A 56119-nucleotide genomic window follows, 5' to 3' on the forward strand; every position below is an offset into this window, starting at 1 on the left:
GACGACAGCCGGGATTTCGAGCGAGCGGGCCATAATGGCCGAATGCGACGTTCGCCCGCCGATGTCGGTGGCAAATCCTTTCACATATTGGCGGTTCAGCTGCGCCGTATCGGATGGCGTCAAATCCTCAGCGATAATGACGACCTCTTCGGAAATGAGGCTCGGATTAGAGATCGTCACGCCAAGCAAATGGGCGAGGACGCGCTTCGTCACATCGCGGATATCGGCGGCCCGCTCTTTCATATACTCATTGTTCATGCCTTCAAACATGGAAATGAAAAACGATGCCGTTTCATGGAGCGCATATTCCGCATTCACTTGTTCTGTTTTGATTTTTTCCTTAATCGGGTTCAGCAATTCTGGGTCGTCAAGCACAAGCAAGTGGGCGGCAAAAATGGCGGCTTTGTCTTCGCCAAGCTTTTCCAAGGCATGCTGTTTGATGGCTTCCAGCTCTTCTTTCGCTTTCGCGACCGCCGCCTCAAGCCGCGCAATTTCCGCCTCGACGTCGGCGACCGTCCGTTTTTCGGCCGCCAAATGAGGCGTTTCCAAGCGGTATGCCTTGGCGATGGCGATGCCGCTTGAAGCGGCGATGCCATGAATCGTCTTCTCCATTATTCCGCAAGACCTTCCTTTGCCAACGTATCGGTTAACGCCGCCATTGCTTCTGCCGCATCGGCCCCTTCTGCCGTGATTTTGATCGTCGCCCCTTTCGGAATGCCTAACGACATGACGCCCATGATCGATTTTAAGTTCACTGTTTTGCCGTTGTACTCAAGCTGGATTTCGCTGTTGAATTTGCTCGCCGTTTGCACCAAAATCGTCGCCGGACGAGCGTGGATGCCGGAATCAGAAACGACTTTAAACGTTTTTTCTGCCATGTTCATCATTCCCCTTTTCTTCAATTTTTTCTTTGCCATCATATCAAATGCAGGGGCGGGGAGGCAACGGAAAATGCTTGGCCCCGCCCCGCCGCGAATAAGCAGCTTAGCGGATCGTCACAACAGCGTCTTCTCCTCGAGCAACTGAGCCTTGCTTGTTGACGTGAACCGTTTCGCCAGCTTGGAGATTCGTGAAAATCACCGGTGTGACGATCGATGGGGCGTTCTGTTTGACATAATCAAGGTCGACGCGCAAAATCGGCTGCCCTTTTTTCACTTCGTCGCCTTCCTTCACAAGCGCTTCAAACCCTTGGCCGTTCAGCTTCACCGTATCGATGCCGACGTGGATCAACATTTCATGCCCGCCGGCCGACTGAATGCCAATGGCGTGCTTCGTCGGAAAGACGTTGATGATCTTCCCATCAACCGGAGAGACGACCGTGCCGTCCGTCGGCATGACTGCGAACCCATCGCCCATCATTTTTTGCGAAAACACTTGGTCCGGCACTTCAGCGAGCGGAACGACCTCTCCTGACATCGGCGAAGCAATCGTTTCGGACTTCGCGGCTTCCGAGGCCGCTGCTTTCGGTTTCTCTTCCGCCCGGGCCGGCGCTTTTCCTTGCATGATGTCTTGAATTTGCCCTTTTAACATATCCGATTTCGGACCGAAAATCGCTTGCACGTTGTTGCCGACTTCAAGCACCCCGGCAGCGCCGAGCGCTTTCAACCGGTCTTTATCGACCCGGCCGATATCATGGACCGAAACGCGCAAACGCGTAATGCATGCGTCCAAATGTTCGATGTTTTCCTTTCCGCCAAGGGCGGCGAGCACTTCATACGGCAGGTCGCCAGCAGCGGCCGCCTCGGCTTTCGGTGCTTCCTCGACCGTTTTTTCCCGGCCTGGCGTCGCCAAATCCCATTTGCGGATCGCAAAGCGGAATCCGAAATAATAAATCACGGCAAACACCAAGCCGACCGGAATGACAAGCCACCATGCCGTCCGGTTTGGCAGAACGCCAAACAGCAAGAAGTCAATGACCCCGCCGGAGAACGTCATCCCGATTTTGACGTTCAACAAGTGCATGATCATAAACGACAAGCCGGCAAAGACGCAGTGAATGGCAAACAGCGCCGGGGCGACAAACAAGAACGAAAATTCGATCGGTTCGGTAATCCCAGTCAAAAACGATGTCAACGCAGCCGATCCCATAATGCCGGCCACAACTTTTTTGTTTTCCGGCCGCGCTTCATGGTAAATCGCAAGCGCCGCTGCCGGAAGGCCGAACATCATAAACGGGAATTTCCCGGTCATGAACGTGCCGGCCGTCAGTTCCACGCCGTCTTTCAGCTGCTCGAAAAAGATTTTTTGGTCGCCACGGACCACTTGCCCGGCTTTATTGACGTATTCGCCAAATTCAAACCAAAACGGTGCATAGAAAATGTGATGCAAGCCAAACGGAATCAACGCCCGTTCGATGACGCCGAAAATAAAGGCGGCCAACGTTTTGTTCGCCTCGATCATATTGTGCGAAAACGCATTGAGCCCGTGCTGAATCGGCGGCCAGATGAATGTCATGATAATGCCGAGCACGACCGCAGACGCCGCCGTCACGATCGGCACGAACCGCTTGCCGGCGAAAAAGCCGAGATATTGCGGAAGTTCGATATTGAAGTATTTGTTGTACATGTACGCTGCCAAAATCCCGACGATAATCCCCCCAAATACGCCGGTTTGCAGCGTCGGGATGCCGAGAATGTTGGCGTACGACGGGTCGGCGCCGATCATATCGGAAGTCACGCCCAAGATGACGCTCATCGTCACATTCATAATCAAGTAGCCGATGATCGCCGCCAAGCCCGCGACCCCGTCCCCGCCGGCAAGGCCGATCGCCACACCAACCGCAAACAAGAGCGACAAGTTGGAGAAGACGATGCCGCCTGCTTGCTCCATCACATTGGAGATGAGCACGACCCAGTCGGCTTTGAGCGCCGGAATTTTGTCAGTGAGCGCCGGGTTTTTCAAGGCGTTGCCAAGCGCCAACAAAATCCCGGCCGCCGGCAAGATCGCCACCGGCAGCATGAGCGCTTTCCCGACCTTTTGCAGCGTGCCAAACGCTCGTTTCATCTTCATAACCTCCTTTAGTTTCCTTTTCTTAAGTTTTACAGCAAACGACCGATTCATGTACCGAAAATGAAGCGGGCGTTTCCGAGGGAGCCGGCGCAATAAAAAAGGCATGACTAAAGAGAGACAAAAAGAACGCTTACAACAGCGCAAAGATGAATTCGCAGCTGTTGCCGCCTTATTTGCCCTCTTTACTCATGCCTGATCGAGTCAGTAACACGTAAAGCGAGACAACCTATGCAGTTGTATTGTTCTTTTTCTCCGCCAGCCGTTGCAAATGCAACGTCAAATAGACCGCCTCGGCATCGTCCGCCGGCAGATGAAGCGTTTGCTGCATGACTTTGACCAACTTCCATGCTAGATTATAGCATAATGGATACGCTTCCTTCAAGATTTTCGACAAATTTTTTGGTTCTTCGACTTTTTCGCCTTTTTTCATCCGCTCAATCGCATAGCGCAAGTGACGGACAAACCGCAAATAATGAACGCTCTCGCGGTCGATGTCAACGCCAAGCTGTTGCTCGACGATCTTGACAAGATCAGCAATGAGCTGGGAATATCGATTCGCTTCCGACACGCTTTGCTTGGAAATCGCGCTATGAATATGAAGGGCAATAAAGCCTGCCTCTCCTTCAGGCAGCACAATCCCGAGCTTTTGTTCAATCATGCGGGCCACTTCATGGGCAATTTCATATTCCAACGGATACAAGCTTTTCGTCTCAGCCAAAAACGGGTTTTTGACATCCAATCCTTGTTCAAGCCGCTTTAATGTAAAAGCGATATGGTCCGTCAGCGCCACATGGATGTGCTCGTCGAGCGGCGCGCCCACGCGTTGCTGAATATGTTGAACCACCTCGCTCATGAGGGCGATGAATTCTTCGCTCAATTCCGGAAGCAGCTTTTTGTATTGCTCTTGTTCGCGTTCGTTTTTGAGGACGAAACATTTTTCCACGGCACTTTCCGCAATTTCATCCCCCCTTTTTTTGCCGAAGCCGATCCCCTTGCCGAGCAGGACGACTTCGCCATACTGGGAGTGGAAAGCGATTAAAACGTTGTTATTGAGCGCCTTTTCCACACGGAACGACTGCTCCATCGGGCCCCCTCCTTTCCGTGCCGCCTGTCCGCCGTTCATCCACGTGACTAATTATAAATCGGAAAGCCGTCCTTCTCAATGAAAAAAAGATGGAGGTTTTTTGGATGGGAGGCTGTTCTTCTTTCCATACTATAGAGGGCGATGCCGTGAAGGGGGGATTCGCATGCCATACATTTCCATCAACAGCCGCGTCCGTCTCTATTATGAAGAAAAAGGGAACGGAACACCGCTATTGTTCATCCATCCCCCTGGGATGGGGCATGTCGTTTTTTGCCGCCAAAAGCCGCTCGTCCGCGATTTTCGCCTCATTTTATACGACATGCGCGGCAACGGGCGAAGCAGTCCGTCGGATGGACCGATTACGGTGCCGCTGCTCGCCGATGACGTCTCGGTGTTGCTTCGCTCCCTCGGCATCGGGCGCGCGATCATTTGCGGCTACTCCAGCGGCGGGTCGGTCGCACTTGATTTCGCCCTTCGCTATCCACAGCATGTGAAGCAACTTATTTTGATTGGCGGATTTCCTGAAGTGTGTACCCCGCTGCTGTGGGGTGAGTTTTGGCTTGGCATTTCCGCCGCCAAACTCAGAGCCATCCCACTGCTCTCCTTGGCGCTCGCCCTCGGGCACGGAACAAACCAGCGCGAGCGGCGGCTGTTGAGGCGGTACGCCCAGATGGCCAACAAGCGGGATTTAGAGGCCGCGTATCGGGCTGGGCTCGTCTACCGCTGCACGGAGCAGCTCTCCTCCCTGCGCCTGCCGGTGCTGCTCATTTACGGAGCGCGCGACCGTTACATTCATTTCTATATCACCATATTTCGCCGCTATGTGCCGCATGCTGGCGTTGTGTTGATCGACCAGGCCCGCCATCAAATTCCGACCAAACATAGCGAGGAGTTAAATGGCATTTTGCGCATGTACGGCCGGCGGTGACCGATGGGAAGAAAGGAGGGGGAAGCATGTCGAAAAAAGGGAGACAAAACAAAGTAAGCCAAGAAGTGGCCAACCCGACCGTCTCGAAAACAGAGGCGGAAATGGCCAAAGACAGCGTTGACACCGCCAAGCAAGCGAAAAAAAACCGCTCATAACCAAGAACGTGTCCGCGCCTTGGGCGCGGACACTTTTTGGTCGGAGCAGCCTCTTTTGTCAGCCGCTTGCGGCGTCGGCCGCATAGCTGGACGGCAGCGTCAAATGGACAATCGTCCCTTTTCCGACTTCGCTCTCGATCTGCATTGTCCCTTTATGTTCCTGGATAATTTTCATGCTTGTTGTCAGCCCGAGCCCCATCCCTTTTTCTTTCAACGTAAAAAACGGTTCGCCGATTTTTTGCAGGCGCTCTTTGGAAATGCCAATGCCTGTGTCGGCAATATCCAAATAAACCGTTCCTCCCGCTTCGGAAACGCGGACGTATAAACTCCCGCCGCCAGGCATCGCTTCGACGGCATTTTTCATAACGTTCAACAACACTTGAACAATTTGGTTTTGATCGCCGTACACACAAGCTTTCGGAGCGGTGTTATGGACGGAAATGGAAACGTTGTTCAACGTCGCCTCATGGCCAATCAAGCTGATGACATACGAAATGGCCTCGTCTAGCAAAAACGGCCGATAATCGTGGCTTTGCGGCTTGGCGAGCACCAGCAGCTCGCTGACAATTTGGTTGATGCGGCCGAGTTCACTTAACATAATGCGCATATAATGATCATTCACTTCGCGCGTTTCTTGCATCATCTGAATAAATCCTTTCATGGAGGTGAGCGGATTGCGGATTTCATGGGCAATGCCGGCGGCCAGCTCGCCAAGGACGGACAGCTTTTCTTTTTTCAAGAGCAACTCCTCGGCAAGCTTTTGCTGGGTAATGTCGCGGCCGATCGTCAACAACCCTTTGCGCGCTCCGTTTTCGTCAAAGAGCGGCACTTTAATGACGTCAAACGTCTTCACTTCCCCATCCGGCGTCGCAAACGACTCCTCGCGGCGCGTCACCTTTCCGCTCTCCCACGCCTCGCGGTCTGATGCAATGCACTGCGCAAACGCTTCTTTAAAAAACGGCACAAGCTCGCCAAGCTCGCGGTCCGTCTTCCCGATATAATCGATCTGTTCGAGGCGGTACAGCCGCCGGCCAAAATCGTTGACGCGCAGCCATCGCCCCTCGCTGTCTTTAAAGCAAACGAAATCTGGCATCGAATTGATGAGCGTAAGCAGCTGCTGTTCATTTTCCTCGGTCTTTTCCAGCTGCTCGCGCTTTTTTAACAGCTGGTACAAAAAAATGGCCGAGAGCAAAATAAACACGACCCCTTTGACGGCGCCAAGCGCCATATATACATCGCGGCTGATCGACAGCATATTGAGCAGGGTGTCGGTGGCGGCAATCCATAAAATGCTGCCTATGATATATACTGCGATTACTTTTGTTTTGTTGACCACGTTGTCATCGAACCCCTAACATGCAAAGTCGCGGCAGCCACGGTCGCCCTCTAGGCTACATTTCCCGCGCCCAGCCGAGCAACCGCACGGCCAAGAGGGCGGCGCGCTCATGGTCAAGCCGCTTTTTTAGCGATGCCTCAAGCCGCTCGGCCACCGCCTCCGCCTCTTCCTCATAGGCGAACGAAAATGACCACTCAAGCGCCGGAATGGCAATCACGATATATTCTTCTTTTCGATTTTCGTAAATGTAGACATTAGCCGGAGCTTGTCCGTCCATCACCGGCGTTTTGCGGATTTTCATTTTTCCGTCCCACCTTTTCCTTTGAAACCGTCTCCATTTTGTTTATTTTAACAAACGCCCGCTCCCTACTCAATATAAATCATTTTCCTGGTCATTCCCCCGTCGATGACCAAATTTACCCCGGTGATAAAATCGTTTTCCTCATCGCATAAATACAGACAAGCGCGGGCGATATCATCCGGTTTGCCGACGCGGCCGGCCGGGTGCTGCCGGTGGTCAATGTCTCGCAGTTGCCCATAATCGCCCGTTTCAATCCAACCGGGGCTGATGCAATTGACGCGAATGCGATCATCCGCAAACGACACCGCCAGCGCATGGGTCAAAGCGACAAGGCCGCCTTTCGATGCAGCGTACGCCTCGGAATTCGGCTCGGACATGAGCGTCCTTGTCGAGGCAATGTTGACGATTGCTCCGCCTTTTGCATTGCGGCGCATATATTTAGCTGCTTCTCGAGAAGCAAAAAAAGCGCTGCGCAAATTCGTTGACAGCACGTCATCCCACTCCTCAACCGTCAGCTCATACGGCGACTTCCAGCGTGAGACGCCAGCATTGTTGATCAAATAGTCAATGCGGCCGAAGCGGCCGGCAGCTTCTTGTACAAACCGTTCAATATCGTCCACCTTCCGCACATCCGCCGCCACAAAGATCGCCTCGAACCCGTCCGATTGCAATTGCGCGGCGAACGCTTCACCGTTTTGAATATCGCGGTCGATGATCACGACGTTCGCTCCCTGTTTTGCGAATGCTCTAGCGATCGCCTTGCCGATCCCATTCGCTCCACCGGTGACAATGGCTGTTTTCTGTTCCATGCTCATGTGCAATCTCTTCTCCCTTCCTTTGCTCCGTTTGCTTTCGGATGGGATCCAACCGAAAGAGGTAGGCTTTATGCATGGCCTTCCCTCCTACGATAAGGAACGTTTGTTCTATTCATGACCATTTTATACCTTTCGTTCTCTTGATGCAAGAGAAAGGTGGATGAGGAAAGATACCGATTCATCCCCCACTTGCGCTCACGCATGGAAGTGAGGATTTTCTCGGCTCCAGATGTAAAAAAGACCGCCATTCGGCGGTCTTTTTTGGCATCTTACCGATAGGGGCCATACGAGATTGGAAAGCCAGGCGCATACGGGGTTCCTCCGCCATAATATGGAGGCAGCGGCGCAGCGGGATAGCCATAGCCATACGGCATCACCGGGGCATACAGCTGCGGCGCCATCGGTGGATAGTACAGCGGCGCATACGGATGTGCGCCAGGAACGAAACCTGGTGTCGCACCAGCAGCCATTCCAGACAGCGTGCCAGGAACGGCCACAGGAGCCGTGCTGCCAGCCGGGGGAACGTTTTCTGCATACGGGGCCGTCATGCCATACGGAATAGCGGCGTCATCAGGCGTCATCGGCGGCGTGTTTTCTTTCCCACCCATCGGCCAAACGGAAGCATGGGCCATATTCGGCCCGGCTCCTAAACCGAGCGGCGGCGCCGGCAGCATCATATCGGAGCTGTCCGGACTGTCTGGACTGTCAAGATGGACCGGACTGACAAGCGGCGCTGGCGGCGCAACCGGTGGACACCAATAGCCATAAGGCGCTGCCGGCGGATAATACGCCATCGGCATCACTTGAGTCGGCGTCGCTTCATTTGGTGTCGTTGCCGATAGCGGAGCCATCGGCGGCACGTTATTCTCCATCCATCCGGCTTCATTGTCATGGCCGGAAGAGGTTGAAAACGGACCATTCATATACGGATCCCAATGATTCATTGTTCTCTCCCTTTCTTGCTTATATTCTCGGGGCGCGTACCCACCCATATTGTATGTCAGAACAAGCAAAGGGTGTTTGCCCGGCCAAAATATAGGTATTTAACCCAACAGTCGTCTGTGATACGATAAATAACGGTGACGATGCCGAATCAACGCTTGGGGGGACATGCGATGGATGAAGCACTGGCGGCCAAGCAAATCGATGAATTGCGCAACGGAATCATCTCCGAACTGTTGGTGAAAAAAGAGGACTTCCCTGTTTTTCGTGCCGTGCTCGTCAAACAGCCCGACTTCAAACGATTTCGCGGCATCGCCCAGCGCGGCGGCCACGTTATTTACCACTATATGGATGCTCCACGCAGCTAAAAACTCCTGTTCCCATGGCTTCACACCCGGCTTTCCGTCCTGGGAGCCGGGTGTTTTTGCTCGCGGAGAATTTTCCATCCCTCTCTATGAAACTAGTCATTTCAATGCCTCGCGCGTTTCTTCCATCATTTCGATAATGACTCATCGCGTGATCCTTGTTACTCTAGTAGTGAGTTTGCAAGACAAAAGGAGGGATGTGGATGAAACAAGCAAAAGCATGGGTGACGGCTATGTTGTGCGGCATATTTTTCTTTGCCGGCCATGCCGATGCGGCGATGATCCACACCGTCAAGCGCGGCGATACGCTTTGGAAAATCGCGAAACAATACGGTGTGCCGCTGAAACAACTGCAGCAGACAAACCGCAAAGGCGATTGGCTATATCCTGGTGAAAAACTCGTCATCCCTGATGCCGGCATCACGGCGGCGGAGAAAGATTTGCTCGCTCGCCTCGTCCATGCCGAGGCGAAAGGGGAACCGTACGCCGGGAAAGTGGCCGTGGCAACGGTCGTGCTCAACCGCGTCGACCATCCGGATTTTCCGGATACGATCCGCGCTGTCATTTATGAGCGCTCTGGCGGCCATTATGCATTCACGCCGGTCGCAAACGGATCGATCAACGAACCGGCCGACCGTGAATCATACCGCGCCGTTGAAGAAGCACTTGCTTTTCGCGGTTTAGGAAACGGCTCGCTCTATTTCTATAATCCGAAAACGGCGAAAAGCAAATGGTTGCGCTCGCGTCCGGTGACGGTCGTCATCGGCAACCATGTGTTTGCCAAGTAGACGAAAACAAGGGGACGGCTTCGCCCCTTGTTTTTTTTTTAAAATATCAGATTTTAGGAAAGAAACCCCTTTACTTGTGCATAAAAATAAGGCAAACTAGTAAAAAAGCGCCTGCTCCTTTTTATAAAGAGCGGGCACAACGGCCAGGGCGCACCGGCCGGCCGCCTTTTCGGCCGATCACGCCCGTTTTAGCCGCCGACGACTATATCCGGTTTAAAAAGGGGAATGATAGAATGGTGAAAAAAGCAAAAGTCGGGGACATTATTGAATTTAAAAATGGATTGCGCGGCATCGTGGAAAAAGTGAACGAAAACTCGGTCATCGTCGATTTGACATATATGAAAAACTACCGCGAGCTTGATTTGCAAGAGCGGACGGTGGTCAACCATAAAAATTATAAGATTATTGAATAGAAAAAAGAGGCCGTCAAGAGCCTCTTTTTTGTTTACGAAATGCGGGCGAGTTCATCACATTCATAGATGTGGACGCCGCTCGTTGCTGACGCCGCACGGTAAAACATCGCCAAAGCAAGCTGATGGGCGTCAACCGGCTTATACTTTTTCCATTTGCCGACGAACAAAAACGGAAGACGGCATAACAACCACCCGCCTAACGCTTCGCCAAGGCGGAACTCCCGGCGCTTGCCGACAAGCAGCGACGGACGAAAAATATGGAGCGACGGAATGGAAAGCCGCTGCAACGCCTCTTCCGTCTCTCCTTTGACTCGCTGGTAAAAAAACGGCGAGCACGGGTTGGCGCCGACCGAAGAGACGGTCAAAAAGCTTTTCGCACGGCACTTTTCCGCCAGCGCCGCGGCGCGCAGCGTATATTCATAGTCGACTTGAATGAACTGCTGCTTTGTTTTCGCCTTTTTGCGTGTCGTCCCTAGGCAGCAAAACACATCGTCCACATAAAAATATCGTTCGTACGATTCAAGCCGCGCAAAATCGACGACGACTTGCTGCAGCTTTTCATGTTCCACCGGCAGCGGAGTGCGGACGAAAATCGTCACACAGCGGTACAAATCCGACTGCAGCAACAGCTTCAGCAACTCTCCGCCGACCAAACCGCTCGCTCCAAGCAAAAGAGCTGTTCTTCGCTCCAACGCCAAAACCTCCAAGGCAAACATTCATTGTTCATTATATAGGAGTTGGAGCGAAAAAACTACCTCTTTTTTTTATCTCTAGCGGTTGTCGACTTTTTCTGGATACAAGTCATGATTGCGCAGCCGGTATTCCGCCATTTTTTCGTATTTCGTCCCCGGGCGTCCCCAGTTGCAGTACGGATCGATGGAAATGCCGCCGCGCGGGGTGAATTTGCCCCACACTTCGATATAGCGCGGTTCCATAACTTTAATCAAATCGTTCATAATAATGTTGACGCAGTCTTCGTGAAAGTCGCCATGATTGCGGAAGCTGAACAAATACAGCTTCAACGATTTGCTTTCGACGCATTTTTTGTCCGGGATGTAGCTGATGTAAATCGTTGCGAAGTCCGGTTGTCCGGTTTTTGGACACAACGTCGTAAACTCCGGACAATTGAACTTCACGAAATAATCCCGGTCAGGATGTTTGTTGTCAAACACTTCAAGCAGATTGGGATTGTACGTAAACGAATACGTTGTCCCTTGATTGCCAAGCAGCGTCAAGTCTTTCAATTCTTCCTCTTTTCTTCCTGCCATTCGTTCATTCCTCCCTCATTATTCATTGCCGGGCGAATCGCCGCACCCCGCTTTACACGCCGCGCTTGTTTCCCCAAAGAAGCGTGTGCAGCTGCGGCAGGATGTGGACGTCTGCCAGCTCCTCCGAATCGGCGGCTTGTTCCACCAGCCATTCCAACCGACTGAAAAGCTTCGCACGGAGTGCATCCACATCCGAATCGGCCACATCGGCATTTCCTGCCTGCAAATAAAACGGAACACTTGGGTAGCGGCAGTGCACCTCTTTCGCATACGCCAAATCGGCGTCATCAAAGACGACGACTTTCAAACTGATGCGCCGCACTCGGCTTTGGTCAGCCTGCAACCGTTCAATGATTTGATCGAGCGCCGCCCAGTCGGTGTCCATCCCCGAGCTTGGCGGCTTCGGGGAAAGAGTGACGTCGTCAATGTCAAGCAGCCAATCCTGCCAACGGCTCCCTTGCGTTTCAACCGCGACCCGCATCCCTTTTTCATGAAGAAGCGCGATGAGCTCCCCAAGAGCCGCAATCAGAAGCGGGTTGCCGCCTGAAATCGTCACGTGGCGGAAGCGGCGGCCGCCAATGGCTTCAAGCCGCCGCCAAATTTCGTCTGCCGTCAGCTGCTCGATCTCGTCTTTTGCTGATCCGTCCCACGTAAACGCCGAATCGCACCAGCGGCAGCGGTAGTCGCAGCCGGCTGTGCGGACGAACATCGTCTTTTGGCCGATCACCATTCCCTCTCCTTGGATGGTCGGACCAAAAATCTCCAACACCGGAATCGTGCGCGCCATTACCGCTCCCCCGCTTTCGGACGGTAGACGACATAACTTGTCGGCGTTTCGCGGACAAACACTTGCAAACATTTCGGCTTGTGCGGCAGCGTATCCAAATAGCGCTGAATCATTTCATAAATCGTGCGCGCCACCACTTCCGACGTCGGAAACCGATTCGGGTCATGACCGTCAAACCAATCGCTATGGTCGTTGAGCAGCGTATGGTCCAGCTTGCGATGAACGAGCTGTTTTAACGTTTGAAAATTGACTAAAAAACCGCTCTTATCGAGCTCATCGCCAGCAATCGTCACATTGACGATGTACGTGTGGCCGTGCACGTTTGCGCAGCTCCCGGCCGCTTCGTGCGGGATGAAATGGGCGGCGGCGATGTGCATATCTTTGTTCAACTCATAGCGGTAATGATGCGCCACCTGCGGATAGAGCTGATGCATCATCGCGACTCCACCTCCGCTTTTTCCCGCAAGTATTCATCCAACCCGCGCTTGCGCAGCACGCACGCTGGACATTCGCCGCAGCCGTCGGCGATGATGCCGTTATAGCACGTCAGCGTCTTCGTGCGAATGAACTCGAGCGCCCCGAGCTCATCAGCGAGCTTCCACGTCTCCGCTTTCGTCAGCCACATGAGCGGCGTATGAATGACAAATTCGTAATCCATCGCTAAATTCAGCGTGACGTTCAATGATTTGATAAACACATCGCGGCAGTCCGGATAGCCGCTGAAATCCGTCTCGCACACTCCCGTCACAATATGGCGCGCGCCCCACTGTTTGGCAAGCACCGCCGCGAACGATAAAAACAACAAATTGCGTCCGTCCACAAACGTCGTCGGCAGCCCGCCTTCCTTTTGTTCGATGGCGATATCATCACGCGTCAAGGCGTTCGGCGCCAACTGCCCGAGAAGCGACAAATCAAGCACCGTATGGCGAACGCCAAGCTCAGCGGCAATTGCCTGAGCGACGTCAATTTCCCGGCGATGGCGCTGGCCGTAGTCAAACGTCACCGCTTCCACTTCACCAAACTGTTTTTTCGCCCAAAACAAACACGTCGTGCTGTCTTGGCCGCCGCTAAAGACGACGACCGCCTTTTCTTCCTTCATCTTCATCACAATCAACCTCCTTCTGAATCAGCAGAAGAAGAGGTTTCCAAAACAAAAAAGGCCATACCCCTAGGATACAGCCGTCCCTAGTTTTTTATAGAGGGTTTTGCTAGAAACCTCTCCCGTACAAGCGTACGGAATTGTGATTCTTCTGTTTTCTTTATTTACTATACCATACTTATGGCTTTTGTTGTAGCGCCTTTTTCACTTTTTCCGCCGTCCATACGTATAGATACAAAAGCGGAACATACACCGCGACAAGATAAAATCCCGCCTTCGCTGTCCATTGCATCAACTGCTCAATGTCTGTCTTCTCTTGGAAAAACAGCGTCCCGACAAACAAGCAAGCGAGCAACACTGGAAGCGAACGGCGCTGCTGAACGGCAAACAGCTGTTTGATCACGCGCGTCGCCGCCCAAATAGAGACCGCGATGATCGGTAACACAACGAGCACATAAATCGAGATGACAATATACTCCATCCGCTCGATAAACGGCACTTCCGGAATTTTGGCCAGCGTCAGCGTCGGCCATGTAATATGCTGGATTTGCTCTTTGTTATAAAACACGATGGAAATGAGGATCAAAACAAAATAAATGAACATCGTAAACGCGTTGGCCGCATGCGCCCACTTTTGCGAGGACGGAGCATTTTTTAAAAACGGGTAATACATCAGCAGCATTTCAAACCCTAAATATGGCAGCACCATCTCTTTCGATGCTTTTGCCAATTGCCCAAACGAATGGTCGAACACCGGCAATAAGTTCCGGTATTGAGCATACTCAAGCGGAAAGAAAACCATCGGAAAAATCGTCAACAGCGGAATCACCACCCCCCAAACGCATAAGCCGACAACGATGCGAAACCCGCCGGAGACGGCGTAATACGTCATCAGCAAAAACATAAGGCTGAACTGCCACACCCCAATCAACGGGAACACCCATACTTTAATGATTTCAATGTATGATTGAAGCACCATAAACGCCGCCAACGCGTAGTAAAAAAGAAGTCCAAGGCTCAGCACCCCGCCGATCCACCGCCCGAAGTACTGTTCATGAAGCGACACGAGGTCTCCGCCTGATGTCAAATGCGACAGCAGCCGATACATGAGCCAAATCAACACGTGCGCCGACAGCCCGGCCATTAAGACTGCCATCCAGGCATCCTGCCCCGCCTCTTTCATCAGAGGACGCTGAAAATTGAGTGCCCCGACCCCAACTTGCGTAGCGTGAATGACAAAAAACACAAGAAACGGGGAGATGAGAAACCGTTCCTGAATGGCCTGCTTCATCCTAATCCCTCCTCATGTTCCCCGTCTTATTCGCTAATGCCGGCATGGACGATATCCACCGTGACGTGCGGGCGGATGTCTAGATCCGGGTATTCACGGTAAAACGCGTCGGAATCCCAATGTCTTGTCACGCTGCGAACAAAATCGCCGATGCCGAGCGGGTCAATCCGTTTTTTCTGAAAATAACGGAATAACCGACGCATATTATGCTCCAATTCGTTTTGCATTTTTTTCTTCACATCAGCAAACAAATCTTGACCCGGCTGATCGAGCCATGACGGGTAATCCCGCACCGACGCATGGATATGGACGAACACATCAAGCACATGGCGGCTTCCATCACGCTTCCATTCATATTTCGACTTCGCCCATAAGTTTTGCAGCATCACCCGATCCTCGCCCTGTTTCCCGCGATTCCCAACCTTCAGCTGGTAGACGCCGTTTTTCGTTTCTCCAAGCAAAATTTTCATTAAAAACGAATCACGCAAACTCACATGCCCCACGTATCGGTCGTCGCGAAACAACGCGACCCCTTCAAGCTTGACGAAATCTCCTTTTTTCTCAAAATACGGCAAAAACGGATCGCTCCCCGGGGAAAAATAGCGATACAAAAACAAGTGCAAATTCGTTTTCGGCAAGTTCATCGACTGCTCATTCTGCTCCACCAGATTCGGCAAATACAACGTATCGCTCAGCGTCGTGTTCGCCGTGATTTTCAGCAGCTCCTTCGCGCTTTCTTCCGCCACGCCAAGCAGCAAATGACTGCCGACTTTGTTGTTGCGCGCGAGGCTGTGCGTAATTTGCGTCACCCCCCGCTTGGCAAACTCCTTGCCGAACAAAATCAAGCGCAGCTGCCCTTCCTCAACCGGCAGCGCGGATTTCGATGACAGGCGCGGAATCAAGTCGTAGACCGTCGGCGACGTCGTCGTCAGCATATTCGGCTTTGTCATCGGCCCTTGCTTGAACGTCGGGTACACCGCGGTGCCCGTGTAGCGGCCGTTCTCGAAATCATACCCCATCTGTTGAATAATTTGAATTTTGTCAATCGGCCACGAACTGACGCAGCCGCCAAGCAACAGCAGCGCACCGACCCATGCGAGCCCACGCCTCATCATGATCCCCCTTACTCATCAATATCGCGTTTTTGCTTCGCCGCATTCGGATCGTAACGAAACCGCGACCGCGGACGAAGAAACATCGGCCGCTCCGCCGTTTCACTGTATGGCGAACGAATGAATGTATCGCGGAAGCTGCGAACACGAAATGGATAAAACGGCAGCAAATACGGATAACCAAACGACTGCAGCCGCCCTAAATGAATGAGCAGTCCACAGACAGCAAAGATGATGCCGATCCCGCCCCAGAAAGCGGCAAACAAAATAAACGGAAACCGAATGAACCGAATCGTGTTGGACATTTTGAAAATCGGCGTTGTAAACGAAGCGAGCGCCGCCAACGCGACGACAATCAACAAAATCGTACTCGTCAGCCCGGCATCAACGGTTGCTTGCCCGATGACAATCCCGCCGACAATCCCGAGCGTTTGTGCGACTTTCGTCGGCAGCCGCGCCCCGGCCTCGCGCAACAGCTCAATCGTAATTTCCAAAAACAGCACCTCGAGCATCGGCGGAAACGGCACGTTCGAGCGGGAATAAATGATCGGGCCGAGCAAGTCTTCGGGAATCATTTCATAATGATACGTCAGCACCGCCACATAAATCGGCGACGCTAACACCGAGAACGCAACGCCGAAAAACCGGATGAGCCGGAAAAACGTGCCGAGCACCCATGGCAAATAATAGTCTTCCGGCGACGTAAAAAAATCGAAAAGAGCGGCGGGGCCAATCACGGCATACGGGGAGCCGTCGCAAAAAATGGCCACCTGACCCGACACAAGCGCATAGATGGCCCGGTCGATCCGCTCGGTCGAGATAAACAGAGGAAACGGCGTCCGCGAATTGTCCGCGAGCAGCTGATCCAAAATAGCGTTGTCAAACACGATGTCAAAATGAATGGACTCAAGCCGCTGCGTCACCGTTTGAATGACTTCCGGATTAGCGACACCGTCGATGTAGGCGATGACCACTTTCGTTTTCGACATCGAACCAATCGACATTTCCCGAAACACAAGATTTGGCGTCACCACTTGCCGGCGGATGAGATGCAAGTTGACACCGACATTTTCCACAAATCCGACTTTGGGCCCAACGACGCTGAATTCGTTTTCCGAATCATTGTTTTCCCGAAGCCCCAAATTTTCAGCCGCGGCGCCCATGAGCGCCGCTTTGTTTGGCTGCTCGCGGAATGTAACAGCGACAAACCCTTTCAGCACCTTCTCTTCAATCAGCGCCGTGTCTTCACTCACTTCAATGCGCTGAATCGGCACGATTTGCTGCAAGTCTTCCAATCGGACGTTCGGATGCTGGGGAATGTCGTTTTGCAAATGGCAAAAAATCCGCTCTTGCAGCACTTGCGGATCAACGAGCGAATCGAAATAGTAAATCGACAGCTCCTTGCCTCCGACAACAAACGACACTTCGACAAAATCGCTCGATTGCCGAAGCTTTTCCCAAAGTTGCGAAAGATTCCTCTGTGCGGGGCGCTTTTTCTTTTTCTTCCAAAACGAGAACCAACCCACGATGATCCCCTCGCCTTTCCGTTTACGGCATAGTCTTCCAATCGATCGATATTTTTATGCATCCCCCTTTCATCCTAATTGATTCGACAAAATCTTCTATATATTATTGAAAATAGACAAATAAAAAAAGGAGAATCGTCTATGAACAAATTGACGAAACGGCGCCGGGCAAAACAGGCGTTAAAAAAAGTAACAGCAACGGCGGAAGCACTGCGGCGGTCCATCGACCGAACGCGTCCGCTTGAAGAGCAGCTCGACCGCATCCGCGCCTTGTTGGATGAACAGCTTGGCCATGATGAATAAAATGATCGCCCGCTTCCACTCATAACGAAACGAAGCCCTTTCGTCCCCCTTCACCAAAAAACTTTGGGGAACGAAAGGGCTCATTTACCGGCGCGGCAGCTGCCGGCGCCAAAGAAGCCACAACAGCACAAGACTCATATAACCAAACAGCGGATAGATGAATGACAGCAGCTCCCCGTAATGAAACGGGCTGACCGCCGCAAACAGCAAAACGAGCAGCACGCCCAGCCATTTCCCGCCAAGCGGCGCCCAAACGCGCACTTGGCGTGCAAGTCCAAACATGCCGCCGATGACCGATGTAAAAATTTCTCCGTAAATGACGACGACATAAAGCCAATACAACACAGTAAAAAACGTATGAACGACTTCGGCCATTGGAATATCATAATCGTCCTTGTGTGGAAACGACAGGAGCACCATATGGTTCAACAGCAGCAAAACCGTCAACACCATTCCGCCTAACATCGCTCCGCGCCTCACCGCTCGCTCATCGGTCGCTTCGCGGGCGATGGGGACAAGCACCGCTTGGGCCATCGCCAAGTTAAAGGCCGCATAGGAAAACGGGGACAACATCGCCTTGAGGGAATAGTCCACCGCAGCCATGTCCGGACGGCACAAATCGCCAGCCACGATTGTTTTCACAAAGGCGATGGCGCTGAACAGCACCATCATCGGCGCGACGAACACGTTGACGCCAAACAGCCCTTTGCGGTCAAACAACATGACAAGAAGCGCCAAACCGAGCGTCAGCGTGACGCCCGCCTGCCTCGGCCAGCCGATCTGCTCTTCAAACACCGCACCCGCCCCGGCGATCATCACCGCCGTCACCCCCGCGATCATCACCGTCATCACAAGCGTCACAAACGGACTCAACATTCTTCCGAACAAATAGCGATTCAATTCATCATAGGACGCGGCTCCAATGCGGCGCGCCATCACCATCAGGCGCGCGCCGCCCCATGTGAACAAAACGCCGCTGACCGCCACCCCGATCGTCCCAGCCATTCCGTAGCGGGTAAAAAATTCAATAATTTCCCTGCCAGTCGCAAATCCCGCTCCAATCACCGTGCCGACGTAAACAGCGGCGATTTGCCATGCTTCCGACCACTCGTGTCTCTTGCCCAAATCCTCCATCTCCCTCTCTTGTCCGTTGCTTTTCCATATATATGTATATGTCCGGCATGGACAAGAAAGACGACAGAACGAAAAAAGAAGGCATCCGAGACAAGATGCCTTCTCACACACCGCAAACTCTCTTCATTAATATGGCATGCGATGTGAAATCGCGTTTCCATCAATGAACTGTCACGTGTTCGACTTGATGTTCGTGCAGCCCGCCGCTTCCTTCGACGTGCACTTTCACCGAATACGTTCCTTTGTTGGCAAACGTGGCCATGGCTTCGTACTCGCCGTTTCCTTTTTCCTTTGCATCGACAAATTCATGCTTATTGTCCGCCTGCCAAATCTCAAAACGAACGGTCGCACCTGTCAACGGCTTCCCATCTTTGGTGAGGTGAACGGTCAATGCCGCCGGTTTTCCGGCTTCGAACGAACGGGACGACAGCGAAATGGCGACGGCGCCATGATGATTTTCTTCAGCACTGCCTTGGGAATTTTCGCGCGCACCGTCGGCCGTCGCCGCCTGTTCCGGGTTGCCGGCGACAATATCTTTTTTCGGCATGTTATGCATATCGCGCGCCGTCACATGGGCGACGACCGAATATGTTCCCGCTTGGGTAAATGTTTTTTCCACCGAGTAGCGGCCATCGCCGTCATGCTTCGCTTCAAGCATTTCCCGCTCGCTGCTTCCGTGTTTCCATACTTCAAACTTGACTTCGCTCGCATCGTCCACTTTTTCACCGCCGTACGTCACGACGCAGGCGAGCTTGGTCGGTTTGTTCAAATCGATGTGATCCGGAACATCCATTTTCACTTCAAGCACGGCCAGCGTCTCGGCTTGCTTGTTGTGATTTGTACAAGCAGCCATGATCATCATCCCCAAAAGTACAACAGCAAACGCGAAACCAACATGTCTTCTCATCTTCACCTTTCTCCTTTTTCCTTCAAATTCATGATCATCGTCAGCACCAAAGACGGAGTCTTTTCCGCCTCTTTTTCTGTTTTTCACTTTATCATAGCTTTGCCGCACCTACATTAGTATTCACCATTTTTTCAAAAACATTTCATCGTTATCACAATTTTTTTGTACAAAACACTTGAAAGTCAAAAAAGGTCAAAGTATAATAAAGTCAGAAAGTCAAAGAAAGTCAAAGTCAAAACCTGAATAATGGAAAAGGGGGTATGCTTCATGCGCTGCCAAGCATGCCAACAACGTGAAGCAACGGTGTTTGTCAACTTGCAATGGAACGGTGAAAAACAACAACTTCACCTGTGCCATGAATGCTATGAAAAGCAAAAACAACAACTGTCCATTCCGATGAACTTCGGCTTTTCACCGTTTTCCTTTGATGACTTCTTTACTAGCCCGTTCACAGCCGCCAACGCCGGAATGAGCGCGCCGAAAACGATGGCGAAACGCCCGCAAAGCCATGGCGGTGGATTTTTGGATCAATTCGGCCGCAACTTGACGCAAATGGCGAAAGCGGGCTTGATCGATCCGGTCATCGGCCGCGACAAAGAAATCGCCCGCGTGATCGAAATTTTAAACCGCCGCAACAAAAACAACCCGGTGTTGATCGGGGAGCCGGGCGTCGGGAAAACGGCCATCGTTGAAGGGCTGGCGCTGAAAATTGCCGAAGGGCAAGTGCCAGAAAAACTGTTGAACAAAGAAGTGTACTTGCTTGACGTCGCTTCGCTTGTTGCCAACACCGGCATCCGCGGCCAGTTTGAAGAGCGGATGAAACGGCTCATCGCCGAACTGCAAGAGCGGAAAAACATCATCTTGTTCATTGACGAAATCCATCTGCTCGTCGGTGCTGGAGCCGCTGAAGGCTCGATGGACGCGGGCAACATTTTAAAACCGGCGCTTGCCCGCGGCGAGCTACAAGTCGTTGGGGCGACGACACTCAAAGAATACCGGCAAATTGAAAAAGACGCGGCTCTTGAGCGCCGCTTCCAACCGGTCATCGTCCACGAGCCGACCGTTGAGGAAGCGATCGCCATCTTAAAAGGCATTCAGCCAAAATATGAACAATTCCATCATGTCCGCTATACGGACGAGGCGATCGAAGCGTGCGTGAAATTGTCGCACCGCTACATTCAAGACCGCTTCCTCCCGGACAAGGCGATCGACTTGCTTGACGAGGCCGGCTCGAAAGCGAACTTGCGCCTCGGCCCGACCGATGAAAAGCAACTGCAAGAGCGATTGATCCAAATCGCGAAAGAAAAAGAACAAGCGGCGAAAGAGGAAAACTATGAACTGGCGGCGAAACTGCGCGCTGAAGAGCTGAAGCTTGAGAAACAACTCGAGCAAGGCGTCACCCAAGAACGCCCAACAGTCGATGTGGCGGACATCGAGCAAATCATTGCCGAGAAAACCGGCATCCCAGTCGGCAAACTGCAAGCCGATGAAAAAGAAAAAATGAAACATCTCGAAGAAAACTTGGCGAAAAAAGTGATCGGCCAAGCGGAAGCGGTGAAAAAAGTCGCCAAAGCGATCCGCCGCAGCCGCGCCGGCTTGAAAGCGAAACACCGCCCGATCGGTTCGTTCTTGTTCGTCGGCCCGACCGGCGTCGGGAAAACGGAGCTCGCCAAAACGCTCGCTGAAGAGCTGTTTGGCACAAAAGACGCCATGATTCGCCTCGATATGAGCGAATACATGGAGAAACATTCGGTCTCGAAGCTGATCGGTTCGCCGCCGGGCTATGTCGGCTTTGAAGAAGCCGGCCAGCTGACGGAAAAAGTGCGCCGCAATCCGTACAGCATCATCTTGCTCGACGAGATTGAAAAAGCGCACCCGGATGTACAGCACATCTTCCTGCAAATTTTGGAAGACGGCCGCTTAACCGACAGCCAAGGCCGCACCGTCAGCTTCAAAGACACCGTCATCATCGCGACAAGCAACGCCGGTGTGACCGACAAAAAAATCACCGTCGGCTTTGAAAAAGAGGGCAACAGACAAACAAGCGTCCTTGACTCGCTCAGTGCCTACTTCAAGCCGGAATTTTTGAACCGCTTCGACGCCATCATCGAGTTTAAGCCGCTCGAAAAAGCGCACTTGCTTGAGATCGTCGACCTGATGCTCGCCGATGTCAAAGCGGCGATGCGCGAACAAGGCATTGAACTCGAGGTGACGGAAGCGGCGAAAGAAAAACTGGCCGAACTCGGCTACCATCCGGCCTTCGGCGCCCGCCCGCTCCGCCGCGTCATCCAAGAGCATGTCGAAGACAACATCGCCGACTGCCTGCTTGACGCGGATCAATCGGTGCGTGCGATCCGTATCGATGTCAAGGACAATGCCATTGTGGCGGAAATCGCCTAATTGTGGCTTAACGACCAACGCGCACACCTATATCATCCATCACCCGAATGACTCGAACATCGCCCCATCCCGTTTTCGGGGTGAGGAAGTGTTTTAGGGAAGAGCAGCAAAAAGAGCCGCCCCGAAGTTTGTATGTAAGGAGGAAATGAATCAATCAGCCCCTGCTTCTTTCGCTCAGAGGGATTGGCGCATCATCGCCATCCCTTTTTCTTTTTCCATCTTTTCGCCAAGAACAATAAGATTTTGCTATAATGAAGAAAAACGCAAGGGGGCATCGCGATTGCCAAACGAAATGGAGACGATCATCATTCAGACGCTCCGCCCGGCTCTTCACCCGTTCGTCATCTACCTGTTCGGTTCAGCCGCCCGTGGGACGCTGCGCCCGGACAGTGATGTCGATATCGCCTTTGTCAGCGACGGCGAACCGCATGATCCGTATGAGCTGTTTCGGCTCGCGGGGCATTTGGCTGACAAGTTAGGGCGAGATGTCGATCTTGTCGATTTGCGCCAAGCCAGCACCGTGTTTCAAGCGCAAGTCGTCTCGACGGGAAAAGCCATTGATTGCCGCGACGAGCGGAAACGGGCTGAGTTCGAAATGAAAACATTGAAAATGTATGTGAAACTAAACGAAGAGAGAGCACCGGTGTTAAAACAAATTACGGAAAGCGGGAGCATATATGAAAAGTGATGTCATTTTAAACAAGATCAGCGTGATCGAACGCTGCCTGAAACGAATTCGTGAAGAATATAACGGCGATCCAAAAAATTTACAAAATTACACAAAACAAGATTCGATCGTTCTGAATTTACAGCGGGCGTGCGAGGCATGCATCGATTTGGCCATGCATATTGTGGCCGAGCAGAAATTCGGATTGCCACAGCATAGCCGCGATGCATTCGCTCTCCTCGAAGAACATGGGGTCATCTCCCCTTCCATAAGCAAAAAGATGAAGGCGATGGTCGGATTCCGCAACATCGCCGTTCACGACTATCAACAACTGAACCTTGGCATCTTGCAAGCCATCGTCGAACACCATCTTGATGATTTCAAACAATTTACGAAAGCCATCCTCGATTATGCCAAGAAAAACGGCTAGGCCGGCTCCCACGCGGAAGCCGGCCGGTTAGCGCCGCAGACCGTTCATCAACACGTGAATCGTCCGCTCCATTTCCGCCTCATCGTCCCAATGGTGGTCAGGCAAAAGGAGAAAGCGGGCGGCCAAAAAGCCGGCGAGCGATGTGATCGTCAAGCGGATGACCGAATCAACCGGCAGCTCGGCCAACTCACCTTTTTCTTGAAAATGGCGGACAATGCGGGCGAATTTTGGATACACGTGCTCTGTAAACACGCGTTGAAAGCACTGTTTAATCTCGGAATGAAAGGCGAGCTCCTGCCAAAGCACACGAATCGCTGGCAAATACTTTTTCACAAAGGCGTAGCGATTGGAAAACACCGCGCGCAAAAACTGTTCGTACGTCTCGTATTCGTTGTCAAACACTTCACGGACAAACTCTTTCGCCAAAAACGGGGCGACGGACTGAAACAATGTCGGCGTGACGATCGCCAACAGCCAGTTTTTCACCGCCAAGCCGTTCGTAAAAACCGCGTGACGGATTGTCGGCAAGCACCCAGACGACCAGCGAATGAATGCCTTTTTGCGCCAAATGGCGGATCAACGCTTGAACGAGTTGCCGGCGAGCCCTTTTCCTTGCACCTCTTTAAGCAAATAAATCGCATACAGCTCCCCGTCATACTTCGCTATCAGACCGTCGGCTGCCCGATTTGGTCCGCCGGAGACGAATCCAACGACGCGTCCGTTTTCCTCGGCGACAAACACGGAATGGTCCGATTGGCTGAGCACCTTCTCCCATAACGTTTGTTTTTCTCCCACTGCCAACGTCTCCAAGTACGCGTCCGGCACGATGCCGCTGTACGTCGTCTTCCAACTTTCGACGTGGACCGAAGCGATGGCCAGTGCGTCGACCCATGTGGCTTTACGGATCATCGTTTTCCCCCTTTTCCCCAGTTTGATAGAAGTTTTCAAATTGAACGCTCTCCCACCTACGCTTGAGCTTTGAGGTGAGAGATTGTTGGAAACACCCGCCCCACAGCAGGCTGTCAACCAAGCCATCCCCGCCCAACACGTGGAAGTGGGGGTCTTCTCGGCGCGAGATGATAAAGAAAAGCAGGGCGGTGCTGTTCCCGCCCGCCTTCTTTGCTTCTTTTTACAAGGCTTTGTCATCGACGCTGTCCAACCACCGCTCGATATGGCCGACGACCGAAGCGACCGCCCCGTCAGCAAACGGCGACTTTAGGTTGGCGCTTTTGACGAGCTCAGTAAACGGCCGGCTGCCGCCCAATCGGCAAAGCGCCACATAGTCGCGCCAGGCTGATTCCCGGTCTTCCTGCGCCCGCTTCCAAAACTGGAACGCGCACACTTGCGCCAATGTATAATCAATGTAATAAAACGGGTCGGTGTAAATGTGCCCTTGCCGCTGCCAAAATCCGCCGCGCTCAAGGTAGTCATGGCCGGCGTAGTCTCTTGTCGGCAAATACGCTTTTTCGATGTTGCGCCAGACACTCTTCCGCTCAGCCGGCGTCATATCCGGGTTCTCGTAGACAGCGTGCTGAAATTCATCGACCGCAACGCCGTACGGCAAAAACAAAAGTGCGTCGCTCAAATGGGCGAACCGGTATTTGTCGGCGTCTTCGCCGAAAAAGAGCTCCATCCACGGCCATGTGAAAAATTCCATGCTCATCGAATGGATTTCACACGCCTCAAGCGTCGGCCAGTTGTATTCTGGAATGTCGTAATGGCGGCTCTCATACACTTGGAACGCATGCCCCGCTTCATGGGTCAGTACGTCAATGTCGCCGGACGTTCCGGTAAAGTTCGAGAAAATAAACGGCGCCTTATAGTCATCGATATAGGTGCAATAGCCGCCGCCCGCCTTTCCTTTTTTGGCGACGAGGTCCATCAATTCATGTTCGACCATATAGCGGAAAAACTCGCCTGTTTCCGGCGACAGCTCTTCATACATGCGCCGGCCGTTGTCAACAATCCAAGCGGCGTCCCCTTTTGGCGCCGGGTTGCCGCTTGGAAACATGAACGGCTCATCATAATACGTAAGCCGGTCGACCTGAATCCGCTGCCGCTGGCGCTCGCGCAGCTTTGCTGCGAGTGGGACGATGTGCGTTTTCACTTGCCGGCGGTAGCCTGCGACCATATCGGCATTGTAATCGGTTCGGCCTAAACGGGCATAGCCGAGTTCCACAAAGTTTTGGAAACCGAGCTTGCGGGCGATCGCCGTGCGGACGTGGACGAGCTCATCATACAGCTCATCTAGCTCTTTTTCGTGGTCCGTGAAAAACGAAAACCGCGCTTCGCTCGCCCGTTGGCGCATCGTGCGGTCCGGCGACTCGACAAACGGCTGCAGCTGGGCAAGCGTCCGCTCTTCCCCTTCAAACATGATTTTCGCCGATGCGATGAGCTTCGTATATTCGCTTGCCAGCTTGTTTTCTTTTTGCAAGTCCTCTACAATCGCCGGCGCGTATGTTTTCAGTTGCGTTTCCGCCAACGCAAACAGCTGTTTTCCCCACACTTGTTCCAATTCAGCGCGGAACGGCGAGGAAACAAGCGCGCGGTAATAATCGTTGACGAGCCCCTTGACGACCGGCTCGGTTTCGTCGAAAAAGTCCTGTTCTTGTTTATAAAATTCATCGTTTGTATCAATCGTATGGCGGATGTGGCAAAGGTTCGCCATCGTGCTGTAGCGGCGGCGCAGTGCATTGATCCGCTTCATCGCCTCGTGCTGCAAGGCGGCGCTCCCGGCACGGCGGAACGAATCAAGCGCTTCTTGAAACGATGCTTGCAATTGAGCGATGTCCGGCCGCTCGTAACGAAATTCGGAAAACTTCATGCTCTGTCCCTTCTTTCCTTTCATTTTTACATTTTTTCATCACTCAGCCGACCTACTGTTTATTCGCCATGAATCCTCAAAATCCTTCTCGATTTCCCATTCTCTGGGTTCATCACCACAAATTATACTAATCATTTCACTCATATTTCGCAACCTTTGCATAATATATAAAAAACCACCCATATATGCGCATAAAAAGGCTCTTCACCAAAATTTTGCGCTTTCTCTTTTCCATCGGTCCATCAGGCGCGTTGGAAATCTTTATCTGAGAGAGCGTGCAAACGTTCCGAAAGAATGTGCAAAATCTGGAACAATTGGAGGCTTGGATTCATCGTTATTCGTTTTGTTCTTGTTCAGTTGTGCGAGCCATCGCAAAATCACTCGTCAAACGAACAGACGAAATCATATCATGCATTTTATCGTCTTATTCGAATGGGAAAATGGAGGAAACGAATAACAAGATTAAGCGGATCAAACGTCAGGGATACGGATACAGAAATATCCAACGTTTTGCATTTCGGGTTCGGTTAGAAACAGCTAACATACTTTAATGGCTAGTGCAAGTACATCTTTTAGTTTTTAGTGATGAACCATTCTCTGAACAAATTTCCATTTTATCTTAATTAGGCGAGAAGACTCCCACTTCAACGAAGCGAAGCGGAGTAAGTGGGAGATGAATCGCCTTAACTATATTTTGCTGAAAATAGGATAGATTCAGTAAAATATGGTATCATATAGTTAGATGGGAGGTGAAAAAATGTATTTTTGTATCAAACAACAGCTAAATGGTTTGACCAAAGAAGAATACTTGACTCTTCGAGAACTGTGCCATATTGCCAAGAACATGTACAACGTCGGATTGTAAATTGGCAAACTTGTCATTGGCTATGCGGAAACATGGCAACGCAATATTAATCTAGGAAAAAAGACAAATCAAAACTTTGTCAATATTCCTCTCGGTAACATAAAAGAAAAACTAGAATATCTTTGTGAATTTTACGGCATTGAATTCTTGAAACAGGAAGAATCATATACGTCTCAAGCCAGCTTTTTTGACGGCGATGAGATTCCTGAATATAATGCCGACAATCCAAAAGAATATAAGTTCAGCGGCAAACGTATTAAGCGCGGCTTGTATCGAACAAAGTCTGGCAAACTAATTAATGCTGATGTCAATGGCGCATTAAACATCTTAAAGAAAAGTAAAGCTGTAGACCTGAGTGTCTTATGCTCTAGCGGCGAAGTGGACACGCCTCAAAGAATAAGGATTGCTTGAAGCAGTCAAACTTCTTTGGAAGCCCCCACTTCAAATTTTCGCTAGAAAATTAAGTGGGGGTAGTTCACCGACACTCTGGGCGTTTGTCGGCGTTGAATCGGCGATGGTGTTCGCTTCCCGCGCGCGCAAACAAGCGGACGTAAAACGGGCGACGATCGCCGGCCTGCTCATCGCCTTAGCCATTTACATCGGCATCAGCTTTTTGGTGATGGGCGTCTTGCCGCAACGCGAACTGATTCAATCGGAAAAACCGCTCGTTGATGCCATCATTGCCATCGTCGGACCGGCGGGCGGCTACGTGTTGGCTGGTCTTGGGCTCATTAGCCTGCTCGGCTCGACGCTCGGCTGGATCTTGCTGAGCGCTGAGGTGCCGTACCAAGCGGCCAAACAAGGGCTGTTTCTGCCGATGTTTTTAAAGGAAAACAAGAAAAATGTGCCGAGCTTCTCACTTACGTTGTCGAACGCCTTGGCGCAATTGTTCATCTTTTCGACCATTTCCCACTCGATGGCCGCGGCGTTTGACTTCGTCATTTACATCGCCACGCTCGCTTATCTCGTTCCATATTTGATTGCTTCCGTCTTCCAGCTGAAGCTCACGCTCACGGGGGAAACGTATGCGGCAGGACGGGAGCGGCTCGCTGACGGCATCGTTGCGGCGCTGGCAACATTGTATTCCGTCTGGGTCGTCATCGCCGGGACGGCGGATATGAAAACGTTCCTGCTGGGCGTTGCCTTGCTGGCAAGCGGCGTGATCTTCTACCCGCAGGTGAAAAAGGCAGCGCAGCAGGCAAATGAAAAACAAAAACTGTCGGCATAGCTAAAAAACGGACGCCTATCGTTTGGGCGTTCGTTTTTTTCTGTTTTGGGGCAGGATCTTTTCTTTCGTAAGACGAAATATACAAGATGGTTCCATTTTTGAAGGAAAGAGAGGTCTTGCTGATGAACAACAACGAGCACCTGACAAAACGCCGCGGCATGACGGCGGAAGATTTGCTTCGCCTCCGCTCGGTGCGCGACCCGCACTACGCGCCGGACGGAACGCGCGTCGTGTTTGTGGAAAAATCGATCGACGAAGAAAACCAATACCGCTCCCATCTATCTATGTGGACGGAAGACGGCGCCGTCCGTCCATGGACGTTCGGGCGCTGTCGCGACACGAAGCCGCGCTTTTCCCCGGACGGCGAAACGATCGCCTTTTTGTCTGACCGCTCGGGGCGTGTGCAGCTTTGGCTGCTGCCTGCCAATGGCGGCGAAGCGCGCCAGCTGACGTTTTTCAAAAACGGCGTGCGCGATTACGTCTGGTCGCCGGATGGAACGTTTCTCATCGCCCTAACGACGCTTGGCGATGATGAAACGATTGAAGACCGCGAAGAACCGGAAAAGGCAGAAGTGAAGCGAGCCGACCTGAAACCGCGCGTGATCGAGCGGCTGTATTACAAATCGGACGCGGCTGGTTTTCTTGACGGCAAACGGGCGGTGCTCACGCGCATCGATGTGCTGTCAGGAAAAATCGAAGCGTTGACGGGCCGCGAGGAGGAAATCGGTTCGTTTGCGATTTCGCCAAACGGACGGACGCTTGCCTTTGTCGCCAACCGAAACGAGGATCCGGACACCGCCTTTACCCGCGACATCATTTTGCTCGATCTCGAGAAAAAAACAGAAACGAACTTGACGAACGGCTGCGGCGCGTTCGCTTCACTCGCCTGGTCGCCGGACGGAATGAAGCTCGCGGCCATCGGCCATGATTTGGCTTATCTTGGGGCGACGCTTCACCGGCTTTACGTCTTTGAGCCGGAACGTGGAACGAAGCGGGTGTTGACCGCCGACTGGGACGTCCATCTCGGTGACGCCATGGTCGGCGACATGCACGCTGATGCGAAAGGCCCGGGCCCGATTTGGGCGAGCGACGGAAGCGGCCTGTATGTCACCGCCTCAGAGCGCGGACGCGTCAAGGCATATTTCGTCTCGCTCGCCGGCCCGATCGTTCCAGTGGTCGAAGGAGATTTTCATCTATACGGATTCACCGTCCATCCGAATGGACGGCAAGCCGTCGCCGCCATCAGCTCGCCTACGTCCGTTGGCGATTTATATGCGGTCTCGCTTGCCGATGGAACGAAAACACGGCTTACGCGTGCCAGTCAACTACCCCCACTTAGCTAACGCTTGAAGTGGGGGCTTGCAACTCCCCAGAAGTACAAGCGGACTTCGTCCTCCTTCCTTGACTTGGGGTTGCATCAGGGCAGGTTGACAACTACCCAACGACGCAGGTCATGCCTGCATCGTTACCGATTCTCTCGGTGTGTCTGTTGGCAGTACTTGGCTTCCACACACAACAGACGGATCTACGCTCGATGTTTTACGGTTACAACGTTTCCTGTAACCAACTCCATACATCGAGTAGCAGTTATTGGAGTGCCTTTATTAAACGGTTTTCTCCACGCCTTTATTATATCATACACAAAAGAAAAGGGGAACGCGCATTCCTCTCCCACTTACTCCCTTTGGTCGTTGAAGTGGGAGTCTCCTGCGCGAAATAGGATGAAACCGCCTGAGCTTGACGAAGGGGAAAAGGCGCCGCTTGTCGTCGAAATTCACGGCGGGCCGCATGCGATGTATGGATTTACGTTTTTCCATGAATTGCAGCTGCTCGCTTCATCCGGTTATGCCGTGCTGTTTACGAACCCGCGCGGCAGCCACGGATACGGCCAGTCGTTTGTCAATGCGGTGCGCGGCGACTATGGCGGCATGGATTATGAAGACATTATGGCCGGCGTCGACGCCGCCATCAGCAAGTTCGACTTCATTGACGAGACACGGCTTGGCGTCACTGGCGGCAGCTACGGCGGGTTTATGACCAATTGGATCGTCGGGCATACCGACCGGTTCAAAGCGGCTGTCACTCAACGTTCGATTTCCAACTGGCTCAGCTTCTCTGGCGTGAGCGACATCGGCTACTTTTTCACGAAATGGGAAGTCGGCTGCGACGTTTGGGAAGACGCTGAGCGGCTTTGGCATCATTCGCCGCTCAAATACGTCAAACACATGCGCACACCGCTTTTGATTTTGCACAGCGAACGCGATTACCGCTGCCCGATTGAGCAGGCCGAACAGCTGTTTGTCGCCTTAAAGCAGCTCGGGCGGGAAACAAAGCTCGTCCGCTTTCCGGACGCCAACCACGATTTGTCGCGCACCGGCAACCCGGTGCTTCGCCTTGAGCGGCTTCGCCATATCGTCGACTGGTTTGACCGCTATTTGAAAGGAGCATCGCATTAATCCGAAAGGAGAACCACCATGTACGCACTCGTCATTGGTGGGACAGGCATGTTAACCGACGTGTCGCTTTGGCTCGTGCGAGAAGGGTACCATGTATCCATCGTCGCCCGGAACAGGGAACGGATGGAACGGCTCATCGCCCGCGCCGCACATCTGGAGGCCATTACCCCGCTTTTGGTCGATTATCGCGATCATGATGTACTATGTTCCTTGATTCACCAAACAATCAATGAAAACAGAGCCTTCGACTTTGTTGTCGCATGGGTGCACAGCGACGGGAAACAGGCGTTTCCGGCCATCATCCGGGAAAATAGCAGACATCCCGGTCCTTGGCGTCTGTTCCACGTGCCCGGCAGCCGGGCCCATCCGGCCGAGGCAAAGCGGGAACTCCGTTTGTCTTCCGCTTGCCTGTACCGGCAAATTCAGCTTGGCTTCGTGATCGAAGAGCACAGCACGCGTTGGCTCACCCATCAAGAAATCAGCAGCGGCGTCATTGACGCCATTCGGCGTGATGCGCCGTTTCATCTTGTCGGCACACTAGCATCAGAGAAGAAGCGGCCGCATTAATGGGAAGCGCCCTCTCGTTTGTACCGAGAGGGTGCTTTGTCCGCCTTTGGCGCGGATGGTTTCACGATGGAAGCAGTTCGACATAATCGCCCGTTTTCAAGCCGGCCGCGTTCGCTTCATCGGTGTCAATGTGCATATCTAATGCAAAATCTTCGCTGACGCGGACGATCACTTCGTCAAAAATGAGCGCCCGCTCCCCTTGCGTTTTCACTTTCACAACTTGTTTATCGCGGACGCCAAACGTCTCGGCATCTTTCGGCGTCATATGAATGTGCCGCTTGGCAATGATCACCCCTTTGTCGACGGTCACCGTCCCCTTCGGCCCGTGAATCGTAATGCCCGGCGTTCCGTCAATATCGCCGGATAAGCGGACCGGGGGCGCGACGCCGAGCTTGAAGCTGTCGGTTTTCGAAATTTCAAGCTGCGTCAGCGAACGGACCGGTCCGAGGACGCGGACGTTTTCAATTTTCCCTTTCGGCCCTTCGACCGTCACCGTTTCCTTGGCGGCGAACTGTCCGGGCTGCGACAACGGCTTGAGCACCGTCAGCTCGGCGCCTTCGCCAAACAGCGCCGCCATGTGTTCTTTTGATAAATGAATGTGGCGATTCGATACCCCTACTGGAACCATCAATGGTGATCTCTCCTTTTTTGCTGGCTATGGTATGTTCTTTATATAACGTATCCATTTCCGGCAAAATTAAAGAGGCCGACCTCGCGTCAGCCCCTTGTTTTTGCCCCATATCCTAATTTTTTCAGCAGCGCAATCGCCTGCTCTTTTTCTGCCGCCGTCAGCGCCGAAACCGTTTCGTGAATTTTTTCCGCATGCTCGGGAAATACGCGCTCAATAAACCGCCGCCCCTCTTCTGTAATGGACGCGTACGTGACGCGCCGGTCCTTTTCGCAGGCGCGGCGGACGATCAATCCTTTGTTTTCCAGTTTGTCAATGACGTAGGTGATGCTCCCGCTCGCCAGCAAAATTTTTTCGCCAATTTGCTGGAGCGGCTGATCCCCTTTATGGTATAACAATTCTAACACGGCAAATTCGGTCGGATTGACCCCGAATGAGTGGATTGATTTGTTCACTTGGTCGCTTACGGCGCGGTAAGCCCGCGACAATACGATAAACAACTTTAGCGATTGCTCGAGTTCTTGCTCTTTTTGTTCCATGCCATCCAACCCTTTGCATTTAACCATTTCTTACTTGCATTATACTTGAACAGCAAACAGGCAGGCAACCGTTTTTGCCAGGCGCTGGTCCATTTTTCTCGCCAGCGGCCGTTCCTTTCGCTATGATAATTTTGTTATAGGGCAGCGCTTGGGCGATTGTCACATTTGTGGAAACGGCGCATATGAAAAAATAAAGGCTGATGAAGGGGGAATTGGATGAACGAGGTATTGACCGGCAGTGTGCTGTCCGCCTTATCGACCGGACTTGGCGCTGTGCCGATTTTGTTTATGGCCAAATCGCTCACTCACCGCTGGCGCGATGTGCTCCTCGCGTTTTCAGCCGGCATTATGATGGCGGCCTCGATGACAAGTCTTATTCCCGAGGCCCTGCGGTCCGGCGGTTTTGAGGCGCTCGCCATCGGATTGGCGGCGGGGGTGCTCGTGTTAACGTTGCTTGAGATGACCGTCCCCCATATCGACTTGGAGCATACGAAAAGCGGCTTGCAATTCGACGAAAAGGCGATGCTCATCATCGCCGCCATTGTGATGCACAATCTCCCCGAAGGGCTGTCAGTCGGGGTGAGCTACGCCTCAGACGGCGCTTCGCAAATCGGCAATTTGATCGCATTGGCCATCGGCTTGCAAAACGCGCCGGAAGGATTTTTGGTCGCCTTGTTTTTAGTCAATCAGCAGATTGGCCGCTTTAAAGCGTTTGTCATTGCCACGTTAACCGGCGCGGTCGAAATTGTGACGTCTTTGCTCGGCTTTTATTTAACCTCTCTCTTCCGCGGCCTCGTTCCATACGGGTTGGCGTTTGCCGCCGGGGCGATGCTGTTCATCATTTACAAAGAGCTCATTCCCGAAAGCCATGGCGACGGCAACGAACGGATCTCGACGTACGCCTTTATTATCGGCATTTTGTTTATGATTTTGTTAACCGAATCGTTTTAGCGGTCTCTCCTTCCGTCATCGAGGCAAGCTCTCCTCTCCATACAGAACGAAACACCCCGCTGCCTTGCCTGGCAACGGGGTGTTCTCATTATTGGACAGCCTCTTCTTTCTCTTCATACGGATGGGCGACCCAACCGGACGGGTCGATGAACAGGCGGACGGCTACGACTTGGCGGTCGTCCATGAGCGTAAAGTAGTGCGGATTCCCTTCCGGCACGGAAATGACATCGCCGGCTTCCAGCTCGACGTCAAAATAGCCGGTCTCTTTGTCGCCTTTGATAATGAAAATGCCATGGCCGGCCGTAATGGCGCGCACTTCATCTTCCGTATGGATGTGCACTTGTTCAAATTTTTTCAGCAACTCATCCAAGTTCGGCGTCGCGTCGGACAGAGCGACGATATCCCACGTTTTGTAGCCGCGGCGCGCCGCTAAATCTTCAATTTCGTCTTTGAACGTCGCTAAAATTTCATTTTTTTCTTCATCTGTCAGAACATATTTATCGCGCAAATGCTCCGGCAGTTTCGTGATGTCCCAATGTTCATACAACACCCCTTGACTGTTCAAAAACGCGCGCACATTGTCTTCTCCTTCAATCACTTGGCCCGTTTTTCTCACTTTGATGACTGCCATTGTTCACATCCTCCTTTGGAAAAATGTATATGGATTAGCCAACCGGCAGGCCGGCCCGCTGCAAAAGCAGCCGCTTCACCTGCCAGCGGAACAAAAACTCCCATGCCTCCAAATGTTTTTTCGCTTCAAACGCTGTACGCCCCCAGACCGTGATGCCATGGTTTTGGATCAACACGGCGCCGGCGTCGCCATGGATATAGTTCGCAAACTCCCGAGCGAGCGTCGGAATGTCGGCGTAATTGTCAATAATCGGGATGCGCACGGCGGCATTTTCCTCCCAAATGCCGAACGCCTTGATGATTTCCTGGCCGGAAAAGACCGCTTCCCCGTTTTGCGCATACAGTTCAGAAATCAAGTTGTTGTCGACCGTATGAACGTGCAAGACGCAGCCGGCATTCGTCCGTCCGTAAATTTCCGCGTGCAAGAGCGTCTCGGCCGAGGGCTTCAAGTTTGTTTCCTCCGCCGGTTTTCCGGCGGCGTCAACGAGCAGAAAATCCTCATCTGTTTGCTTCCGCTTATCCTTGCCGCTCGCTGTCACCAAAAACGTCAATGGGTCGTCTGTCACCTTGATCGACAAATTGCCGCTTGTCGCGAAAAACCAGTCGCGGGCGGCGAGCTCGGCTTTCACTTCCGCGAGCTCGTTCCACTTTTTCACGAAGATGCTCATACGATCACCTCCATTCGCTGCAACGCATCAATCACGTCAAAAAACGTTGCAAACGGCGCATGCGGCAAGCCGAGCTCTTGGCATTTTTGGAGCAGAAAATCGCGCGCCAGCACGTAATCCGCTTGCTTCGCCACCGCTAAATCCGTAATCGAATCGCCAATGACGACATGGTATCCGTCCGGGCGGGCAAGCTTGCGAAGGAGCGATGGCTTGCAGCAGCCGCAGCCGTTTTGGCACTCACCGTCGCACGCATGCGGCCATGTGATGCGGATCGTCTCACCGCTGAAATCGGAGCCGTTGCAAAAAATGCGCTCCGGTTCAATGAGCCCTTCAAGCAGCGGATAGACAAAAAAGTCGATGCCGCCGCTGACGATATAAAGCGGAATGCCTCGCTCTTTCGTAAACGCGACAAACTCTCGGAATCCCGCGCGCAACCGAGCGGTGCGCCGCAGGAAATCCACAATTTCATCCTTCAACGTGGACGGAAGGAGGGAAAACATCTTCCCGACTCCTTCCTGAACAGAAATGCGCTCAGCGAGAATGTCGTCTTTTAACGCCTCCCACTCCGGCGGGGCGAACTGTTTCATAATCGCGATGATGTTGTCGTTTTCCGTAATGGTGCCGTCAAAATCACAAAAGAGAACGAGCTGTTTCGTCATGCTTCCACCTCAACGACGCCCCAGCGGTCGATCGCTTTTTGCAGCGCTTCGTTTTCTGCTGCCGCCGCACGCAGCGGACGGCCGGCCAGCACTGCGTCGATCGCCGCGCGAAACGCCCGTCCGCCACCGATCGCCCCGTCCGGATGGCCGTGGATGCCGCCGCCGGCGTTGACGATGCTGTCAAGGCCGAAATCGCGGATGATGAGCGGCACCAATCCCGGGTGAATGCCGGCCGACGGAACCGGAAATGCCCGAGCGAACGGCTCTTGGTCGTCGGTGAGCGCCCTTGCAATGCCAAGCGCCTGCTCACGCTCCAAGGCCACGCTGCCATACGGCGACGGGAACAGGACAAAGTCGGCACCGGCGAGCCGCAAAAGCTTTCCAAGCCAAAGCGAAGGAGCCACCCCATAAAACTCCGACGGCGTAACAGCGCCGCTGAACGCCGGGTGAGCCATAATCGGCACCGCAATCTCCTCATCCTCGCGCAACGCCTGCAACACGTCAAGCCCATAAGCGAAGACGTTAAACAACAGCACATCAGCGCCAAGCTCGGCGGCTCGTTTCGCTTTGTCCTTTAACGCAAACGTTTTGCCGGTCAAGTTGACGGCATACAACGTCCGCTTGCCTGTTTGTTCGTACACTTCCTGAAGGGCCGCCTTGCCCTCGGTGATCCGCTTTTCAAACGGAAGAAGTTCGCTGTCAAACAAAATTTCATCGTCTTTGACCAGGTCAACGCCGCCGAGCGCCTGTTTTTTCAATTCCGACGTCAAGTACGCCAAATCGCGGCCGATCATGCCTTTAAAAATGCTCATCAACAGTGGGCGGTTATGCACCCCGACTCGGTCGCGAATGCCGTCGATGCCAAAGCGCGGCCCAGGAAACTGTCGCTTCCATTCATCCGGAAACTCTAAATCAAGCAGCCGCACTTCACCGTCGAGCGACAGCTTGCCGAACGTCGTGACCAACAATGCCGGCAAATCGGCGCTGAAGTTGACTGTCGGGTAGGCGATTTTGACGATCGCCCGCTTCAGCCGCTTGCCGAAATAGGCGTTTACCCGCTCGCTTTCGCCAAGCTCTTCAATAGCGACGACTTCCCCTTTATGTTTGCGAAGCTGCTCCTGCTCCAACGCCGGCAAGTCGGTCCACGTGCCGATCGTCAAGCCGAGCGCGATCCCTTCCGCCTTTTTCCGAATGTCTGTTTCATCATGAAGCAAATACGTTGCCATCACTGCACTCATCGTTCATCCCTCTCAATCTCGAAATAAAAACGCCTCTTCATAAGAAGAGGCGTCACTCATCCATGGCGCTCTTCTTATCTCTCAGCGTTTCCGCTGCAAGAATTAGCACCGTGCTTGGCGCGCGCCAAGCCGGTTGCCGGGCTTCATTGGGCTCGTCCCTCCGCCTGCTCTTGATAAGAAAGCCTGCTCGTTTATGCACTTATCAAACAATTGGCAAATTTACTTTGAATTATGACATCGCCGATTGGCGTTGTCAATCATTTTTCAAAAATTTTTTTCGAACAATCCAAGGCGGCCGATCCGCTCCGCTGCTTCGCGAAGCCGCGCTTCATCGGTCAAGAGGCCGACGCGCACATACCCTTCGCCGTGTTTTCCAAAACCGATGCCTGGGGCGACGGCGACGTGCGCCCGCTCAAGCAACAGATCGGCAAATTCGGCGGATGATGCGCCTTTTGGCAACGGAAGCCAGGCGAAAAATGATCCAGACGGCGCCGGCGCTTCCCAGCCGATCTCGCAGAGCGCAGCGATGAACGCATTGCGGCGCGCCTCATACAATGCGACCAACTCCGTGACACAATCTTGCGGACCAAGGAGCGCCGCGGCGGCCGCTTCCTGGATGGCGCCGAACAAGCTGACATACAAATGATCCTGCAAAAGCTCAAGCGCCCGAATGATCCGCTCGTTGCCGACGGCAAACGCCACGCGCCAGCCGGCCATATTGTATGTTTTCGAAAAGGTGTAAATCTCGACGCCGACGTCTTTCGCCCCATCGGCTTCCAAGAAGCTGACCGGTTTTCGGCCGTCAAAGCCGATCGCCCCATAAGCGAAATCGTGCACGACGGCAATGCCGTGCTTGGCGGCAAACGCCACCGTCTCCGCGAAAAATTCCTTTGTCGCCGTCGCGCCAGTCGGATTGTTCGGATAGTTTAAAAACATGAGCTTCGCTCGGTCGGCGACCGACTCCGGAATGGCTTCGTAATCCGGTAAGAATCCGTTTTCCGAAGAAAGCGGCATCATCTCCATCCGCGCGCGGGCAAGCACGATCCCCGACCAATAGTCCGGATAGCCCGGGTCCGGGACAAGCACCACATCGCCCGGGTTGACGAGGCAAAGCGGCAGCTCGACAAGCCCGGCCTTGCCGCCGAACAAAATGGCGACTTCGCGGTCTGGATCGACGTTCACCCCGTATTCACGCGCGTAAAACGCGGCAATGGCTTCTTTCAAAAAGAAGTAGCCTTGAAATGGCGAATATTTATGGTATTTCGGATTGGCCGCCGCCCGCTGCATCGCCTCAACGATATGCTTTGGCGTCGGCTGATCCGGGTTGCCTTGCCCTAAATTGATCACGTCGCATCCGGCCTTGATTTTCTCCCCGACTTTTGCGACAAGCGAGGCGAAAAATTGCTTTGGCAGCTGCTCAAGCAGCTCGGAAAAAGGAATTTCCATCGTCATCGCCCACACCTTCTTAAAAAATTCTTGAAATTCTAGTGCAACATCATATATCGTAAAAAGCAAAATGTAAAGCAAAATTTTTTCGAGGTGAAAACTCATGACGATCCGCATCGCCTGCCTCCAGCTTGATATTGCGTTTGGCGACCCGAACGAAAACGAACGGTGCGCGGAAAGCGCCATTGAATCGGCCGTCAAGGACGGCGCGAATATCATCGTGCTGCCGGAATTATGGACGACCGGCTACGATTTGACGCGCCTAGATGAGATTGCCGACGAAGGCGCCGAACGGGCGAAAGCGTTCGCCTCCCGCCTAGCGCAAGCACACAACATCCATCTCGTCGCCGGCTCGGTCGCTAAAAAAACAACAACCGGCGTGACGAACACGATGATCGTGGCCGACCGGAGCGGTCAAATCGTCGGCGAATACAGCAAACTCCATCTGTTTCAATTAATGGATGAACATTTGTATTTGCAGCCGGGAAGCAGCTTAGGCTTGTTTTCGCTCGACGGGCTTGCATGCGCCGGGGTCATTTGCTATGACATCCGCTTTCCGGAGTGGATTCGCGCCCATGCTTTGGCTGGGGCGGAAGTGCTGTTTGTCGTCGCCGAATGGCCGCTTCCCCGCCTGCACCATTGGCGGACGCTCTTGATGGCGCGGGCGATTGAAAACCAATGCTACGTCGTCGCCTGCAACCGGGCTGGCCGCGACCCGAACAACGTCTTTGCCGGCCATTCGCTCGTCATCGACCCATGGGGCGAAGTGATCGCCGAGGCGGACGAGAAGCCGGGCATTCTCTCGGCCGACATCGATCCCGCACTCGTTGCGGACGTCCGCGCGCGCATCCCGGTGTTTGCCGACCGCCGGCCGCACGACTACGAAGCGGCAAAAAATTTTTTCAAAACGTATTGACAATCGATTGATCGACCATGTATCATTCGAATCAAACAACCAAACGATTGACAACATCGTGAAAATTGCAAAAACTGAATACGAGAAATCGGTACTCTTATCAAGAGTTGGCTGAGGGAATTGGCCCAATGAAGCCCAGCAACCGACCGTAATACTATCGTGAGATAGGGCGCACGCCAAGGGCGGCGCCGGAAGCGAACCGCTTCCGCAGGGCACGGTGCTAAGTCCAACAGAAAGACCGATGTCTTTCTGAAAGATAAGAGGCGCGAAGAACGAATGAATCTTCAAGCCTCTTTCCGTATACGAAAGAGGCTTTTTCATTTGCCGGAAACGCCGAGATTTCAGCGCCGCGTCAGAACCGGCATTTGAAAACGAGCGAAATGAAAAAAGGGGGAACAAGGAAATGACCACTGTTCAAACATCGGTTTACGAACCGCTCACCGAACAAAAAGCGACCGCCCTCGCCGTCCGCCTCGGCCTATTCCGAGACGGGGCGCCGCTTGTGTGCCGCGAAATCGGCGACGGAAACTTAAACTTAGTCTTTCATATCGTCGATCAGGAAACGAAGCAAGGCGTCATCATCAAACAAGCGTTGCCGTACGCCAAAGTGGTCGGCGAAAGCTGGCCGCTCACGTTAAAGCGCGCGGTTATTGAAAGCAACGCGTTGCGCACGTTTGCGAGCTACGTGCCGCAATACGTGCCGAAAGTCTACTATTCTGACGAATCGCTCGCCATTACGGTGATGGAAGACTTATCCCGTTTGCAAATCGCCCGCAAAGGGTTGATCGAAGGGAAAACATTCCCGCTTTTGTCCCGGCATATCGGCGAATTTATCGCCAAAACAGCGTTTTACACATCCGATTTCGGCATGAACCAGCAAGAGAAAAAGAAATTGGCGCAAAGCTTCGTCAATCCGGAACTGTGCAAAATCACCGAAGATCTCGTCTTCACCGATCCATTTTTCGACCATGACACGAACAACTTCGAAGACGAGCTGCGGCCGGACGTCGAAACGCTTTGGAATGACGACCGCCTCCGTTTGGAAGCGGCGAAGTTGAAGCGCAAGTTTTTAACCGAAGCCGATGTGCTTCTGCATGGCGATTTGCATACCGGCAGCATTTTCGTAAGCGCCGACGAAACGAAAGTGATCGACCCAGAATTCGCCTTTTACGGTCCGATCGGGTTTGACCTTGGCCAATTTTTCGCCAATTTGCTGTTAAATGCGTTGTCCCGCTCTGAATTAGAGCGCCAACCGCTCTTTGACCACATCGACCGGACATGGGACGTCTTTGCGTCCGTGTTCTCAAACCTTTGGCGCACCGAGAGCGTGGAAACGTACGCCGCGACGCCGGGCTTGCTCGAGGACGTGCTCCGGCACGCGTTCATCGATGCTGTCGGCTTTGCCGGCTGCGAAGTCATCCGCCGGACGATCGGCCTCGCCCATGTGGCGGACCTTGACGGCATCGAGCACAAAGATGAACGGCTTGTTGCCAAACGGCATGCCCTCCGTCTCGGCCGCCGCTTGATCATTGAGCGCCGCGTGTTCACCGGAACGGAAGACTTCCGCCGCCTGTTTGCCGAAACGGAACAATAATGCCATACAATCGTCCGGGTCTCGACGCAAGCTGCGCGGCGCTGACCCGGACAAACCAAAAAAAAAGAGAAAGGAAGATGGCGATGAGCACCTTTGCCATCCCACGCTCCGTTGAATGGCGCGAGACGCATGTGACGATTTTAAACCAGCAAAAGCTTCCATCCATCATCGAATATATCGACTTGCACACTCTAGAAGACGTCTATGAGGCGATTGCCACGCTGAAAGTGCGCGGCGCGCCGGCGATCGGCATCACCGCCGCCTATGGCCTGGCGCTCGCCGCCTCGCATTATAAAGCGGAAACGGTCCACGAGTTCCATAGCCGCCTAAAGCAAGACCGCGATTATTTGGCAAGCGCCCGCCCGACGGCCGTCAATTTGGTTTGGGCGCTTGACCGGCTCGCTGCCGCCGCCAAAGACGCCACCTCGGTCAACGAGGCGAAAACGGCGCTCATTCACGAGGCGATCCGCATCCAAATCGAGGACGAAGATGTCTGCCGCCGCATTGGCGAGCATGCCTTGTCGCTCTTCAGGCCCGGCGAGCGGGTGATGACGATTTGCAACGCCGGCTCGATCGCCACCGCCCGCTACGGAACGGCGCTCGCCCCGTTTTATTTGGCGAAAGAAAAAGAAATTGAACTATCCGTTTACGCTCTCGAGACGCGGCCGGTGTTGCAAGGGGCGCGTCTGACCGCCTGGGAGCTGATGCAAGCAGGCGTTGATGTGACGCTCATCACCGACAACATGGCAGCGCAAGCGATCAAGGCGAAAGGCATTGGCGCCATCATCGTCGGCGCCGACCGGATCGCGCAAAACGGCGATACGGCGAACAAAATCGGCACGTTCGGCCTGGCCTTGCTCGCCAAGTCGTTTGACATTCCGTTTTACGTCGCTGCGCCGTTGTCCACGATCGATTTGACGACGAAAACAGGTGCGGACATCCCGATCGAAGAGCGCCATCCGGATGAAGTGACCCACATCGCCGGCGTACGCATCGCCCCGGAAGGCGTCAACGTATACAATCCGGCGTTTGACGTAACGCCAAACGAACTCATTACCGCGATCATTACCGAAAAAGGCATCATTCGCGGCAATTACAACGCAACGCTGCCATCATTATTCACAAAGGAGGAGCAACATGAAACGATTTAAGGCCTTATCTTCCCTTTTTCTTCTTTTCTTTGCCGTGTTCTCCATCTTGGCCGGCTGCACGAACGAGCAAGATGCCGTGAGCTCCAAGCCAGCCAACGAAGCCAAGACCACGAACAACAAAACGGAAACGACATCCAGCCACTCGACAGCAACAAGCGACGAGCAAGCGGCCATTCCTGAAAAGTTGAAAAAGCCGGTGAAAATCGCCGCCATTATGCAAATGTCCATCGGCACGTTCTCGTCGCAATACATCGCCGGCGTCAAAGAACAAGTGCAAAAATTCGGCGGCGAGGTGCAAATTTACAACGCCGACAACGACTTGACGAAAATGGCCTCATACGTAGAAACGGCCATTACGCAAAATGTTGACGCCATTTTGCTTGACCACGGCCGCGCTGATGCGCTCGAAGGCCCGGTGAAAAAAGCGGTTGAAAAAGGCATCCCGGTCGTCGCCTTTGACAACGATTTGAACGTTCCCGGCGTCACCGTCATCGACCAAGACGACTACAGCCTCGCCTGGAAAACGTTAAAAACACTCGCCGAAGATTTAAATGGAGAGGGCAACATCGTCACGATTTGGGTCGGCGGTTTTACTCCAATGGAGCGGCGCCACGTCATTTATGAGGCGTTCAAAAAACGCTATCCGAACATAAAAGAAGTCGCCAAGTTCGGTACGGCGAGCGCCAACACGGCTTTGGACACGCAAACGCAAATGGAAGCGATTTTGAAAAAATACCCGAACAAAGGCGACATTGACGCTGTCTTCGCAACTTGGGACGAGTTCGCCAAAGGGGCGACGCGCGCCATCGAGCAAGCTGGGCGCACGGAAATTAAAGTGTACGGCATCGATTTGAGCGATGAAGACTTGCAAATGATCCAAAAACCAAACAGCCCATGGGTGGCGACAACGGCGACCGACCCAGCCGAAGTCGGCCGCGTCCAAGTGCGGTTCGCGTATCAAAAAATCGCCGGAGAAAAAACGCCGAACATTTACTCGCTTGAGCCGCATTTAGTGAAACGGTCCGATCTTCCGGACAAACAAGTGTCGATGAATGAGCTTTCGCAATACATCCCGGGCTGGGGGCAATCCAATGTCGCCATCTCGCCGTGGATGAAAACGTTGGAAGCCCAGGTGAACAAAAAATGAACGGGTTGTCAATGCGGGGCATGGAAAAATCGTTTGGCGCCGTGCGCGTGCTCGACGGCGTGGACTTCGACGTTCGTCCTGGCGAAGTCCACGCCCTTTTAGGCATGAACGGCGCCGGCAAAAGCACGCTCATGAACATTTTGGCCGGCGCCATTCCGCCTGACGCTGGTACGATCACGATCGACGGTACGATATACACGTTTTCATCGCCGCGCGAAGCAAAACAAGCCGGCATCGGCCTCGTCGTTCAAGAAGTTGACACAGCGCTCTTTCCCGGCTTGCCGATTTACGAAAATGTAGCGGCGGACGAGTTCGTCCATGTGAAGCAACGGCCGATTCGCTCGCTGCGTCAAGAAAAAGAGCGGGCCGCCGCCCTGCTTCGCCGCGTCGGCCTGTCGTTGCCGTCGACGAAATTGGTTCGCGACTGCTCGCTCCATGAAAAGCAGCTGATTGTGCTCGCCAAAGTGCTGTCATCCAACGCGCGCTATATCATCCTAGACGAACCGACGGCCGCCTTAAGCGAGGCGGAAACAAGGCGTCTGTTTGCCATCATCGATGAACTGAAGCAGCAAGGCGTCGGCTTTATTTACATCTCTCATAAACTGAAAGAAGTTCAGGAGATCGCTGACCGGCTGACGATTTTGCGCGACGGCCGCGTCGTCTATCACGGAGGCGCCCGCAGCCTGCCGCTTGAGGACATCGTCCTTCATATGACTGGAACGAAGCGGACCGCCGCCGCGAAACAAGCACGCACATACAGAAGCGACATCGCGTTTGCCGCCCGCGGAATTTTGATCGACAAAACCGGGACAACAGTCGACCTATACGCCCACCGCGGCGAAATCGTCGGCATCGCTGGCCTCGTCGGCGCCGGCAAGACGGAGCTTGCCGAAAGCCTCATCGCCCACCGGAACACATCCGGCGAGTGGGAAATTGATGGCAGACGCTATGTGTTCTCATCGCCTTATGAAGCCATCGACGCCGGCCTTTGCCTCATCCCGGAAGAACGGCGCAAACAAGGGTTGTTTTTGCCCGAATCAGTGAAAACGAACTTGACCGTCCGCCTTCTTTCCCGCCTGTCGCGCTGGCAATGGATCAGCTGGGCGAAAGAAGCGGCTGAAGCCGACGGGCTCGTCCGCTCGCTAGGTGTTCATCCGCCGTCAAGCACCACCGTCGTTCGCCACTTGAGCGGCGGCAATCAACAAAAAGTCGTCATCGGCAAATGGCTCAACACAAACGCACGCGTCTTTTTGTTTGACGAACCGACCAAAGGGATCGACGTCCATGCGAAGCAAGAGGTGTTTTCCATCATTCGCTCCCTTGCCGATGAAGGAAAAACGGTGCTGTACTTTTCCAGCGAATTTCAAGAGCTGCTTGACATTTGCGACACCATCTACGTGATGGTCGACGGCCGGCTGCTCGCTCGCCTGCCGGCCGCTGAATTGACGTATGAACAGCTTGTTTACTATTGCAGCGGAGGTGAGATCCATGAGCCAGCCAGCCGTTTCCACAACGCCGTCGAAAAAAACGGCGCCGTCCATTCTTGAATGGTTGTATAAACACGGCACCTTGCTGGCCATTCTTGCCGTTATCGCCTACTTCGGCATCACGCAAGACCGATTTTTTACGTATGAAAACTTCAGTGACATTTTGCGGTCCATTTCGATCGTGACGCTCGTGGCAATCGGCATTACGTTTTCGCTCATCGTCGATGGCTTCGATTTGTCCGTCGGCTCGACGGTGAGCCTAGCGACGATCGCGAGCGCAGCGGCGCTCGTCCTGTACCGCCAAGAAATTTTCATCACCCTGCTCGTGCCGCTGTTGCTCGGCATTGCTGTCGGGCTCTTGAACTCGTTGTTGATCGTCAAATTTAAATTGCCCGATTTGCTCGCGACGTTGGCGACGATGTACGCCATTAACGGCGTGCAGCTCACCTATACGAAAGGGTTTTCGATCTACAACGACATGCCGCTGCCCGATGGCGGCACGGCGCCGGGCAAATTCATTCCTTCCTTTTTATTTATCGGCCAGGGAGAGCTGTTCGGCGTGCCGTTTTCGGTCTTGCTTATGCTGTTTGTCGTCATTGCCGCTCATCTGTTTTTAACGTACACGAAACCCGGCCGCCTCTTTTATTTGACCGGAGAAAACCGCGAGGCGGCAAGGCTCTCAGGCATCCCGGTCAACCGCTATCGGACATATGCATACGTCATCAGCGGGTTTTTTGCGGCCTTAGGCGGCATCGTCCTTGCCTCGCGCATCGGCACCGGGCAAGTGTCGGCCGGCGCCTCGCTTTTAATGGACAGCGTCGCCGCCGCCTACATCGGCTTTTCCGTCTTTGGCGCCGGCAAGCCGAACGTCATCGGCACATTGTTCGGCTCGATTTTAATGGGCGTGTTGCTGAACGGCTTGACGATGGCAAACGTTCCGTATTACGCCCAAGACATTATAAAAGGCGCCATTTTAGTCGGCGCCCTCGCCTTGTCGCATTGGCAAAAAAAATAACGCCCGATCTCTGCCCCCGTGGATGGCAATCCTCGGGGGCAGACGCGTTTTTCTAGGCAAGCCGTCAGCCTCTTTTTCCGCCTGCTTCATTGCAGCATCCGCATACAACGCCTTCCAAACCCTTTGCCTGTTCCACGAACGCAAGAGCGTCATCTACGTAAGCGGCGCTCAAGCTCCAACAGCTTCGCCTTCACATCGGTGCGGCTTCCAGCATAGCCAATGAGAGCGCCGTTTTTGCCGACAACGCGGTGGCACGGAACGAGAATCGACAGTTCATTCGCCCGGTTTGCCTGACCGACGGCGCGCACCGCTTTCGGGCGGCCGATTTGCGCGGCGATGTCAGCGTATGTCGCCGTCTCGCCGTACGGAATGCGGCAAAGCGCCGCCCACACCTCTTCTTGGAAGGCAGTTCCCTTCCACTTCAGCGGCAAGTCAAATGCTTGGCGTCGACCGTGGAAATACTCATCCAGCTGCCTAAGCGCGCGTTCAAGAAGCGGCGACCAGCTTTTGACAGCCGGATGTTCGCCGGCGAACGCGCGCCATTCTTCTGGAAACAGCTCGACTTTGACAATCGCGTCGCCGTCGGAGGCGATGTAAATGTCGCCGAGCAGCTCTGAGCGGTATACTGCATATTCAATCGTCAACGTCGTCCTCCCTTTCCATTCGTTCGATCGGCAGCGTGATATGGAACGTCGTGCCGACGCCGACTTCGCTTTCCACTTCAATTTTCCCTTGGTGCTCTTCTATGATTTTATAGCTGACCATCAAGCCGAGGCCGGTGCCGCGTTCTTTCGTCGTATAAAACGGCTCGCCAAGCTTTTTGATTTTATCTTTTGGAATGCCGCATCCTTGGTCGGTGATGGAGATGCGCACATAGCACCCGGCGCGGGTGATGTGCACCGTAATGTCCCCGCCTTTTGGCATCACTTCGATGGCGTTTTTCAAAATATTGATGAACACTTGCTTCAACTGATTCGGCTCGCAATACACCGGCGGCAGCCCGCGCTCGAAGTCGGCGATGATTTGCACGTTGTGCATCATCGCTTGGGCGCTGATCAAATCGATCGTGTCTTGCATAATTTTGCAGATATCATTTTGTTTGTACTGCACCGCCTGGGGCTTCGCCAAGACCAGAAACTCGGTGATGATCGACTCAATCCGTTTCAATTCCGACATAATGACATTAAAATACATCGAATAGTCGCCGTCAATGCTTCCTTGCAACAGCTGAATGAAACCCTTTAGCGCCGTCATCGGATTGCGGATTTCATGGGCGATGCCGGCGGCCAATTCCCCGACGACGTTGAGCGTATCCGACTTGCGCAACTGCAGCTCCATTTCTTTGCGCTCCGTAACGTCGCGAAACCTCATCATCCCTACGCCAGGAATGACTTCTTTTTTCAAGGAAAACTCAACGATTTTCCCCTTTCCCTCATCAGAAAACTCAACTTCACCGTTCGCCTCGCCGGCGCGCTGGCATTGCTGGAGGAGCTTATTCAGCTGGCGGCGCACCCGCTCTGGAACAAGCTCCATCACCGTTTGACCGAGCAGCGTTTCTTTTGCGGCAGCGAAAAAGTCGCAGGCGATCGGATTCGCGTCGATGATGCGATGCTTCTCATCCCACAGCAAAATGCCATCCATCGCATGATCGAAAATGCTCCGGAACTTTTGCTCGCTTTCGCGCAGCTCGCGCTCGATTTTCCGCCGCTCGCTCACATTGCGGAAAATCGTCAAGTGGTACCCGTCGATCGCTCCTTTTTTCATTGTGAACTCGAGCTGCTTATCCTCACCGTTCGGCATATGAAACGTCAGCTCGTCACGGATTTCCCCTTTGCGCCGGAACTCGCTGAAAATGCGTTTCACCTTTTCGTCCCCATAGTCGACAAAATCAAACAAATTGCGGCGCACAAGCAAATTCAAGGGCAGCTCAAACGTCCGGCTCGCCGCCGGATTGGCGTTCAATATGTAGCCAAAATCGTCCCAAATGAGGATCGCCTCATGCGCTTGTTCGAAAATAGCCCGGAACCGTTCTTCGCTTTTTTGTAACTTGATTTCCATATTTTTTCTTTCTGTCACATCGCGCATAATGGCCATGTAAAACCCGCTATAGACGTTGGAAGTCGCCGTCAGCTCAAACATTTTCACCGTTCCGTCCGGGCGGACAAGCGACAACTCGCCTTTGGCCGTTCCCTTTTCTTTCACTTCCGCGAGCAGCCGAGCGAACTCATTGGCGCATTCGCGGGCGACGAACTGCTGAAACGACAAATTGAGCAGTTTTCCTTTTTCCAAGTTCAAGCTCATCGAAAACGCCGGATTGACATCGATAAACCGCCCAAATTCATCGAAAATGACGATGCCGTCAACGGCGCGGTTGAATACGTCGCGAAACAAAAACTCATGAATGATGCGTTCGCGCTCAAGCGCCTTATGGGCTGAGATGTCGCGCATCATGACAAGGTCAAATTCGTCGAACACATCCTTTTTCATCGAAAATTCCACATGCTTCACTTTGCCGTCCGGCAGTTTGATGAGCAGTTCATCGCTGAACGAACCGAACTTTTGCAACATCGAGCGCTGAAACAGCAAAATATCGGACGGCACAAGTTCGAGGAACGAAGAAAACGAATGGCCGATCAACGAAAACTTATCCATCTCAAACAGCTTGCACGCCGCTTCGTTCACATCGACAAATTCACCGTTTTTATTTAAAATCACGATCGCATCGAGCGACCGCTCAAAAATGATCGAATAACTGTTCAACCGCTCTTTTAACCGCCGATTTTCCTCTTCAAGCGACCGCACATCCGGCGATGCATTTTGTTCTTCCCGAGGAGAAAGGCTTTGAGCCATATCCATCTCTCCTTGTCTATTCAAACCATTCAACGAAATATATATTCGATGTGGAAAAATTTACTCCTCCCTGATTTACGAAGATTTTTTAGAATTCTTTTCCACGATGTTCGACAAGTTTTTCTGCTTTTTCATTTGGCTAAACTGCATGATAGTCAACTCTCCCCCCTCGCTTAAAGCCAAATGAAAGCTTCCAATTGCATCTATAAATTATAGACAAAGGAGTTTTGCTGCTATATTATAGACAAAGGGGTTTTGTTGCGATGAACATCGTCTGTGCGACATTGAACGCCAAATACATTCATATGAATTTAGCCATCCGCTATTTAAAAGCATACGCTCAGCCCGAATTTGACGTCAAGCTTGTTGAGTATACGATCAAAGACCCGGTGCTGAACATTGTGACTGATTTGTACCAACGCCGTCCGGATGTCATCGGCTTCAGCTGCTACATTTGGAACATTGAAGAAACGATCAAAGTCGTAAAAATGTTAAAAAAAGCGGCGCCGGGCGTGACGATCGTCGTCGGCGGACCGGAAGTATCATACGACGTACGCGAGTGGATGGAACGAGTGCCGGAATTTGATTTTATCGTGATCGGCGAAGGGGAAGAAACGTTTAAGCAACTGCTGTTCGTCCTAAACGGCAGCGGGGACGTAAGCAGCATCGCCGGATTGGCGTTTCGTGACGGGGACCGCATCGTCATCAACCCACAGCGGAATAAAATCCGCTTGGCTGACATGCCGTCACCATTTCGCTTTCCAGAAGACATTCCCCATCTTCCAAACCGGATCGTTTATGTCGAGACGAGCCGCGGCTGCCCGTTCAGCTGCCAGTTTTGCCTGTCGTCCATTGAGGTTGGCGTCCGCTATTTTGACCGCGAAAAAATCAAAGACGACTTGCGCTATTTGATGCAGCACGGGGCGCGGACGATCAAGTTCGTCGACCGGACGTTCAACATCAGCCGCAGCTATGCAATGGACATGTTTCGCTTTTTAATTGACGAACATGTACCGGGAACGGTATTTCAGTTTGAAATTACCGCCGACATTATGCGCCCGGAGGTCATCGAGTTTTTAAACAAGGAGGCGCCGCCCGGGCTGTTCCGCTTTGAAATCGGCGTTCAATCAACGAACGATGAGGTGAACCGCCTGATCATGCGCAAGCAAAACTTCGCCAAGTTGTCGCGAACGGTGACGATGATTAAAGAAGGCGGGAAAATTGCCCAGCACTTAGATTTGATCGCCGGGCTGCCGGAAGAAGATTACGACTCGTTCCGGAAGACGTTTAACGACGTGTTCGCCCTTCGTCCCGAAGAGCTGCAGCTTGGGTTTTTGAAATTGCTGCGCGGCACCGGGCTGCGCCTGCGCGCCGAGGAGTACGGCTATGTGTATATGGACCATGCGCCATACGAAGTGCTCGCCAACAACGTCTTGTCGTTTGATGACGTCATCCGCATCAAGCAAGTGGAAGACGTGCTCGAAAAGTATTGGAACGCCCATCGAATGGACGAAACGATCGAGTACTTGGTGACCGATGTGTTCCCATCGCCGTTTGACTTTTTCCAGCAGTTTGGCACGTATTGGGATGAACGCGGCTGGGCGCGCATCGGCCACCAGTTAGAAGACTTGTTCCGCCGCCTGCATGAGTTTTTGCGTACGTGTATGCCAGATGCCCTGCCTGTCGCCGAGTCGCTTATGAAATACGACTATTTGCGCAACCAAAAATATAAGCCGCGCAAGCCGTGGTGGGACGAAAAAACGGAGAAAACGGCGCGCGCGGCCATCTATCGGGCGCTGCTCGAGCGCCCTGAGGCGCTCGGAGCGGATTTTGCCGCCCTTGGGCTCGGGGAAAAGGAATTGTTTAAACATACGGTCGTTGAAATCGTGCCGGTGGATGTCGGCTGCTACACGTCCAAAAAACAGCTTTCGTTTACGCCAACCGTCATCGTCGCCTACTTCGACCCGTCCGGTGCCGGTGCGACGCTGTTTTCCGCGCCGCTTTCAGCGTTGTCGGTTTCTTCGGCGTCGGCTTAGACCGGAAGTTTTTTGTCATGGCCGGCCGCTTCTCCATGAAAACGGAGGCTGGTGAACAGGCGCTGACAACCCTTCGTTTCCTTACGTCCGGAGTGTTGTCAGTGCTTTTCTTTTCCATTGAGCACCCGCTTACCGACTCCTTCTGTCAGCCCATGCGGATGTTCCCGATTCGGGACGATCAACGGCTGGCTAGTTTCCCTGAATCGATGAAGCCGTGTCTCATCACCGCCGCTGTTTCGCCACATTCCATTCATTCGCAAACGGGAGCTGCCCATTCATGGCACAAAAAAAGAACGCCGCTTCCGGCGTCCTTATTTTTTCGCTTGCCCGCTGTGAAAGCGGCTGGCAGACAGCCCCCCTCACCGCGGTGGGTCTTCCTTTTTTGTTTCCTTTCCCTTCGCCCGTTTTTGCTCTTCCATCAGCCAAATGGGTTGATGAGCGGCAAAATCGCCCCATTCAAACGCCATTTCTTCATTTCGTTGGACAGGCCGCTCCTTCTGATCGTTATCCATCTCCGCCTCCTTGGCGTCCTTTTTTCGAATTGCGGTTCGCGCCGCGAATCATGTCTTCTTCGCCGGCGTATTGCGCGGCAAATTCCGTATCCGGCAGGCTCTCGGTCGGCGTTTTATTGTTGTTTTTCGCTGCATCGAATTTCACTTTTCGTTTCATCATCGTTTCGCCTCCCCTTCATCTGTCGTTTTCCGTTGATAAGCGACAAGCACAATTTCTTCCCCCGTCTCTTCGCGCAGCCGCTGCTCCAACTGCTGCAGCTGGCGAAGCGTCCCGTCATGAAGACGGGCAACCGGGAATGCGATGTCAGTCACATCGATCCTCCTTCCACATTTTTTCTTATCGTGCCTCGGCCAGGCACGCTTTATGCACCATTACGGCTTCAGCACGACTTTGATGCAGCCGTCTTTCTTTTCATCGAAAATTTCATACGCATATTGTGCCTCATCGAGTGGAAGGCGATGCGTAATAATATCGGTCGGGTCAAACTTTCCTTCGACAATCCACCCATACAGCGTCGGAATGTAATGAATGACCGGCGCCTGCCCCATTTTCAGCGTAATGTTGCGTGAAAATAAATCGCCAAGCGGAAACTGGTTGTAGCGGGAGCCATACACTCCAACGAGCTGAATCGTTCCGCCTTTGCGCACCGCCTGCGAGGCGATAACGATCGCCCCCATCGCGCCCCCTTGCAGCTTCAGCGCCGAGCCGATGAGTTCAAGAGGGGTCATTTTCCCGTCTAGGCCGACGCAATCGATGACTACATCCGCCCCGCCGCCGGTCAGCTCCTTCATGTATTCACCGGTGTTTTCGTATTCGGTAAAGTTGATCGTCTCTACTTTATTCGTCTTTTTCGCGTGCTCAAGCCGGTAATCGATGTAATCGACAGCGATGACGCGCTTCGCTCCTTTCAGCCAAGCGAACTTTTGCGCCAACAGCCCGACCGGCCCGCAGCCGAGCACGACGACTGTGTCGCCGTCTTTCACTCCCGCTTCGTCGACGCCCCAAAACGCGGTCGGAATAATGTCGGACAAAAACAATAATTTTTCATCTTCCAATTCACAATCGTCGGGAACGACAAACGGGGTGAAGTTGGCAAACGGCACGCGCAAATATTCAGCTTGCCCGCCCGGGTAGCCGCCAAACGTTTCGGAATAGCCGAAATACGCCCCCGACTCGCCGTTTGGGTTTGACGCGTCACATTGACTCTCAAGCCCGTGCTGGCAATACCAGCATTGTCCACAGGCAATCGTAAACGGCACGACGACACGGTCGCCTTTTTTTTGTGATAAACTCTCCCTTTAATTCCCACCTATACCTCACCAACAGTTTGCTTATACTAATGATGCCATATCGAAACATGACGAAGGAGGCAAAAAGAATGGCACGTGGAAGCAACAAACTGCTTGTTCCAGGCATTGAACAAGCATTGGAACAAATTAAATACGAAATCGCCCAAGAGTTTGGCGTGCAGCTCGGGGCTGGCACTGTTTCGCGCGCCAACGGCTCCGTCGGCGGGGAAATTACGAAACGGCTCGTCGCCCAAGCGCAAAGCGAGCTGGCAGGACGGAGAACAGAATAAAGCCGAGCGTGATCACTCGGCTTTTTTCGTTTTGGAATCGATGATTGTCGGCTGGCGGTGGACATTCGCCGGATCGCGGCGATCTTTCTTGTTGCTGCGGTCGTGCCGGCCATCCGCCGCCTTTTTCTCTACATAATGACCGCCCGGCCGCGACGGACGGGCGGTCCCATGGTTTTTCCCTTTCGGAGAAATCTCTTTGTCCGACGGGGAACTTTCTTTATTTGAATCGGTGTTTTTTCGCTCGTGCAACGGCTGTTTTTCTTTTTTCTGCTGCTTTGGTTTCTGTTCGCCATGCTTTTGTTTCATTTGCGCCGGCTGCTCTAGTTTTTGCCCTTTTACTGGTGATGGTTTCTTTTCCTTCTTTCCGCTTTGTCCTTTCTCTTTGTCCGGCTTGGTGGATGTGGACGAGGCCGGTTTTGCTTTTTTCTCGATCTGCAACAGTTTTCCGGTCGTCATTCCTTGCTCAGCTGCCCGGCTGCGCACTTCCATTGTGCTGTTTGCCGTTTTGATAACGATCCGGTCGTCCGCCACCGACCGCTCGATTTCAGCAAGCTCAGCGGACAGCTTCCGCGCCGAGGAGGCGTTACGCTCTTTTTCCACCGTTGTAATGAGCACTTCGCCGCCTTCCTTTAAATAGCCCTTTTTTTCGCTTAATACAATAATTTGTTTCGCCACCGCAGAAAACGGTTTATTTTTCCATGCAGGGAGCGCAGCGAGCACGTTTTTTCCTTCTTCATTATACGCCTTTAACGTCAATACGTGCAGATCATCGTCGACCCCCGCTTCAATGCTCGGATTAATGTCGATCGACATATATGCGTACACCGCGCCGGAAGGCCACTGAATCCAAGTGGTGACAAGCAGCACGGCCGCTGCCAAAGCGCTCACCAATGCATATCGAAACGAACGACGGTGAAATGGAAAGGTTTTTTTTTACTGCACCTGCTTCAATCTCTTCTCCAACTTCATACTCCCCTTCCTTTTTCACCCGGAGAAATTCCCCCTCGGTCGTCAATACGGTGACAAACTTCCTCGTTCGTCCATATCATCATTTTCCTGTCTATGATGGAGTAGATTGTTTCGTTGCCATTCGCATGTAACCGAACGAAAAAGAGGCTTTCCCACCTCTCGGTTCAGGAAAGCCTCTTCTTTTTCAGTTGGCCAATTAACCGACTTTTTCTTCACTTTTAGCTATTTCGTTAAGCGCGCTATGCTTGCGGCCGTAGACAAAGTAAATGACCAAACCAATCAGCAGCCACGAGATAAAACCGATCCATGTCGTCATCGGGAGCTGAAGAGCTAAGTAGCCGCAGAACAAGACGGCTAAAATCGGGATGACCGGAACGAACGGGACGCGGAACGCCCGCTTTAAGTTCGGCTGCGTTTTGCGCAGCACAAGAACGCCAATTGAAACGGTAATAAAGGCAAAGAGTGTGCCAATGTTCGTCAGTTCCGCCAATTTGTTGAGCGGGATGATGCCGGCGAATACCGCTACAGCCGCTCCCGTCAGCCACGTATTGACATACGGCACTTGGCGCGTCGGGCTGATGCGAGCAAACACTTTCGGCAGCAAACCGTCGCGGCTGATGGCGTAGAAGAGACGCGTCTGCCCATACATCATCACAAGGAGCACGGTCGTAATGCCGGCGATCGCCCCGAGCGAAATAAAGCCGGCGACCCAGTCTTGATTGATATAGTTTAACGCGAACGCCACCGGGTTTTTTACGTTCAATTGATCGTACGGAACGATGCCCGTCAGCACGAGCGAAACAGCGATGTACAATAACGTGCAGACAAGCAACGACACGATGATGCCAATTGGCATATTGCGTTGCGGGTTGCGCACTTCTTCCGCCGCGGTCGACACCGCATCAAACCCGATGTAAGCGAAAAACACTGTTGCAGCGCCGGTCGCAACACCTGCAAATCCATATGGCATAAACGGCGTCCAGTTTTCCGGCTTAACATACCAAACGCCAACCGCCAAGAAAAGCAAGATGACAGCCACTTTAATAAAAACCACGACCGTATTGAAATGGGCCGATTTTTTCGCACCCATGTTCAGTAAAAACGTAATGAACAAAATAATGAGAATAGCCGGCAAATCGATGATTGTGCCTTTCTCCGGGTTATATGCGCTCGTGAGCGCCTTCGGCAGCTCAATGCCAAACCCAGCGAGCAGGCCTTGGAAATAGCCGGACCAGCCGGCGGCGACCGCTGATGAAGCGACCCCATATTCCAAAATCAAGTCCCAACCTAAAATCCAAGCGAACAGTTCACCAAATGTGGCATAGCTATATGTGTACGCGCTTCCCGACACCGGTACGGTCGAAGCAAACTCAGCGTAACAAAGCGCCGCAAACACACACGCCAACCCAGACAAAATGAACGAAAGAACGAGCGCCGGACCGGCATGCTCTGCCGCAGCCACCCCGGTCAGGACGAAAATGCCCGTCCCGATAATGGCACCGATGCCGAGCATCGTTAAGTCGAATGCCCCTAACTCTTTCCGCAGCGAGGCTCCTTTCGCCCCCGATTCGTTTAAAAGCGCCTGAATCGGTTTTTTACGAAACAAATTCATCGGATGTCTCCCCTTGTTGTTTTTTGTAGAAAATTGTTGAATTTTATTGTCGAATACAGTTGTCATTCTACATGATCCTTGTTTTTTGTAAAGTGCGAAAATAAGAAAAACAGAAAAAAATTTTTTCGTTTTACGCGGTAAAGCAAAAAACATTTCTCTAATAATAACAAAAAAATCAATTTACAAATTTTTCAGATAAATATATAATGAATGTGTGACAAATTTGTGACAAGAAAGGAGGTTTCCTGACGCTGCCGGCCTTTATGTTCCGTCATCTCATTTGAAAACGCTTTAACAAAGACAGGGAGGGATCCATATGGCAGTAAAAAAACAATCCTTTGCCGAACAGGCAGTTGTTGATTATGAAGCAATCGCCCAATCCGCCTCGTTTCGTGGCCTTATCCGAGAGAAAAAAGCCTTTATTATTCCAGCGACGTTCTTTTTCTTTGCATTTTACCTCATCCTTCCGATCTTGACGTCGTACTCAAAGGTGCTCAACGCGCCAGCAATCGGGCCGGTTAGTTGGGCGTGGCTGTTCGCCTTCGCACAATTTGCCATGACTTGGGCTTTATGCATCCTTTATTCGAAACGGGCTGCCAAGTTTGACGACATCGTTGAACAAGTAAAACAGGAAGCGAAGGAAGGAGGAAACGCTTAATGAACGGATTAGCCTTTTTCCTCTTCCTCGTCATCGTCGCCTTGACGCTTGTCATTACGTACTATGCCTCGAAACGGACGAAAACGACGAGCGAATTTTACACCGCTGACAGCAGCCTCACCGGCTGGCAAAACGGGCTCGCCATCGCCGGCGACTATATGTCCGCCGCCTCTTTTCTCGGCATTGCCGGCATGATCGCCCTGGCTGGATTTGACGGCTTCTTTTACAGCATCGGCTTCCTTGTCGCTTATCTTGTCGTCCTGTATATCGTCGCCGAGCCGCTTCGCAATCTTGGCAAGTACACGATGGCCGACATGATCGCCGCCCGTTTTGATGATAAAAAAGTGCGCGGTGTCGCGGCGTTAAATACGATCGCCATCTCGATCTTCTATATGATCGCCCAGCTTGTCGGCGCCGGCGGCCTCATCAAGCTTCTGTTAGGCTTAGACTACGTTTATTCCGTCTTGATCGTCGGCATTTTAATGACCGTGTATGTCGTGTTCGGCGGCATGACGGCCACGAGCTGGGTGCAAATCGTCAAAGCCGTCTTATTGATGGTCGGTACGTTTATCATTTCCATCATCGTCTTTGCTAAATTCGATTTCAGCATCGCCAAAATGTTCCATGAAGTCAAAACCGCGACACCGCTTGGCGAAGCGTTTTTAAACCCGGGCAACAAGTTTAAAGACCCGCTCGATACGATTTCATTAAACTTGGCGCTCGTGTTGGGGACGGCCGGGCTGCCGCATATTTTGATCCGCTTCTTTACGGTCAAAGACGCGCCGACCGCGCGCAAATCGGTCGTTTATGCAACATGGATCATTGGGATTTTC

Annotated in this window: 55 protein-coding genes, 8 pseudogenes and 2 riboswitches (2 of these 65 running past the window's edge); of the genes and pseudogenes, 26 read left to right on the forward strand and 37 right to left on the reverse strand. The window is 52.8% G+C overall.

Annotated elements, in window-relative coordinates:
- From ptsP to glcT, 4 genes are all read right to left on the reverse strand, one after another.
- A protein-coding gene (gene ptsP / locus CD000_RS10390; RefSeq protein WP_096225603.1) for a phosphoenolpyruvate--protein phosphotransferase crosses the window boundary here: on the reverse strand, positions 1-612 show its 5' end (the start). It extends 1110 nt beyond the left edge of the window; only the first 612 of its 1722 coding nucleotides appear in the window; the start codon lies at positions 610-612; its stop codon lies beyond the left edge, outside the window.
- Positions 612-878, reverse strand: a complete 267-nt coding sequence (locus tag CD000_RS10395) for a phosphocarrier protein HPr (protein ID WP_011230496.1) — start codon at positions 876-878, stop codon at positions 612-614. The genes ptsP and CD000_RS10395 overlap by 1 nt, the downstream gene beginning before the upstream one ends.
- Positions 879-984: 106 nt before the next feature.
- On the reverse strand, positions 985-3003 hold the full coding sequence (gene ptsG / locus CD000_RS10400; RefSeq protein ID WP_096225604.1) for a glucose-specific PTS transporter subunit IIBC: 2019 nt from the start codon (positions 3001-3003) through the stop codon (positions 985-987).
- A 232-nt stretch (positions 3004-3235) separates the two neighbouring features.
- Positions 3236-4093, reverse strand: coding sequence for a glucose PTS transporter transcription antiterminator GlcT (gene glcT, locus CD000_RS10405; protein ID WP_096225605.1), 858 nt, complete (start codon positions 4091-4093; stop codon positions 3236-3238).
- Positions 4094-4256: 163 nt separating this feature from the next.
- Between glcT and CD000_RS10410 the strand changes: the two genes are divergently transcribed.
- A complete protein-coding gene (locus CD000_RS10410) occupies positions 4257-5021 on the forward strand; it encodes an alpha/beta fold hydrolase (protein WP_096225606.1) in 765 nt (254 codons plus the stop codon).
- 26 nt (positions 5022-5047) lie between these two features.
- On the forward strand, positions 5048-5176 hold the full coding sequence (locus CD000_RS19430; RefSeq protein WP_255350130.1) for a hypothetical protein: 129 nt from the start codon (positions 5048-5050) through the stop codon (positions 5174-5176).
- A 58-nt stretch (positions 5177-5234) separates the two neighbouring features.
- Here the strand turns inward: CD000_RS19430 and CD000_RS10415 are convergent, their stop codons facing one another.
- The 4 genes from CD000_RS10415 to CD000_RS10430 form a co-directional block, all read right to left on the reverse strand.
- Positions 5235-6512 carry an ATP-binding protein gene (locus tag CD000_RS10415; protein WP_096225607.1) on the reverse strand — a complete coding sequence of 426 codons (1278 nt, stop codon included), beginning with the start codon at positions 6510-6512 and terminating at the stop codon, positions 5235-5237.
- A gap of 55 nt (positions 6513-6567) precedes the next feature.
- Positions 6568-6813 (reverse strand): YueH family protein, encoded by a 246-nt coding sequence (locus CD000_RS10420; protein WP_011230486.1) that lies wholly within the window; start codon positions 6811-6813, stop codon positions 6568-6570.
- A gap of 65 nt (positions 6814-6878) precedes the next feature.
- Entirely contained in the window at positions 6879-7628 is a 750-nt protein-coding gene (locus CD000_RS10425) for an SDR family NAD(P)-dependent oxidoreductase (RefSeq protein WP_096225608.1), read from the reverse strand.
- Between the two features lie 269 nt (positions 7629-7897).
- A complete protein-coding gene (locus CD000_RS10430) occupies positions 7898-8572 on the reverse strand; it encodes a hypothetical protein (RefSeq protein ID WP_014195302.1) in 675 nt (224 codons plus the stop codon).
- Between the two features lie 171 nt (positions 8573-8743).
- Here CD000_RS10430 and CD000_RS10435 point away from each other — a divergent pair, with 171 nt between their 5' ends.
- The 3 genes from CD000_RS10435 to CD000_RS10445 all read left to right on the forward strand — a co-directional run bounded on the left by CD000_RS10435 (position 8744) and on the right by CD000_RS10445 (position 10136).
- Positions 8744-8938 (forward strand): hypothetical protein, encoded by a 195-nt coding sequence (locus tag CD000_RS10435; protein ID WP_011230483.1) that lies wholly within the window; start codon positions 8744-8746, stop codon positions 8936-8938.
- A gap of 200 nt (positions 8939-9138) precedes the next feature.
- Positions 9139-9723, forward strand: coding sequence for a cell wall hydrolase (locus tag CD000_RS10440; RefSeq protein ID WP_014195301.1), 585 nt, complete (start codon positions 9139-9141; stop codon positions 9721-9723).
- Between the two features lie 233 nt (positions 9724-9956).
- Positions 9957-10136 carry a YkvS family protein gene (locus CD000_RS10445; RefSeq protein WP_033005507.1) on the forward strand — a complete coding sequence of 60 codons (180 nt, stop codon included), beginning with the start codon at positions 9957-9959 and terminating at the stop codon, positions 10134-10136.
- Between the two features lie 32 nt (positions 10137-10168).
- Here the strand turns inward: CD000_RS10445 and CD000_RS10450 are convergent, their stop codons facing one another.
- The 8 genes from CD000_RS10450 to CD000_RS10485 form a co-directional block, all read right to left on the reverse strand.
- Positions 10169-10852 (reverse strand): NAD-dependent epimerase/dehydratase family protein, encoded by a 684-nt coding sequence (locus CD000_RS10450; RefSeq protein WP_014195299.1) that lies wholly within the window; start codon positions 10850-10852, stop codon positions 10169-10171.
- A gap of 54 nt (positions 10853-10906) precedes the next feature.
- A complete protein-coding gene (queF, locus tag CD000_RS10455) occupies positions 10907-11404 on the reverse strand; it encodes a preQ(1) synthase (protein WP_096225609.1) in 498 nt (165 codons plus the stop codon).
- A 52-nt stretch (positions 11405-11456) separates the two neighbouring features.
- The gene (queE, locus tag CD000_RS10460) at positions 11457-12191 is read right to left on the reverse strand and encodes a 7-carboxy-7-deazaguanine synthase QueE (protein ID WP_011230478.1); all 735 of its coding nucleotides are present in this window, start codon (positions 12189-12191) and stop codon (positions 11457-11459) included.
- On the reverse strand, positions 12191-12628 hold the full coding sequence (gene queD / locus CD000_RS10465; RefSeq protein ID WP_096225610.1) for a 6-carboxytetrahydropterin synthase QueD: 438 nt from the start codon (positions 12626-12628) through the stop codon (positions 12191-12193). The genes queE and queD overlap by 1 nt, the downstream gene beginning before the upstream one ends.
- Positions 12625-13290 carry a 7-cyano-7-deazaguanine synthase QueC gene (gene queC / locus CD000_RS10470; protein WP_198962537.1) on the reverse strand — a complete coding sequence of 222 codons (666 nt, stop codon included), beginning with the start codon at positions 13288-13290 and terminating at the stop codon, positions 12625-12627. The genes queD and queC overlap by 4 nt, the downstream gene beginning before the upstream one ends.
- Positions 13291-13468: 178 nt before the next feature.
- A complete protein-coding gene (locus tag CD000_RS10475) occupies positions 13469-14581 on the reverse strand; it encodes a GerAB/ArcD/ProY family transporter (RefSeq protein WP_096225612.1) in 1113 nt (370 codons plus the stop codon).
- Between the two features lie 26 nt (positions 14582-14607).
- The gene (locus CD000_RS10480; RefSeq protein WP_096225613.1) at positions 14608-15693 is read right to left on the reverse strand and encodes a Ger(x)C family spore germination protein; all 1086 of its coding nucleotides are present in this window, start codon (positions 15691-15693) and stop codon (positions 14608-14610) included.
- 11 nt (positions 15694-15704) lie between these two features.
- The gene (locus CD000_RS10485; protein ID WP_096225614.1) at positions 15705-17219 is read right to left on the reverse strand and encodes a spore germination protein; all 1515 of its coding nucleotides are present in this window, start codon (positions 17217-17219) and stop codon (positions 15705-15707) included.
- Between the two features lie 141 nt (positions 17220-17360).
- Here CD000_RS10485 and CD000_RS18455 point away from each other — a divergent pair, with 141 nt between their 5' ends.
- A complete protein-coding gene (locus tag CD000_RS18455; RefSeq protein ID WP_158225549.1) occupies positions 17361-17522 on the forward strand; it encodes a hypothetical protein in 162 nt (53 codons plus the stop codon).
- 84 nt (positions 17523-17606) lie between these two features.
- On the opposite strand, the gene CD000_RS10490 is transcribed toward CD000_RS18455, so the two are convergent.
- Together CD000_RS10490 and CD000_RS10495 are read right to left on the reverse strand one after the other, a co-directional pair.
- Entirely contained in the window at positions 17607-18647 is a 1041-nt protein-coding gene (locus CD000_RS10490; protein WP_096226276.1) for a YkvI family membrane protein, read from the reverse strand.
- A gap of 169 nt (positions 18648-18816) precedes the next feature.
- A complete protein-coding gene (locus CD000_RS10495; protein WP_096226277.1) occupies positions 18817-19563 on the reverse strand; it encodes a FixH family protein in 747 nt (248 codons plus the stop codon).
- Between the two features lie 267 nt (positions 19564-19830).
- On the opposite strand from CD000_RS10495, the gene CD000_RS10500 reads away from it, so the two are divergent.
- The 3 genes from CD000_RS10500 (at position 19831) to hepT (ending at position 23060) form a co-directional block, all read left to right on the forward strand.
- Positions 19831-21963: an ATP-dependent Clp protease ATP-binding subunit gene (locus tag CD000_RS10500; RefSeq protein WP_096225615.1), complete on the forward strand. Its 2133-nt coding sequence runs from the start codon at positions 19831-19833 to the stop codon at positions 21961-21963.
- Between the two features lie 280 nt (positions 21964-22243).
- Complete coding sequence (mntA, locus tag CD000_RS10505; RefSeq protein WP_044745516.1) at positions 22244-22651, forward strand: type VII toxin-antitoxin system MntA family adenylyltransferase antitoxin; 408 nt, start codon at positions 22244-22246, stop codon at positions 22649-22651.
- Positions 22641-23060, forward strand: a complete 420-nt coding sequence (gene hepT / locus CD000_RS10510) for a type VII toxin-antitoxin system HepT family RNase toxin (RefSeq protein ID WP_096225616.1) — start codon at positions 22641-22643, stop codon at positions 23058-23060. The genes mntA and hepT overlap by 11 nt, the downstream gene beginning before the upstream one ends.
- A 27-nt stretch (positions 23061-23087) precedes the next feature.
- On the opposite strand, the pseudogene CD000_RS10515 reads toward hepT, so the two are convergent.
- From CD000_RS10515 to CD000_RS10525, 3 genes and pseudogenes are all read right to left on the reverse strand, one after another.
- Positions 23088-23543: pseudogene (locus CD000_RS10515) on the reverse strand (TetR/AcrR family transcriptional regulator); the annotation flags it as partial.
- Positions 23533-23969: pseudogene (locus tag CD000_RS10520) on the reverse strand (GNAT family N-acetyltransferase); the annotation flags it as partial. The pseudogenes CD000_RS10515 and CD000_RS10520, both read right to left, overlap by 11 nt.
- Positions 23970-24189: 220 nt before the next feature.
- On the reverse strand, positions 24190-25884 hold the full coding sequence (locus tag CD000_RS10525) for a M3 family oligoendopeptidase (RefSeq protein WP_096225617.1): 1695 nt from the start codon (positions 25882-25884) through the stop codon (positions 24190-24192).
- A gap of 299 nt (positions 25885-26183) precedes the next feature.
- Between CD000_RS10525 and CD000_RS10535 the strand changes: the two are divergent.
- The 6 genes and pseudogenes from CD000_RS10535 to CD000_RS10560 all read left to right on the forward strand — a co-directional run.
- Positions 26184-26435, forward strand: a pseudogene (locus CD000_RS10535) (transposase); the annotation flags it as partial.
- Between the two features lie 314 nt (positions 26436-26749).
- A pseudogene (locus CD000_RS10540) lies at positions 26750-27160 on the forward strand (zinc ribbon domain-containing protein); the annotation flags it as partial.
- 67 nt (positions 27161-27227) lie between these two features.
- Positions 27228-27977 (forward strand): annotated as a pseudogene (locus CD000_RS10545) (amino acid permease); the annotation flags it as partial.
- 122 nt (positions 27978-28099) lie between these two features.
- Positions 28100-29300: pseudogene (locus CD000_RS10550) on the forward strand (TolB family protein); the annotation flags it as partial.
- Positions 29301-29698: 398 nt separating this feature from the next.
- Positions 29699-30433: pseudogene (locus CD000_RS10555) on the forward strand (alpha/beta hydrolase family protein); the annotation flags it as partial.
- A gap of 18 nt (positions 30434-30451) precedes the next feature.
- The gene (locus tag CD000_RS10560) at positions 30452-31000 is read left to right on the forward strand and encodes a short-chain dehydrogenase (RefSeq protein WP_096225619.1); all 549 of its coding nucleotides are present in this window, start codon (positions 30452-30454) and stop codon (positions 30998-31000) included.
- Between the two features lie 61 nt (positions 31001-31061).
- Here CD000_RS10560 and CD000_RS10565 read toward each other — a convergent pair whose 3' ends face one another.
- Positions 31062-31628: a phosphate propanoyltransferase gene (locus CD000_RS10565; protein ID WP_033006192.1), complete on the reverse strand. Its 567-nt coding sequence runs from the start codon at positions 31626-31628 to the stop codon at positions 31062-31064.
- An 89-nt stretch (positions 31629-31717) separates the two neighbouring features.
- Entirely contained in the window at positions 31718-32167 is a 450-nt protein-coding gene (locus CD000_RS10570; protein WP_014195273.1) for a MarR family winged helix-turn-helix transcriptional regulator, read from the reverse strand.
- A gap of 216 nt (positions 32168-32383) precedes the next feature.
- Between CD000_RS10570 and CD000_RS10575 the strand changes: the two genes are divergently transcribed.
- On the forward strand, positions 32384-33118 hold the full coding sequence (locus CD000_RS10575) for a ZIP family metal transporter (protein WP_096225620.1): 735 nt from the start codon (positions 32384-32386) through the stop codon (positions 33116-33118).
- A gap of 88 nt (positions 33119-33206) precedes the next feature.
- Here CD000_RS10575 and CD000_RS10580 read toward each other — a convergent pair whose 3' ends face one another.
- The 5 genes from CD000_RS10580 to CD000_RS10600 form a co-directional block, all read right to left on the reverse strand.
- The gene (locus CD000_RS10580; RefSeq protein WP_015374253.1) at positions 33207-33749 is read right to left on the reverse strand and encodes a 1,2-dihydroxy-3-keto-5-methylthiopentene dioxygenase; all 543 of its coding nucleotides are present in this window, start codon (positions 33747-33749) and stop codon (positions 33207-33209) included.
- A gap of 34 nt (positions 33750-33783) precedes the next feature.
- Positions 33784-34416 (reverse strand): methylthioribulose 1-phosphate dehydratase, encoded by a 633-nt coding sequence (locus tag CD000_RS10585; RefSeq protein ID WP_096225621.1) that lies wholly within the window; start codon positions 34414-34416, stop codon positions 33784-33786.
- Complete coding sequence (gene mtnX, locus CD000_RS10590) at positions 34413-35075, reverse strand: 2-hydroxy-3-keto-5-methylthiopentenyl-1-phosphate phosphatase (RefSeq protein ID WP_062898495.1); 663 nt, start codon at positions 35073-35075, stop codon at positions 34413-34415. The genes CD000_RS10585 and mtnX overlap by 4 nt, the downstream gene beginning before the upstream one ends.
- A complete protein-coding gene (gene mtnW, locus CD000_RS10595; RefSeq protein ID WP_096225622.1) occupies positions 35072-36313 on the reverse strand; it encodes a 2,3-diketo-5-methylthiopentyl-1-phosphate enolase in 1242 nt (413 codons plus the stop codon). Before mtnW ends, mtnX begins: the two co-directional genes overlap by 4 nt.
- Positions 36314-36384: 71 nt before the next feature.
- Positions 36385-36493: riboswitch (SAM riboswitch) on the reverse strand.
- A gap of 84 nt (positions 36494-36577) precedes the next feature.
- Positions 36578-37765: a pyridoxal phosphate-dependent aminotransferase gene (locus CD000_RS10600; protein ID WP_096226278.1), complete on the reverse strand. Its 1188-nt coding sequence runs from the start codon at positions 37763-37765 to the stop codon at positions 36578-36580.
- Between the two features lie 97 nt (positions 37766-37862).
- On the opposite strand from CD000_RS10600, the gene CD000_RS10605 reads away from it, so the two are divergent.
- The 6 genes from CD000_RS10605 to CD000_RS10630 all read left to right on the forward strand — a co-directional run bounded on the left by CD000_RS10605 (position 37863) and on the right by CD000_RS10630 (position 45069).
- Positions 37863-38675, forward strand: a complete 813-nt coding sequence (locus CD000_RS10605) for a carbon-nitrogen family hydrolase (protein ID WP_023634096.1) — start codon at positions 37863-37865, stop codon at positions 38673-38675.
- 94 nt (positions 38676-38769) lie between these two features.
- Positions 38770-38938, forward strand: a riboswitch (SAM riboswitch).
- 140 nt (positions 38939-39078) lie between these two features.
- Entirely contained in the window at positions 39079-40269 is a 1191-nt protein-coding gene (gene mtnK, locus CD000_RS10610; RefSeq protein ID WP_096225623.1) for an S-methyl-5-thioribose kinase, read from the forward strand.
- Between the two features lie 83 nt (positions 40270-40352).
- Positions 40353-41420, forward strand: a complete 1068-nt coding sequence (gene mtnA / locus CD000_RS10615; RefSeq protein ID WP_096226279.1) for an S-methyl-5-thioribose-1-phosphate isomerase — start codon at positions 40353-40355, stop codon at positions 41418-41420.
- Positions 41407-42567, forward strand: a complete 1161-nt coding sequence (locus CD000_RS10620) for a sugar ABC transporter substrate-binding protein (RefSeq protein WP_096225624.1) — start codon at positions 41407-41409, stop codon at positions 42565-42567. Before mtnA ends, CD000_RS10620 begins: the two co-directional genes overlap by 14 nt.
- On the forward strand, positions 42564-44114 hold the full coding sequence (locus tag CD000_RS10625; RefSeq protein WP_096225625.1) for a sugar ABC transporter ATP-binding protein: 1551 nt from the start codon (positions 42564-42566) through the stop codon (positions 44112-44114). The genes CD000_RS10620 and CD000_RS10625 overlap by 4 nt, the downstream gene beginning before the upstream one ends.
- Positions 44056-45069, forward strand: coding sequence for an ABC transporter permease (locus tag CD000_RS10630; RefSeq protein ID WP_011230447.1), 1014 nt, complete (start codon positions 44056-44058; stop codon positions 45067-45069). The genes CD000_RS10625 and CD000_RS10630 overlap by 59 nt, the downstream gene beginning before the upstream one ends.
- Positions 45070-45218: 149 nt before the next feature.
- Here the strand turns inward: CD000_RS10630 and CD000_RS10635 are convergent, their stop codons facing one another.
- Together CD000_RS10635 and CD000_RS10640 are read right to left on the reverse strand one after the other, a co-directional pair.
- Positions 45219-45713, reverse strand: a complete 495-nt coding sequence (locus tag CD000_RS10635) for a methylated-DNA--[protein]-cysteine S-methyltransferase (protein WP_011230446.1) — start codon at positions 45711-45713, stop codon at positions 45219-45221.
- Positions 45703-47919 carry a PAS domain-containing sensor histidine kinase gene (locus CD000_RS10640; protein ID WP_096225626.1) on the reverse strand — a complete coding sequence of 739 codons (2217 nt, stop codon included), beginning with the start codon at positions 47917-47919 and terminating at the stop codon, positions 45703-45705. The genes CD000_RS10635 and CD000_RS10640 overlap by 11 nt, the downstream gene beginning before the upstream one ends.
- 263 nt (positions 47920-48182) lie before the next feature.
- Here CD000_RS10640 and CD000_RS10645 point away from each other — a divergent pair, with 263 nt between their 5' ends.
- Positions 48183-49955, forward strand: a complete 1773-nt coding sequence (locus tag CD000_RS10645) for a B12-binding domain-containing radical SAM protein (protein ID WP_096225627.1) — start codon at positions 48183-48185, stop codon at positions 49953-49955.
- A 359-nt stretch (positions 49956-50314) separates the two neighbouring features.
- Here CD000_RS10645 and CD000_RS18810 read toward each other — a convergent pair whose 3' ends face one another.
- The 4 genes and pseudogenes from CD000_RS18810 to CD000_RS10655 form a co-directional block, all read right to left on the reverse strand.
- Positions 50315-50467: a hypothetical protein gene (locus CD000_RS18810; protein WP_168157889.1), complete on the reverse strand. Its 153-nt coding sequence runs from the start codon at positions 50465-50467 to the stop codon at positions 50315-50317.
- The gene (locus CD000_RS18465) at positions 50460-50627 is read right to left on the reverse strand and encodes a hypothetical protein (RefSeq protein ID WP_011230441.1); all 168 of its coding nucleotides are present in this window, start codon (positions 50625-50627) and stop codon (positions 50460-50462) included. The genes CD000_RS18810 and CD000_RS18465 overlap by 8 nt, the downstream gene beginning before the upstream one ends.
- Positions 50624-50779, reverse strand: coding sequence for a hypothetical protein (locus CD000_RS18815; RefSeq protein WP_198962503.1), 156 nt, complete (start codon positions 50777-50779; stop codon positions 50624-50626). The genes CD000_RS18465 and CD000_RS18815 overlap by 4 nt, the downstream gene beginning before the upstream one ends.
- Before the next feature lie 60 nt (positions 50780-50839).
- A pseudogene (locus CD000_RS10655) lies at positions 50840-51748 on the reverse strand (zinc-binding dehydrogenase); the annotation flags it as partial.
- A gap of 98 nt (positions 51749-51846) precedes the next feature.
- On the opposite strand from CD000_RS10655, the gene CD000_RS10660 reads away from it, so the two are divergent.
- A complete protein-coding gene (locus CD000_RS10660; protein WP_020959067.1) occupies positions 51847-52047 on the forward strand; it encodes an alpha/beta-type small acid-soluble spore protein in 201 nt (66 codons plus the stop codon).
- A 12-nt stretch (positions 52048-52059) separates the two neighbouring features.
- On the opposite strand, the gene CD000_RS10665 is transcribed toward CD000_RS10660, so the two are convergent.
- From CD000_RS10665 to bcaP, 3 genes are all read right to left on the reverse strand, one after another.
- The gene (locus CD000_RS10665; protein ID WP_369806599.1) at positions 52060-52935 is read right to left on the reverse strand and encodes an anti-sigma-I factor RsgI family protein; all 876 of its coding nucleotides are present in this window, start codon (positions 52933-52935) and stop codon (positions 52060-52062) included.
- Positions 52844-53062: an anti-sigma factor domain-containing protein gene (locus tag CD000_RS19570; protein WP_369806556.1), complete on the reverse strand. Its 219-nt coding sequence runs from the start codon at positions 53060-53062 to the stop codon at positions 52844-52846. The genes CD000_RS10665 and CD000_RS19570 overlap by 92 nt, the downstream gene beginning before the upstream one ends.
- Before the next feature lie 150 nt (positions 53063-53212).
- Positions 53213-54628: a branched-chain amino acid transporter BcaP gene (gene bcaP, locus CD000_RS10670; protein ID WP_096225628.1), complete on the reverse strand. Its 1416-nt coding sequence runs from the start codon at positions 54626-54628 to the stop codon at positions 53213-53215.
- Between the two features lie 316 nt (positions 54629-54944).
- Here bcaP and CD000_RS10675 point away from each other — a divergent pair, with 316 nt between their 5' ends.
- Positions 54945-55286, forward strand: a complete 342-nt coding sequence (locus tag CD000_RS10675; protein ID WP_063166522.1) for a DUF485 domain-containing protein — start codon at positions 54945-54947, stop codon at positions 55284-55286.
- A protein-coding gene (locus CD000_RS10680) for a solute symporter family protein (protein WP_096225629.1) crosses the window boundary here: on the forward strand, positions 55286-56119 show its 5' portion. It continues 702 nt past the right edge of the window; only the first 834 of its 1536 coding nucleotides appear in the window; the start codon lies at positions 55286-55288; its stop codon lies beyond the right edge, outside the window. The genes CD000_RS10675 and CD000_RS10680 overlap by 1 nt, the downstream gene beginning before the upstream one ends.

Source organism: Geobacillus sp. FJAT-46040 (assembly GCF_002335725.1).
GTDB lineage: Bacteria > Bacillota > Bacilli > Bacillales > Anoxybacillaceae > Geobacillus > Geobacillus thermoleovorans.

Excerpts from the sequence above, each read along its gene's own strand:
- CD000_RS10395 (WP_011230496.1), bottom strand. The coding sequence starts at position 878 with ATGGCAGAAAAAACGTTTAAAGTCGTTTCTGATTCCGGCATCCACGCT.
- ptsG (WP_096225604.1), bottom strand. The coding sequence starts at position 3,003 with ATGAAACGAGCGTTTGGCACGCTGCAAAAGGTCGGGAAAGCGCTCATG.
- glcT (WP_096225605.1), bottom strand. The coding sequence starts at position 4,093 with ATGGAGCAGTCGTTCCGTGTGGAAAAGGCGCTCAATAACAACGTTTTA.
- CD000_RS10410 (WP_096225606.1), top strand. The coding sequence starts at position 4,257 with ATGCCATACATTTCCATCAACAGCCGCGTCCGTCTCTATTATGAAGAA.
- CD000_RS19430 (WP_255350130.1), top strand. The coding sequence starts at position 5,048 with ATGTCGAAAAAAGGGAGACAAAACAAAGTAAGCCAAGAAGTGGCCAAC.
- CD000_RS10420 (WP_011230486.1), bottom strand. The coding sequence starts at position 6,813 with ATGAAAATCCGCAAAACGCCGGTGATGGACGGACAAGCTCCGGCTAAT.
- CD000_RS10425 (WP_096225608.1), bottom strand. The coding sequence starts at position 7,628 with ATGAGCATGGAACAGAAAACAGCCATTGTCACCGGTGGAGCGAATGGG.
- CD000_RS10430 (WP_014195302.1), bottom strand. The coding sequence starts at position 8,572 with ATGAATCATTGGGATCCGTATATGAATGGTCCGTTTTCAACCTCTTCC.
- CD000_RS10435 (WP_011230483.1), top strand. The coding sequence starts at position 8,744 with ATGGATGAAGCACTGGCGGCCAAGCAAATCGATGAATTGCGCAACGGA.
- CD000_RS10440 (WP_014195301.1), top strand. The coding sequence starts at position 9,139 with ATGAAACAAGCAAAAGCATGGGTGACGGCTATGTTGTGCGGCATATTT.
- CD000_RS10445 (WP_033005507.1), top strand. The coding sequence starts at position 9,957 with ATGGTGAAAAAAGCAAAAGTCGGGGACATTATTGAATTTAAAAATGGA.
- CD000_RS10450 (WP_014195299.1), bottom strand. The coding sequence starts at position 10,852 with ATGTTTGCCTTGGAGGTTTTGGCGTTGGAGCGAAGAACAGCTCTTTTG.
- queF (WP_096225609.1), bottom strand. The coding sequence starts at position 11,404 with ATGGCAGGAAGAAAAGAGGAAGAATTGAAAGACTTGACGCTGCTTGGC.
- queE (WP_011230478.1), bottom strand. The coding sequence starts at position 12,191 with ATGGCGCGCACGATTCCGGTGTTGGAGATTTTTGGTCCGACCATCCAA.
- queD (WP_096225610.1), bottom strand. The coding sequence starts at position 12,628 with ATGATGCATCAGCTCTATCCGCAGGTGGCGCATCATTACCGCTATGAG.
- queC (WP_198962537.1), bottom strand. The coding sequence starts at position 13,290 with ATGAAGGAAGAAAAGGCGGTCGTCGTCTTTAGCGGCGGCCAAGACAGC.
- CD000_RS10475 (WP_096225612.1), bottom strand. The coding sequence starts at position 14,581 with ATGAAGCAGGCCATTCAGGAACGGTTTCTCATCTCCCCGTTTCTTGTG.
- CD000_RS10480 (WP_096225613.1), bottom strand. The coding sequence starts at position 15,693 with ATGAGGCGTGGGCTCGCATGGGTCGGTGCGCTGCTGTTGCTTGGCGGC.
- CD000_RS18455 (WP_158225549.1), top strand. The coding sequence starts at position 17,361 with ATGAACAAATTGACGAAACGGCGCCGGGCAAAACAGGCGTTAAAAAAA.
- CD000_RS10495 (WP_096226277.1), bottom strand. The coding sequence starts at position 19,563 with ATGAGAAGACATGTTGGTTTCGCGTTTGCTGTTGTACTTTTGGGGATG.
- CD000_RS10500 (WP_096225615.1), top strand. The coding sequence starts at position 19,831 with ATGCGCTGCCAAGCATGCCAACAACGTGAAGCAACGGTGTTTGTCAAC.
- hepT (WP_096225616.1), top strand. The coding sequence starts at position 22,641 with ATGAAAAGTGATGTCATTTTAAACAAGATCAGCGTGATCGAACGCTGC.
- CD000_RS10525 (WP_096225617.1), bottom strand. The coding sequence starts at position 25,884 with ATGAAGTTTTCCGAATTTCGTTACGAGCGGCCGGACATCGCTCAATTG.
- CD000_RS10560 (WP_096225619.1), top strand. The coding sequence starts at position 30,452 with ATGTACGCACTCGTCATTGGTGGGACAGGCATGTTAACCGACGTGTCG.
- CD000_RS10565 (WP_033006192.1), bottom strand. The coding sequence starts at position 31,628 with ATGGTTCCAGTAGGGGTATCGAATCGCCACATTCATTTATCAAAAGAA.
- CD000_RS10570 (WP_014195273.1), bottom strand. The coding sequence starts at position 32,167 with ATGGAACAAAAAGAGCAAGAACTCGAGCAATCGCTAAAGTTGTTTATC.
- CD000_RS10575 (WP_096225620.1), top strand. The coding sequence starts at position 32,384 with ATGAACGAGGTATTGACCGGCAGTGTGCTGTCCGCCTTATCGACCGGA.
- CD000_RS10580 (WP_015374253.1), bottom strand. The coding sequence starts at position 33,749 with ATGGCAGTCATCAAAGTGAGAAAAACGGGCCAAGTGATTGAAGGAGAA.
- CD000_RS10585 (WP_096225621.1), bottom strand. The coding sequence starts at position 34,416 with ATGAGCATCTTCGTGAAAAAGTGGAACGAGCTCGCGGAAGTGAAAGCC.
- mtnX (WP_062898495.1), bottom strand. The coding sequence starts at position 35,075 with ATGACGAAACAGCTCGTTCTCTTTTGTGATTTTGACGGCACCATTACG.
- mtnW (WP_096225622.1), bottom strand. The coding sequence starts at position 36,313 with ATGAGTGCAGTGATGGCAACGTATTTGCTTCATGATGAAACAGACATT.
- CD000_RS10600 (WP_096226278.1), bottom strand. The coding sequence starts at position 37,765 with ATGACGATGGAAATTCCTTTTTCCGAGCTGCTTGAGCAGCTGCCAAAG.
- CD000_RS10605 (WP_023634096.1), top strand. The coding sequence starts at position 37,863 with ATGACGATCCGCATCGCCTGCCTCCAGCTTGATATTGCGTTTGGCGAC.
- mtnK (WP_096225623.1), top strand. The coding sequence starts at position 39,079 with ATGACCACTGTTCAAACATCGGTTTACGAACCGCTCACCGAACAAAAA.
- mtnA (WP_096226279.1), top strand. The coding sequence starts at position 40,353 with ATGAGCACCTTTGCCATCCCACGCTCCGTTGAATGGCGCGAGACGCAT.
- CD000_RS10620 (WP_096225624.1), top strand. The coding sequence starts at position 41,407 with ATGAAACGATTTAAGGCCTTATCTTCCCTTTTTCTTCTTTTCTTTGCC.
- CD000_RS10625 (WP_096225625.1), top strand. The coding sequence starts at position 42,564 with ATGAACGGGTTGTCAATGCGGGGCATGGAAAAATCGTTTGGCGCCGTG.
- CD000_RS10630 (WP_011230447.1), top strand. The coding sequence starts at position 44,056 with ATGAGCCAGCCAGCCGTTTCCACAACGCCGTCGAAAAAAACGGCGCCG.
- CD000_RS10640 (WP_096225626.1), bottom strand. The coding sequence starts at position 47,919 with ATGGCTCAAAGCCTTTCTCCTCGGGAAGAACAAAATGCATCGCCGGAT.
- CD000_RS10645 (WP_096225627.1), top strand. The coding sequence starts at position 48,183 with ATGAACATCGTCTGTGCGACATTGAACGCCAAATACATTCATATGAAT.
- CD000_RS18810 (WP_168157889.1), bottom strand. The coding sequence starts at position 50,467 with ATGGATAACGATCAGAAGGAGCGGCCTGTCCAACGAAATGAAGAAATG.
- CD000_RS18465 (WP_011230441.1), bottom strand. The coding sequence starts at position 50,627 with ATGATGAAACGAAAAGTGAAATTCGATGCAGCGAAAAACAACAATAAA.
- CD000_RS10660 (WP_020959067.1), top strand. The coding sequence starts at position 51,847 with ATGGCACGTGGAAGCAACAAACTGCTTGTTCCAGGCATTGAACAAGCA.
- bcaP (WP_096225628.1), bottom strand. The coding sequence starts at position 54,628 with ATGAATTTGTTTCGTAAAAAACCGATTCAGGCGCTTTTAAACGAATCG.
- CD000_RS10675 (WP_063166522.1), top strand. The coding sequence starts at position 54,945 with ATGGCAGTAAAAAAACAATCCTTTGCCGAACAGGCAGTTGTTGATTAT.